Origin of the sequence: Corynebacterium sp. HMSC30G07 (genome assembly GCF_001806945.1) — a bacterium.
GTDB lineage: Bacteria > Actinomycetota > Actinomycetes > Mycobacteriales > Mycobacteriaceae > Corynebacterium > Corynebacterium riegelii.
In genome coordinates this window covers 320,307-374,861 of the sequence record NZ_KV786473.1, presented here as the reverse complement: position 1 = coordinate 374,861, position 54,555 = coordinate 320,307, and the positions used below count along the sequence as shown (strand labels likewise).

Annotated in this window: 60 protein-coding genes and 1 tRNA gene (1 of these 61 cut by a window edge); 35 read left to right on the top strand and 26 right to left on the bottom strand. The window is 60.5% G+C overall.

Annotated elements, in window-relative coordinates; translation table 11 throughout:
• On the bottom strand, positions 1-1,005 hold the 5' portion of the coding sequence (gene pgi / locus HMPREF3104_RS10080) for a glucose-6-phosphate isomerase (protein WP_070495618.1). Its footprint begins 633 nt before the window's first position; the window shows 1,005 of its 1,638 coding nt (coding positions 1-1,005); its start codon is at positions 1,003-1,005; the stop codon falls past the left edge of the window.
• A 39-nt stretch (positions 1,006-1,044) separates the two neighbouring features.
• On the opposite strand from pgi, the gene HMPREF3104_RS10075 reads away from it, so the two are divergent.
• Positions 1,045-1,377, top strand: a complete 333-nt coding sequence (locus HMPREF3104_RS10075) for an antibiotic biosynthesis monooxygenase family protein (protein WP_052206412.1) — start codon at positions 1,045-1,047, stop codon at positions 1,375-1,377.
• Positions 1,378-1,382: 5 nt separating this feature from the next.
• Here HMPREF3104_RS10075 and HMPREF3104_RS10070 read toward each other — a convergent pair whose 3' ends face one another.
• Positions 1,383-1,676: a chorismate mutase gene (locus tag HMPREF3104_RS10070; protein ID WP_052205051.1), complete on the bottom strand. Its 294-nt coding sequence runs from the start codon at positions 1,674-1,676 to the stop codon at positions 1,383-1,385.
• 70 nt (positions 1,677-1,746) lie between these two features.
• Between HMPREF3104_RS10070 and pcrA the strand changes: the two genes are divergently transcribed.
• Positions 1,747-4,077, top strand: coding sequence for a DNA helicase PcrA (gene pcrA / locus HMPREF3104_RS10065; protein WP_070495615.1), 2,331 nt, complete (start codon positions 1,747-1,749; stop codon positions 4,075-4,077).
• An 18-nt stretch (positions 4,078-4,095) separates the two neighbouring features.
• On the opposite strand, the gene HMPREF3104_RS10060 is transcribed toward pcrA, so the two are convergent.
• Both HMPREF3104_RS10060 and HMPREF3104_RS10055 read right to left on the bottom strand, forming a co-directional pair.
• Positions 4,096-4,800 (bottom strand): M23 family metallopeptidase, encoded by a 705-nt coding sequence (locus HMPREF3104_RS10060; protein ID WP_070495613.1) that lies wholly within the window; start codon positions 4,798-4,800, stop codon positions 4,096-4,098.
• Between the two features lie 461 nt (positions 4,801-5,261).
• Positions 5,262-5,990, bottom strand: a complete 729-nt coding sequence (locus HMPREF3104_RS10055; RefSeq protein WP_070495610.1) for a M23 family metallopeptidase — start codon at positions 5,988-5,990, stop codon at positions 5,262-5,264.
• A 277-nt stretch (positions 5,991-6,267) separates the two neighbouring features.
• On the opposite strand from HMPREF3104_RS10055, the gene HMPREF3104_RS10050 reads away from it, so the two are divergent.
• The 6 genes from HMPREF3104_RS10050 to HMPREF3104_RS10025 are packed head-to-tail and all read left to right on the top strand — an operon-like array spanning position 6,268 to position 12,050.
• A complete protein-coding gene (locus HMPREF3104_RS10050) occupies positions 6,268-7,461 on the top strand; it encodes a cell division protein PerM (RefSeq protein ID WP_141738212.1) in 1,194 nt (397 codons plus the stop codon).
• Between the two features lie 11 nt (positions 7,462-7,472).
• A complete protein-coding gene (gene purN, locus HMPREF3104_RS10045) occupies positions 7,473-8,048 on the top strand; it encodes a phosphoribosylglycinamide formyltransferase (protein ID WP_070495605.1) in 576 nt (191 codons plus the stop codon).
• Between the two features lie 2 nt (positions 8,049-8,050).
• Complete coding sequence (gene purH, locus HMPREF3104_RS10040; protein WP_052205045.1) at positions 8,051-9,595, top strand: bifunctional phosphoribosylaminoimidazolecarboxamide formyltransferase/IMP cyclohydrolase; 1,545 nt, start codon at positions 8,051-8,053, stop codon at positions 9,593-9,595.
• A 21-nt stretch (positions 9,596-9,616) separates the two neighbouring features.
• Positions 9,617-10,504, top strand: a complete 888-nt coding sequence (locus HMPREF3104_RS10035; protein ID WP_083279057.1) for a serine hydrolase — start codon at positions 9,617-9,619, stop codon at positions 10,502-10,504.
• A gap of 11 nt (positions 10,505-10,515) precedes the next feature.
• A complete protein-coding gene (locus HMPREF3104_RS10030) occupies positions 10,516-11,379 on the top strand; it encodes a class A beta-lactamase-related serine hydrolase (protein ID WP_246816415.1) in 864 nt (287 codons plus the stop codon).
• Between the two features lie 20 nt (positions 11,380-11,399).
• Entirely contained in the window at positions 11,400-12,050 is a 651-nt protein-coding gene (locus tag HMPREF3104_RS10025; RefSeq protein WP_070495602.1) for a hypothetical protein, read from the top strand.
• A gap of 280 nt (positions 12,051-12,330) precedes the next feature.
• Here the strand turns inward: HMPREF3104_RS10025 and rpsR are convergent, their stop codons facing one another.
• The 5 genes from rpsR to mscL all read right to left on the bottom strand — a co-directional run bounded on the left by rpsR (position 12,331) and on the right by mscL (position 13,901).
• Positions 12,331-12,579, bottom strand: coding sequence for a 30S ribosomal protein S18 (gene rpsR, locus HMPREF3104_RS10020; RefSeq protein ID WP_052205042.1), 249 nt, complete (start codon positions 12,577-12,579; stop codon positions 12,331-12,333).
• A 14-nt stretch (positions 12,580-12,593) separates the two neighbouring features.
• On the bottom strand, positions 12,594-12,899 hold the full coding sequence (rpsN, locus tag HMPREF3104_RS10015; RefSeq protein WP_052205041.1) for a 30S ribosomal protein S14: 306 nt from the start codon (positions 12,897-12,899) through the stop codon (positions 12,594-12,596).
• Positions 12,900-12,902: 3 nt separating this feature from the next.
• Entirely contained in the window at positions 12,903-13,067 is a 165-nt protein-coding gene (rpmG, locus tag HMPREF3104_RS10010; RefSeq protein ID WP_052205040.1) for a 50S ribosomal protein L33, read from the bottom strand.
• Positions 13,067-13,303, bottom strand: coding sequence for a 50S ribosomal protein L28 (gene rpmB, locus HMPREF3104_RS10005; protein ID WP_052205039.1), 237 nt, complete (start codon positions 13,301-13,303; stop codon positions 13,067-13,069). The genes rpmG and rpmB overlap by 1 nt, the downstream gene beginning before the upstream one ends.
• A 181-nt stretch (positions 13,304-13,484) precedes the next feature.
• Entirely contained in the window at positions 13,485-13,901 is a 417-nt protein-coding gene (gene mscL / locus HMPREF3104_RS10000; protein WP_052205038.1) for a large-conductance mechanosensitive channel protein MscL, read from the bottom strand.
• A 282-nt stretch (positions 13,902-14,183) separates the two neighbouring features.
• Here mscL and HMPREF3104_RS09995 point away from each other — a divergent pair, with 282 nt between their 5' ends.
• From HMPREF3104_RS09995 to HMPREF3104_RS09965, 7 genes are all read left to right on the top strand, one after another.
• Complete coding sequence (locus HMPREF3104_RS09995; protein ID WP_052205037.1) at positions 14,184-14,456, top strand: type B 50S ribosomal protein L31; 273 nt, start codon at positions 14,184-14,186, stop codon at positions 14,454-14,456.
• Positions 14,457-14,474: 18 nt separating this feature from the next.
• Positions 14,475-14,648, top strand: a complete 174-nt coding sequence (gene rpmF, locus HMPREF3104_RS09990) for a 50S ribosomal protein L32 (RefSeq protein ID WP_052205036.1) — start codon at positions 14,475-14,477, stop codon at positions 14,646-14,648.
• Positions 14,649-14,775: 127 nt separating this feature from the next.
• Positions 14,776-15,474 (top strand): response regulator transcription factor, encoded by a 699-nt coding sequence (locus tag HMPREF3104_RS09985; protein WP_070495599.1) that lies wholly within the window; start codon positions 14,776-14,778, stop codon positions 15,472-15,474.
• Positions 15,471-16,934 carry a sensor histidine kinase gene (locus HMPREF3104_RS09980; RefSeq protein ID WP_052205034.1) on the top strand — a complete coding sequence of 488 codons (1,464 nt, stop codon included), beginning with the start codon at positions 15,471-15,473 and terminating at the stop codon, positions 16,932-16,934. The genes HMPREF3104_RS09985 and HMPREF3104_RS09980 overlap by 4 nt, the downstream gene beginning before the upstream one ends.
• Positions 16,935-17,006: 72 nt before the next feature.
• Complete coding sequence (locus HMPREF3104_RS09975) at positions 17,007-18,245, top strand: S1C family serine protease (protein WP_246816414.1); 1,239 nt, start codon at positions 17,007-17,009, stop codon at positions 18,243-18,245.
• 53 nt (positions 18,246-18,298) lie between these two features.
• Positions 18,299-18,865: a MogA/MoaB family molybdenum cofactor biosynthesis protein gene (locus HMPREF3104_RS09970; RefSeq protein ID WP_052205033.1), complete on the top strand. Its 567-nt coding sequence runs from the start codon at positions 18,299-18,301 to the stop codon at positions 18,863-18,865.
• Positions 18,858-19,073 carry a hypothetical protein gene (locus HMPREF3104_RS09965; protein WP_070495596.1) on the top strand — a complete coding sequence of 72 codons (216 nt, stop codon included), beginning with the start codon at positions 18,858-18,860 and terminating at the stop codon, positions 19,071-19,073. Before HMPREF3104_RS09970 ends, HMPREF3104_RS09965 begins: the two co-directional genes overlap by 8 nt.
• A gap of 17 nt (positions 19,074-19,090) precedes the next feature.
• Here HMPREF3104_RS09965 and HMPREF3104_RS09960 read toward each other — a convergent pair whose 3' ends face one another.
• Positions 19,091-19,684, bottom strand: coding sequence for an SAF domain-containing protein (locus HMPREF3104_RS09960; protein WP_052205031.1), 594 nt, complete (start codon positions 19,682-19,684; stop codon positions 19,091-19,093).
• A 43-nt stretch (positions 19,685-19,727) separates the two neighbouring features.
• Entirely contained in the window at positions 19,728-20,306 is a 579-nt protein-coding gene (locus HMPREF3104_RS09955; protein WP_246816413.1) for a 5-formyltetrahydrofolate cyclo-ligase, read from the bottom strand.
• A 36-nt stretch (positions 20,307-20,342) separates the two neighbouring features.
• Here HMPREF3104_RS09955 and HMPREF3104_RS09950 point away from each other — a divergent pair, with 36 nt between their 5' ends.
• The 5 genes from HMPREF3104_RS09950 (at position 20,343) to HMPREF3104_RS09930 (ending at position 24,790) form a co-directional block, all read left to right on the top strand.
• The gene (locus HMPREF3104_RS09950; protein WP_070495590.1) at positions 20,343-21,293 is read left to right on the top strand and encodes a UTP--glucose-1-phosphate uridylyltransferase; all 951 of its coding nucleotides are present in this window, start codon (positions 20,343-20,345) and stop codon (positions 21,291-21,293) included.
• Between the two features lie 12 nt (positions 21,294-21,305).
• On the top strand, positions 21,306-22,598 hold the full coding sequence (gene glp, locus HMPREF3104_RS09945; RefSeq protein WP_070495696.1) for a molybdotransferase-like divisome protein Glp: 1,293 nt from the start codon (positions 21,306-21,308) through the stop codon (positions 22,596-22,598).
• Positions 22,598-23,251: a GNAT family N-acetyltransferase gene (locus HMPREF3104_RS09940; protein WP_070495587.1), complete on the top strand. Its 654-nt coding sequence runs from the start codon at positions 22,598-22,600 to the stop codon at positions 23,249-23,251. Before glp ends, HMPREF3104_RS09940 begins: the two co-directional genes overlap by 1 nt.
• 356 nt (positions 23,252-23,607) lie before the next feature.
• Positions 23,608-24,621, top strand: coding sequence for a divisome protein SepX/GlpR (gene glpR / locus HMPREF3104_RS09935; protein WP_070495584.1), 1,014 nt, complete (start codon positions 23,608-23,610; stop codon positions 24,619-24,621).
• A gap of 96 nt (positions 24,622-24,717) precedes the next feature.
• Positions 24,718-24,790, top strand: a tRNA-Ala gene (locus HMPREF3104_RS09930).
• 19 nt (positions 24,791-24,809) lie between these two features.
• On the opposite strand, the gene HMPREF3104_RS09925 is transcribed toward HMPREF3104_RS09930, so the two are convergent.
• Positions 24,810-25,406 carry a DNA-3-methyladenine glycosylase I gene (locus HMPREF3104_RS09925; RefSeq protein WP_070495581.1) on the bottom strand — a complete coding sequence of 199 codons (597 nt, stop codon included), beginning with the start codon at positions 25,404-25,406 and terminating at the stop codon, positions 24,810-24,812.
• A 52-nt stretch (positions 25,407-25,458) separates the two neighbouring features.
• Between HMPREF3104_RS09925 and HMPREF3104_RS09920 the strand changes: the two genes are divergently transcribed.
• Both HMPREF3104_RS09920 and HMPREF3104_RS09915 read left to right on the top strand, forming a co-directional pair.
• The gene (locus tag HMPREF3104_RS09920; RefSeq protein WP_052205026.1) at positions 25,459-25,869 is read left to right on the top strand and encodes a DoxX family protein; all 411 of its coding nucleotides are present in this window, start codon (positions 25,459-25,461) and stop codon (positions 25,867-25,869) included.
• Complete coding sequence (locus HMPREF3104_RS09915) at positions 25,862-26,497, top strand: zf-HC2 domain-containing protein (protein WP_052205025.1); 636 nt, start codon at positions 25,862-25,864, stop codon at positions 26,495-26,497. The genes HMPREF3104_RS09920 and HMPREF3104_RS09915 overlap by 8 nt, the downstream gene beginning before the upstream one ends.
• Before the next feature lie 8 nt (positions 26,498-26,505).
• Here the strand turns inward: HMPREF3104_RS09915 and HMPREF3104_RS09910 are convergent, their stop codons facing one another.
• Positions 26,506-28,089 (bottom strand): dolichyl-phosphate-mannose--protein mannosyltransferase, encoded by a 1,584-nt coding sequence (locus tag HMPREF3104_RS09910; RefSeq protein ID WP_180950540.1) that lies wholly within the window; start codon positions 28,087-28,089, stop codon positions 26,506-26,508.
• Between the two features lie 52 nt (positions 28,090-28,141).
• On the opposite strand from HMPREF3104_RS09910, the gene rsmI reads away from it, so the two are divergent.
• From rsmI to metG, 3 genes are all read left to right on the top strand, one after another.
• Positions 28,142-29,014, top strand: a complete 873-nt coding sequence (gene rsmI, locus HMPREF3104_RS09905) for a 16S rRNA (cytidine(1402)-2'-O)-methyltransferase (RefSeq protein ID WP_070495579.1) — start codon at positions 28,142-28,144, stop codon at positions 29,012-29,014.
• A 61-nt stretch (positions 29,015-29,075) separates the two neighbouring features.
• The gene (locus tag HMPREF3104_RS09900; protein ID WP_070495576.1) at positions 29,076-30,830 is read left to right on the top strand and encodes a BCCT family transporter; all 1,755 of its coding nucleotides are present in this window, start codon (positions 29,076-29,078) and stop codon (positions 30,828-30,830) included.
• A gap of 23 nt (positions 30,831-30,853) precedes the next feature.
• A complete protein-coding gene (metG, locus tag HMPREF3104_RS09895; RefSeq protein ID WP_070495573.1) occupies positions 30,854-32,698 on the top strand; it encodes a methionine--tRNA ligase in 1,845 nt (614 codons plus the stop codon).
• 4 nt (positions 32,699-32,702) lie between these two features.
• Here metG and HMPREF3104_RS09890 read toward each other — a convergent pair whose 3' ends face one another.
• On the bottom strand, positions 32,703-33,164 hold the full coding sequence (locus HMPREF3104_RS09890) for a hypothetical protein (protein WP_141738209.1): 462 nt from the start codon (positions 33,162-33,164) through the stop codon (positions 32,703-32,705).
• A 9-nt stretch (positions 33,165-33,173) separates the two neighbouring features.
• Positions 33,174-33,404 (bottom strand): DUF3806 domain-containing protein, encoded by a 231-nt coding sequence (locus tag HMPREF3104_RS12805; protein WP_246816412.1) that lies wholly within the window; start codon positions 33,402-33,404, stop codon positions 33,174-33,176.
• A gap of 162 nt (positions 33,405-33,566) precedes the next feature.
• On the opposite strand from HMPREF3104_RS12805, the gene HMPREF3104_RS09880 reads away from it, so the two are divergent.
• The 7 genes from HMPREF3104_RS09880 to ppk2 are packed head-to-tail and all read left to right on the top strand — an operon-like array spanning position 33,567 to position 40,740.
• Positions 33,567-34,388, top strand: coding sequence for a TatD family hydrolase (locus HMPREF3104_RS09880; RefSeq protein WP_083279056.1), 822 nt, complete (start codon positions 33,567-33,569; stop codon positions 34,386-34,388).
• A 41-nt stretch (positions 34,389-34,429) separates the two neighbouring features.
• Positions 34,430-35,566: a resuscitation-promoting factor gene (locus tag HMPREF3104_RS09875; protein ID WP_070495567.1), complete on the top strand. Its 1,137-nt coding sequence runs from the start codon at positions 34,430-34,432 to the stop codon at positions 35,564-35,566.
• A gap of 9 nt (positions 35,567-35,575) precedes the next feature.
• Complete coding sequence (rsmA, locus tag HMPREF3104_RS09870) at positions 35,576-36,439, top strand: 16S rRNA (adenine(1518)-N(6)/adenine(1519)-N(6))-dimethyltransferase RsmA (protein WP_070495564.1); 864 nt, start codon at positions 35,576-35,578, stop codon at positions 36,437-36,439.
• The gene (locus HMPREF3104_RS09865; RefSeq protein WP_070495562.1) at positions 36,432-37,433 is read left to right on the top strand and encodes a GHMP family kinase ATP-binding protein; all 1,002 of its coding nucleotides are present in this window, start codon (positions 36,432-36,434) and stop codon (positions 37,431-37,433) included. Before rsmA ends, HMPREF3104_RS09865 begins: the two co-directional genes overlap by 8 nt.
• Before the next feature lie 24 nt (positions 37,434-37,457).
• Positions 37,458-39,248 carry an ABC-F family ATP-binding cassette domain-containing protein gene (locus HMPREF3104_RS09860; protein WP_052205012.1) on the top strand — a complete coding sequence of 597 codons (1,791 nt, stop codon included), beginning with the start codon at positions 37,458-37,460 and terminating at the stop codon, positions 39,246-39,248.
• Between the two features lie 21 nt (positions 39,249-39,269).
• Positions 39,270-39,848 (top strand): hypothetical protein, encoded by a 579-nt coding sequence (locus HMPREF3104_RS09855; RefSeq protein WP_070495559.1) that lies wholly within the window; start codon positions 39,270-39,272, stop codon positions 39,846-39,848.
• Between the two features lie 22 nt (positions 39,849-39,870).
• On the top strand, positions 39,871-40,740 hold the full coding sequence (ppk2, locus tag HMPREF3104_RS09850) for a polyphosphate kinase 2 (RefSeq protein WP_070495556.1): 870 nt from the start codon (positions 39,871-39,873) through the stop codon (positions 40,738-40,740).
• Here ppk2 and HMPREF3104_RS09845 read toward each other — a convergent pair.
• From HMPREF3104_RS09845 to HMPREF3104_RS09810, 8 genes are all read right to left on the bottom strand, one after another.
• Entirely contained in the window at positions 40,737-41,312 is a 576-nt protein-coding gene (locus HMPREF3104_RS09845; protein WP_070495553.1) for a DNA-3-methyladenine glycosylase, read from the bottom strand. The two genes, ppk2 and HMPREF3104_RS09845, sit on opposite strands and share 4 nt — an antisense overlap.
• 52 nt (positions 41,313-41,364) lie before the next feature.
• Positions 41,365-42,165 carry an HtaA domain-containing protein gene (locus HMPREF3104_RS09840; protein ID WP_070495550.1) on the bottom strand — a complete coding sequence of 267 codons (801 nt, stop codon included), beginning with the start codon at positions 42,163-42,165 and terminating at the stop codon, positions 41,365-41,367.
• A 96-nt stretch (positions 42,166-42,261) separates the two neighbouring features.
• Positions 42,262-42,537, bottom strand: coding sequence for a hypothetical protein (locus HMPREF3104_RS09835; protein WP_070495547.1), 276 nt, complete (start codon positions 42,535-42,537; stop codon positions 42,262-42,264).
• Positions 42,537-43,229 (bottom strand): HtaA domain-containing protein, encoded by a 693-nt coding sequence (locus tag HMPREF3104_RS09830; protein WP_256388275.1) that lies wholly within the window; start codon positions 43,227-43,229, stop codon positions 42,537-42,539. Before HMPREF3104_RS09830 ends, HMPREF3104_RS09835 begins: the two co-directional genes overlap by 1 nt.
• Positions 43,230-43,447: 218 nt before the next feature.
• On the bottom strand, positions 43,448-44,221 hold the full coding sequence (locus HMPREF3104_RS09825) for a heme ABC transporter ATP-binding protein (RefSeq protein WP_052205005.1): 774 nt from the start codon (positions 44,219-44,221) through the stop codon (positions 43,448-43,450).
• Complete coding sequence (locus HMPREF3104_RS09820) at positions 44,218-45,261, bottom strand: FecCD family ABC transporter permease (protein WP_070495541.1); 1,044 nt, start codon at positions 45,259-45,261, stop codon at positions 44,218-44,220. The genes HMPREF3104_RS09825 and HMPREF3104_RS09820 overlap by 4 nt, the downstream gene beginning before the upstream one ends.
• A complete protein-coding gene (locus HMPREF3104_RS09815) occupies positions 45,258-46,331 on the bottom strand; it encodes a heme/hemin ABC transporter substrate-binding protein (protein WP_052205003.1) in 1,074 nt (357 codons plus the stop codon). The genes HMPREF3104_RS09820 and HMPREF3104_RS09815 overlap by 4 nt, the downstream gene beginning before the upstream one ends.
• 10 nt (positions 46,332-46,341) lie before the next feature.
• Positions 46,342-48,195 (bottom strand): HtaA domain-containing protein, encoded by a 1,854-nt coding sequence (locus tag HMPREF3104_RS09810; protein ID WP_083279054.1) that lies wholly within the window; start codon positions 48,193-48,195, stop codon positions 46,342-46,344.
• Between the two features lie 90 nt (positions 48,196-48,285).
• Here HMPREF3104_RS09810 and HMPREF3104_RS09805 point away from each other — a divergent pair, with 90 nt between their 5' ends.
• Positions 48,286-48,735, top strand: coding sequence for a hypothetical protein (locus HMPREF3104_RS09805; protein WP_070495535.1), 450 nt, complete (start codon positions 48,286-48,288; stop codon positions 48,733-48,735).
• Here the strand turns inward: HMPREF3104_RS09805 and HMPREF3104_RS09800 are convergent.
• Entirely contained in the window at positions 48,723-49,382 is a 660-nt protein-coding gene (locus HMPREF3104_RS09800; RefSeq protein WP_070495532.1) for a biliverdin-producing heme oxygenase, read from the bottom strand. The two genes, HMPREF3104_RS09805 and HMPREF3104_RS09800, sit on opposite strands and share 13 nt — an antisense overlap.
• 124 nt (positions 49,383-49,506) lie before the next feature.
• Here HMPREF3104_RS09800 and HMPREF3104_RS09795 point away from each other — a divergent pair, with 124 nt between their 5' ends.
• Both HMPREF3104_RS09795 and HMPREF3104_RS09790 read left to right on the top strand, forming a co-directional pair.
• Positions 49,507-50,511: a 3-hydroxyisobutyryl-CoA hydrolase gene (locus tag HMPREF3104_RS09795; RefSeq protein ID WP_070495529.1), complete on the top strand. Its 1,005-nt coding sequence runs from the start codon at positions 49,507-49,509 to the stop codon at positions 50,509-50,511.
• Positions 50,512-50,588: 77 nt separating this feature from the next.
• Positions 50,589-52,037 (top strand): glyceraldehyde-3-phosphate dehydrogenase, encoded by a 1,449-nt coding sequence (locus HMPREF3104_RS09790; protein WP_070495526.1) that lies wholly within the window; start codon positions 50,589-50,591, stop codon positions 52,035-52,037.
• Between the two features lie 8 nt (positions 52,038-52,045).
• Here HMPREF3104_RS09790 and HMPREF3104_RS09785 read toward each other — a convergent pair whose 3' ends face one another.
• Together HMPREF3104_RS09785 and HMPREF3104_RS09780 are read right to left on the bottom strand one after the other, a co-directional pair.
• Positions 52,046-53,170 carry a glycosyltransferase family 4 protein gene (locus tag HMPREF3104_RS09785; RefSeq protein WP_070495523.1) on the bottom strand — a complete coding sequence of 375 codons (1,125 nt, stop codon included), beginning with the start codon at positions 53,168-53,170 and terminating at the stop codon, positions 52,046-52,048.
• Positions 53,170-54,366: an NAD-dependent epimerase/dehydratase family protein gene (locus HMPREF3104_RS09780; protein ID WP_070495520.1), complete on the bottom strand. Its 1,197-nt coding sequence runs from the start codon at positions 54,364-54,366 to the stop codon at positions 53,170-53,172. The genes HMPREF3104_RS09785 and HMPREF3104_RS09780 overlap by 1 nt, the downstream gene beginning before the upstream one ends.
• Positions 54,367-54,555: the final 189 nt, after the last annotated feature.

Below are 54,555 nucleotides of genomic sequence, written 5' to 3'. Positions count from 1 at the left end.
CAACACCGCATGGGTCTGTGCGCCGTAGAAGTTGCGGTACCAAACGTTGAGCAGGCCCATGAGCACGGGCACGTTGCGCTCAAACGGGGTGGTGCGGAAGTGCTGGTCCATGGCGTGGAAGCCCTCAAGCATGCGCATGAAGTCAATCGGGCCAATAACCGCCATCAGGCTCAAGCCAATCGCGGAATCCATGGAGTAGCGGCCGCCAACCCAATCCCAGAACCCGAACATGTTCTTAGTGTCAATGCCAAACTCCGCAACCTTCTTTGCGTTGGTGGACACCGCCACGAAGTGCTTTGCAATTGCAGACTCATCGCCGTCAAACTGCTCCAGCAGCCAACGCTTCGCCGCATGCGCGTTGGTGAGTGTCTCCTGCGTGGTAAACGTCTTCGACGCGATAATGAACAACGTCTCCTCCGCATTGCAGCGCTCCAGCACCGCGGCGATATCCGCAGGATCCACGTTGGACACAAACTCCGCGCTAATGCCTGCCGTTGCATATGCACGCAGCGCCTTGGTAGCCATCGCCGGGCCCAGGTCCGAGCCGCCAATACCAATGTTCACAATCTTCTTAATCGTGCGGCCCGTATACCCCAGCCACGCACCGGAGCGCAACGCGGAAGCAAAATCACGCATCTGGCCTAAGACCTCGTGTACATCGGCCGCGACATCCTGGCCGTCAACCTTCAGATCCTGGTCCGCAGGCATACGCAGCGCGGTGTGCAACACTGCGCGGTTCTCGGTGGAGTTGAGGTGGGCGCCGGTAAACATAGCGTCGATAAGCAGGGGAAGCTCCGCATCGTGCGCCAAATTACGCAGCTGCTCTAGCACCTGCGCGTCAATCAAGTTCTTCGAAAAATCAACCCGCAGACCAGCAGCGTCAAACGTCAGCTCATCAGCACGATTCGGGTTCTCGGCGAACAGCTCGCGCAACGTGATGTTGGACTTTTCAGCGTGCAGGGACTCAAGGGCATTCCAGCTTGGGGTGGTGGTGATATCAGCCATACCTTCCAAGGTAGAGAATTCCCACGCATAATGGGCGCCATGAGCATTGTGAAAATAAACGCGATTTCTCTGCCCGACAATGTGCCAGGTGCCGGCGAGGAGCTAGAGCGCCGTTTCGCCGCACGTAAACACGCCATTGACACCCAGCCGGGGTTCGAAGGCTTCCAGCTGCTGCGCCCCGTGAAAGGCGAAGACCGCTACTTTGTGGTCACCCGTTGGGCAGACGAAGAGTCCTACCGGGCGTGGTGGGCAGGCCAAGGACGCGCATCGCACGGCTCCACGAAGGGCGAAGACGGCCAGGAGCGCAAGCCTGTGTCTCAGAAGGCGGAGCTTCTAGAGTTCGAGGTCGTGCTCGACTCGCTGGAGCCTTAACCGCTTTAACCCAGCTTGCCGCGGCCCAGACGCAACAGGACTTGGGCCAGTACTGGGCCCTCTTCTCCCAGCTCATCGCGGAACTGGTTAATAATGGCAACCTCGCGGGTGTGCACAAGCTTTGTGCCACCTGAACCCATGCGGGTTTTCCCGATTGCCTGGGAGATTTCGGAGCGACGCTTCACCGCGTCCAGAATCACCCTGTCCAGACGATCGATTTCCTTGCGGTACTGCTGGATCTCCGCGTCTGACAACGGGTCATCTGTACCGGAAGGCATACGGATCTCAAGTTCGCTCATGCTGGCTTATTATACGGCTGTTCGAACGGTGGGAAAGCGTGTGTGCCATCGGTGAGTAGGGTGTTAACCCATGACCAACCAGACCGATCTCACACTTGGCCTGAACCCGCAGCAACAGGCAGCTGTCGTGCACCAAGGTTCCCCGCTGCTCATCGTCGCTGGCGCAGGCTCCGGCAAGACCGCGGTGCTCACGCGGCGCATCGCTCACTTGTTGCAAAACCGGTCTGTAACACCGTGGCAGATTCTGGCCATCACGTTTACCAACAAGGCCGCGGCAGAGATGCGTGAGCGCGTGGCCGCGCTTGTGGGCCCTGAAGCAGAGCGGATGTGGGTAGCCACGTTCCACTCAGTGTGCGTGCGCATCCTGCGCCAGCAGGCGCAGCTGGTGCCGGGGCTGAACACCAACTTCACCATCTACGACTCGGACGATTCGCGCCGGCTGCTAGGCATGATTGCCAAAGACTTCAACCTGGATCTGAAGAAGTTCACCCCGCGCACGCTGGCTAACGCGATTTCGAATCTGAAAAACGAGCTGATTGATCCGGATACCGCGCAGGCCAACGCCGCACAGACACACAACCCGTTTGAAACCACCGTGGCGCAGGTGTACGTGGAGTATCAGCGCCGGCTGCGCCAATCCAACGCGCTTGATTTTGATGACCTGATTGGTGAGGTGGTGCGGATTTTCAAACAGCACCCGGAGGTCACCGAGTACTACCGTCGGCGCTTCCGCCACGTGCTGGTGGATGAGTACCAAGACACCAACCACGCGCAGTACGTGCTGATTCGCACGCTGGTGGGCGATGGCCCGGATGCGCCAGAACTTGCCGTGGTGGGTGACTCGGATCAGTCCATCTACGCGTTCCGCGGTGCCACGATCCGCAACATTGAGGAGTTTGAGCGCGACTACCCAAACGCCACCACCATTGTGCTGGAGCAGAACTACCGCTCCACGCAAAACATCTTGAACGCCGCCAACGCGGTGATCGCCCAAAACCTTGACCGCAGGCCGAAGAAGCTGTGGACTGCGCATGGGGCGGGGGAGAAGATTGTCGGCTACGTGGCTGACAATGAGCACGACGAGGCGCGCTTTATCGCCTCGGAGATTGACACGCTGACAGATGCCGGCGTGCGTTATTCCGATATTGCGATCATGTACCGCACCAACAACGCCTCGCGCGCGCTGGAAGATATCTTCATCCGCTCCGGCATCCCGTACAAGGTGGTCGGCGGCACGAGGTTCTATGAGCGCCGTGAGATCCGTGACATTGTGGCCTACCTCAAGGTGCTGGAAAACCCGGACGACACGGTCAGTCTGCGCCGCATTGTGAACGTGCCCAAACGTGCCATCGGGGATAAAGCTCAGGCGATGGTGGCGCTGCACGCTGAGAACAACAACGTCAGCTTCGGCGCGGCACTGCGTGATGCTGCAAACGGAGACGTGGACATGCTGGCGTCTCGCTCCGTCAACGCCATCAAGGGCTTTGTTGAGCTGATGGACGGCATCCGCAGCCGCATGCCTGAGATGCGCAATGACGTCACCGGCATGCCGGACCTTGGCCAGCTTGTCACCGCAGTTCTGGAAGACACCGGATACAAGGCAGAGCTTGAGGCCTCCAACGACCCGCAGGATGCGGCGCGCCTAGACAACGTCAATGAGCTGGTGTCGGTTGCGCGCGAGTTTTCCTCCGAGGCCGCGAACCAGATGGCGTACATGTCCCAGGATGAGCTGGATACAGTCATGTCTGACGGCGAGCCCGCGCCGGGCTCACTGCAGGCGTTTTTGGAGAAGGTCTCCCTGGTGGCGGACGCGGACCAGATCCCGGAAAACGACCAAGGTGTGGTCACGATGATGACGCTGCACACAGCGAAGGGCCTGGAGTTCCCAGTGGTCTTTGTCACCGGCTGGGAAGACGGACAGTTCCCGCACCTGCGCTCCCTGGGGGATCCCGCGGAGCTGGCGGAGGAACGTCGCCTGGCCTACGTGGGCATTACGCGCGCACGGGAGCGGCTGTATCTCACGCGCGCCATCCTGCGATCGTCGTGGGGTTCACCGGTAACAAACCCGGCCAGTCGCTTCCTCGCAGAGGTCCCGGAGGACCTCATCGACTGGCGCAGGCTTGCACCGGAACCCGAATACCACTCCAGTAGCGCTTGGGGCAGCCCCGCTCCGGTGCCTTCGCGGACCAAGCGTCCGCGCCGCAGCCTTGCAGGCGAGGTGAAGGTGAACAAGAACCTGGACCTGGCCCCGGGGGATCGTGTCAATCACGCCAAGTACGGACTTGGCAAGGTGCTTACCGTAGAAGGCAGTGGCGTGCGCGAAACCGTCACAGTGGATTTCGGTTCCGCAGGCACCGTTCGCCTCATGCTCATCGGTGGCGTCCCGATGGAGAAGCTGTAGGGCTTGTAACTCCGGCTTTTAGATCCGGATGCCCTGCTGCTTGAACCACACAACTGGGTCGGTCGGGTTCACGCCGTCCGGTTTGATCTCAAAGTGCAGGTGCGGGCCGGTGGAGTGGCCCTCATTGCCAATCTTGGCAATCTGCTCGCCAGCACGAACCTGCTGGCCAACGCTGACGTTGTAATCGCGCATGTGGCCGTAGACGGACACCTCGCCGCCAGCGTGCCTGATAACAACCCAGTTGCCGAAGCCCTGGGCGGGGCCAGCGTTAATAACCGTGCCGTCCATCACCGCATAGATCGGGGTGCCAATGTTGTTGGCAATGTCAATGCCGTTGTGCATGCGACCCCAACGCGGACCGAAGCCAGAGGTGAACGTACCAACCGTCGGGGTGACTACAGTGCGGCCGTCCGCGGTGCGGCCAGTCTGGTAACGCACAGCATTGTCACCACTAGGGGCAAAGGCGTCGCTCAGGCCTTTGCCAAGCGAGCGCGGGTCATAGACCACGCTGTAGCCCGCGTAGCTAAACGTCGCACCGGTGTCCACAACCGCGCCAACTGCACCAGCAACGGCACGCAGAGCCTGCCCGCCGTCTGCCACGGGCGCACCGTTGATGTTGAACGTCACGGCGTTTGCCTGGATCGCGGTCGCCGGATTGAACACAAGCGCAGCAGCAACGGTTGCAGCTACCGCAGCGGAGACTGGGCGGCGGGAAAACTTCATGAAAGCGATGCCTTTTCGTCTGGGTAGGGGAAACGGTTTTAGGTTTTATGCTCTGCCGGTGCAGAGTTGTCCGCCGTAGAATCTAGCTACCCAAAAATACTTTGGCAACGCGCTGACGTGCGGTTTTGTCGAATGGCTGTTTCATTTTCTGTTCAAAGGCACTGGTCAGCGGCGTGTTTCATGAGTGAAAAAAGTTATTTTAAGTGACTGGTGTGACTGGTGTGGTTTGCGGGGGTGGGGGATTCAAACCTGAGCGGCATCTGTGGTTTTCCTTAAGCGTAGAAGTGGGTTAGCGCTTCGGCGGGGTGTATGGGTGCTATCCGACCTTTGCTATCCGATGTTTGTAAAAGTCGGATAGCAAGCATCGGATAGGGGCACGAAGACGCTAACGGCGCCCTAAAACGCCCAAAACCCGCCACCGAAACGCTCGGTGGCGGGTCCCCTGGAGGGTCTTGTGGGCACTAGATAACTACGCCACGCTCGGCCAACCACGGAATCGGGTCGGCAGGATTCGTGCCGTCTGGGTGGATCTCAAAGTGCAGGTGCGTGCCGGTAGAGAAGCCGAGGTTGCCCATGCCGGCAATCTGCTGGCCAGCGGTCACGTGCTGCCCCACGGAAACGTCAATGCTCTGCATGTGGCCGTACAGGGACACTGCACCGTCCTCGTGCTGGATGCGCACCCACAGGCCGTACCCCTGGGCCGGACCAGCGTCAATCACAACGCCGTCCTGGATGGCCACAATCGGGGTGCCGTTTGCGTTAGCAATGTCGATGCCGTTGTGCATCGTGCCCCAGCGCGGGCCGAAACCGGAGGTAAACGCACCCTCTGCCGGGCGGACGGTTACCGGCATGCGCGCAGCGCGGTCAGCTGCGGCAACCTCTTCAGAGTGCTCCACAGCCTTAGCCAGCTGCGCGGTGAGGTTCTCAACCGGCTTGAACTCTGCAATGGCCAGCACCTGGGGGGCTGCATCCGTGAGCATCTCAGGCGCGTCCGTCAGCTTGTTTACGTCAGCGGCGAGCTTAATCTCAACGTCGCTAGAGGCAGGCTTGCCGGAAAGGATGTCAGCTGCGGCGGCGCCGGACAGGCCAGCGGTAGAAACGGCACCGGTGGTGACAGCAACCATGGCCACGCGGCCCTTGTTTGCCGTCTGCTTGCGGTGCTTGCCGCCCGCGCGAGTCGAGTTGAACATTCTGCCTCTTCTAAGATCCGTAAGTCTTGACCGGTTTTGCTGATTTGTTGGTGTTCAGCAATACGGTCGTAACCATCTCGTTATCTAGACGTGGTAACTGTAACGAATCGGTCTCGGTGGGGCAAGCCGTTTCTCAGATAAAAGTAAGTCGTTTCGAAAACTCGAAACGTTACATCGCTCCACCAGTCACATCAGCCCCACTTATCAACCGCTATAACGCGGTCTAACGAGTGTCTATGGTGCCTCCACCCCCATAGAGGTGGCAAAGTAGGCGTCGATGAGTACCAACCATGCACCTCGGGCGTCGACGCGGCGTCGACAGGTAAAAGCCCTCATGCCGGGGGTCAAGCGCGAAAAGCCGCAACCGAAGCAACCAGAAACCTGGGGCGAGCGATTGCGCCACTACGCACCCTCAGTGGTGGGTCCGCTCGCTGTCTTGGCACTGACGGTGGTGGTGGTCTGCTTGGCCGTCATCCTGATCGCGGGGCTGCGGGTGTCGTACCTGCCCGGCTCTATTGGCCAGGCGTGGCTGAGCGTGAACGCGGCGCCCATGCGTATTAGCGGGGTGGCGTTGTCTAACGCTCCGACCTTGCCCGCCATTGGCATCGCGGCGTTGATTGCGTCGCGGGTGCGCAGTGCCACGAAGGAACGCGTCAGCGTGCTTGATTTGGCGGCGATCCTGACGCTGCTGGTCGGCAGCTCCATCACGCTAAGCGCCATCGCGCTGTTTATGGTCACGGACGCTTCCTATGTCTATGCGTTCGAGGCACCCAACCCTGCCGCGGCGCTGTTCGCCCCGCTGGGTGTGCACCTGATCGGTTTTATCTTTGGCGTATCTCCGGTGGTGTGGCGCGCGCTGGCGCGCCGAGTCAATTTGCCTGAGCTGATTGTGGACGCCACACTCGCGGCCACTCGGCTTCTGCGCAACCTGTTTTTGGTCTCCCTTGGCGTCTACCTGGTCATGCTCGCGGTGCAGCACGCGAGGGTGGGGGAGGCACTTGCCGCCTACCCCCACCTTGGCTGGGTTGGCGGCCTCGCGCTGGCGCTGCTGAGCCTGGCGTATGTGCCGAATGCGGCCGTTGCCACGATGTCCGTGCTGCTCGGCGGAAGCTTTGACTACGCCGACGCCTCTGTCTCCCTGTTCAGCACCACCAGCGCCGCGCTGCCCCCGTTCCCGCTGTTCGCGGCCGTCCCCGCCACCGTGGGCACCTGGGCGCCCGCCTTGATGCTGATCCCGGCCGCAGTGCTCGTGCGCTTTGTGCTCACCCGGAGCTTTTCGCTTATCGACGCTATCGCCACCGCCACCATCGCCACCACCCTTAGTCTGCTGATGGTCTTCTACACGGGTGGTGCCGTCGGCGCCTACGGCTGGGTTGGCGCTAACCCTTGGACCTGCGCACTTGCCGTCTTTATCTGGACGGCGGTGGCGGGTTTGGCCACTTGGGCCATCGCGAGATTCCGCAGGGACTAGACTTATGCGGCGTGAGTGTCAACGTCGCTGTTTTGGTGTCCGGATCGGGCACACTTTTGCAGGCCATCTTGGATAACCAGGATGGCCATTACCGTGTCAGCCTTGTGGTGGCGGATAAGGAATGCCCTGCACTTGATCGTGCACGACGGGCAGGTATCCCCACCGAGGTGGTTGCAATGCAGCCGGACCGTGACGCGTGGAATGCGCACCTGGCGGAGGTGGTCGCGTCCGCATCGCCGGACCTGGTTGTCTCTGCGGGCTTTATGCGCATTTTGGGCGAGGCGTTCCTGTCGCGCTTTGAGGGTAAGACGATTAACACGCATCCGTCGTTACTCCCAGCTTTTCCGGGAGCAAACGCGGTGGGTGACGCCATGGCCTACGGCGTGAAAGTCACCGGCTGTACCGTCCACTACGTGGATGCCGGTATGGACACCGGTGAAATCATTGCCCAGCACGCAGTTGCGGTCCAAGACGGCGAAACGCAAGACGCACTCCACGAACGCATCAAGCAAGCAGAACGCAGCCAGATTGTGAACCTGCTACGCAAAGCCACACCGGCCAAGAATAATGGAAAGGTGACCTTCTAAAGATGGGTATCCAGATCAAGCGCGCACTGATCAGCGTGTATGACAAGACAGGGTTGGAAGACCTCGCACGTGCGCTGGGGGATGCAGGCGTTGAAATCGTTTCCACCGGCTCCACCGCAAAGCGGATTGCGGATGCCGGTGTCAACGTCACCGAGGTTGCGGATGTGACCGGGTTCCCTGAGGTGCTCGACGGCCGTGTGAAGACGCTGCACCCGCGCGTCCACTCCGGCATTTTGGCGGACCTGCGTAAAGACGACCACGTGAAGCAGCTCGAAGACCTCAACATTGAGCCCTTCCAGCTGGTCGTGGTCAACCTGTACCCGTTTGAGGAGACCGTGGCTTCCGGCGCTTCCTTTGATGAGTGCGTGGAGCAGATCGACATCGGTGGCCCGTCCATGGTGCGTGCGGCGGCGAAGAACCACCCGTCCGTGGCTGTGGTGACCTCTCCGGCACGTTACGGCGACGTCGCTGAGGCCGTGAAGAACGGCGGTTTCGAGCTGGAACAGCGCCGTGAACTCGCCTTGGAGGCGTTCACGCACACCGCGAAGTATGACGCGGCTGTGTCTAGCTGGTTGGCGTCGCAAATCAGCTCTGGTGCTGAGGCTGTTGCTGAGGCTGGTTCCCAGACGACCGAGCTGCGCTACGGCGAAAACCCGCACCAGGCAGCGCGCCTGGAAAGCGAAGGCTGGGGCATTGCTGCTGCTAAGCAGCACGGCGGCAAGGCGATGAGCTACAACAACTACCAGGACGCTGACGCCGCATGGCGCGCCGCCTGGGACCACGAGCGCGCCTGCGTGGCCATTATCAAGCACGCCAACCCGTGTGGCGTGGCTGTATCCGACGAGTCGATTGCAGACGCACACCGCAAAGCCCATGCCTGCGACCCAGTGTCCGCCTACGGCGGCGTGATTGCCTGCAACCGCGAGGTCACCCTTGAGCTTGCAGAACAGGTTGCCCCGATCTTCACCGAGGTCATCGTTGCACCGTCCTACGCGCCGGACGCGTTGGCGAAGCTGCAGGAGAAGAAGAACCTGCGCATCCTTGAGGTGGAGCCGAAGCAGCTGGGTGAGGAGATCAAGCAGATCGCCGGCGGCGTGCTCATCCAGGATCGCGACCAGTTCCAGGCCGAGGGCGACGCCGTGGAGAACTGGACCCTGGCCGCGGGTGAGGCGGCAGACGAGCAGACCTTGGCGGACCTGGAGTTCGCGTGGCGCGCGGTGCGTTGCGTGAAGTCCAACGCCATCCTGATTGCTAGCCAGGGCGCATCTGTTGGCATTGGCATGGGCCAGGTCAACCGCGTGGACTCCGCAAAACTGGCGGTGGATCGTGCTAATACCTTGGATAGCGGCAAGAACCGCACCAACGGCTCCGTTGCAGCCTCGGATGCGTTCTTCCCGTTTGCGGATGGTTTCCAGATCCTGGCGGATTCCGGCGTGAAGGCCGTTGTTCAGCCGGGCGGTTCCATCCGTGATGAGGAAGTCATTGCCGCAGCTAAGGAAGCTGGCGTGACCATGTATCTGACCGGTACCCGCCACTTCGCTCACTAGTTATCCGAGAAAGCGGTTTCTATGTCGTCTCGTTTCACCGCCGCAATGTTGGCGGTTGGCATCGCGTTTCCCGCGATCCCGGCGCTGTATGAGATCCCGGTGCTTGGCCCGGTGATCACGCAGGCGTACAACGGGTTGCCTGCGAATATTCAGTCGCAGATCCCGGGCAACATCCGCGCCCAGTTGGCTCCTGCTTCCGCAGGGCAAGCCGGTGTGGTGAACACGGTGAACACGGTGAACACTGCCAATGCGCAGGCGCAGTTGGATGCGTTGATTCGAGACGTCCAGGGCCGCCACCAAGGCCGCGCCACGGTGGCTGTTGCCGGTGATGGCGTGCAGCTCACTGCCGGTGACAACCGCGCGGAGCCGGCGTTTTCCACGATGAAGGTGCCTGTGGCAATCGGCGCGCTGCGCAAGAGCCCGGCGTCCTACCTGGATGCGGAGATTGCCATCACCCGTTCCGACAACCCGGCCGCCCACCGTATGTTTGCGCAGGTGTCGGGTGCTGAGCTCAACGGCATCATCGCTGAGGCGGGTTCGCGCACCACCACTTCCGCGGGCTACCAGATGGGCACCATGTGGACTACCAGCGATCAGGCTGCGTTTGCCTCGGGTTTGCGCTGCGTCAACGGCCACGAGCCGGTGCTTGGCATGATGGGGCGTGTGGTGGACTACCAGCGTTGGGGCCTGGGTCGCATTCCGGGTGCCAAGTTCAAGGGTGGGTGGAACGATCACGAGAACGGTCACCTGGCCCGCCAGTTCGGCCTGATCCCGGGCCCGAACGGGGATATTGCTGTGGCTATTACGGCCCACAGCCCGGTCGGTTACCAGGAAAGCTTCGCCATGCTTAATGAACTGGCCGATGGTGTTGCCCGCATCAGCGGCACGTTGCCCACCTCTCGCTGCTAGGGGCTTGCTGCTTGCCGACGCCACGTTTCACCACCCCAGCCACCCTCACCCTCTGCGCGCTCCTGGTGGGCTGCACGCCCGATCTGCCACCTGCGCCGACTGAGGTGCATTCCGCGCCGGTTGGGGTGCCTTCGGAGTCTGCCACGCCAACGTCTGTGGTTGATGCGACTCCGAGTGAGAACCCAGACACGCAGCTATCGGCAGATCTTCAGCGCATCGCCGATGAGGCAGCGAACATGTACGGGGGAGCGGCCACAGTGGCTGTGTCCGACGGCACGCAAACTTTTGCCAGCGCTGAAGCTGGGCCGTACGTTGCGTGGTCTACCAGCAAGGTGCCCATTGCCATTGCGGCGCTGCGCGTTGATCCCGGCCTTGCCCCGATTGCAGAGGCTGCAATTACTGTCTCCGACAACGTGGCTGCTGAATCGCTCTGGGCTGCAGTCACGCCGGCGCAGGTGGAGGCCGTACTGGCAGAAGCCGGCTCACCGATTGCGATGAACACGGTGATAACCCGGCCGGGTTTTACCGCTTTCGGGCAAACACAGTTCAGCACTCACGATCAAGCAACGTTTGCCGCAGGCCTGCCGTGTGTTGCAGGCTCCGGCGACGTGCTTGCCATGATGGGGCGCATCAGCCCAGATCAGGCGTACGGTTTGGGCACGATGCCAGGCGCTCAGTTCAAAGGGGGATGGGGGCCTGATACTGCGGGAAGGTACGTGATCCGCCAGCTCGGCCTTGTAGACGGCCGCGGCGTCGCGCTCACCGTGGCTCCTGCGGACGGCCAATACGCAACAGGCCAACAGATGGCCACCCAGATCGCTGGGCAGCTTGGGCAAGTATTGCAGCAAATGCCCAAGGCTGCCTGCACAAACTAGGAACAGTAAGATAACTGGACATGACGAATCCGTACGATAATCGTGGCAACGATTGGCAGGACCCGAACCCTCCCACCCAGCAGTTTCCTCCGCAATCGCCGGGTCCGTACCAGTACGGCGCACAAGACCAGTCCCAGTGGAACCATTACGCGCCACACCAGGCGCCGCCCCAGCAGGACTGGAACTACACCAACCAGTGGGGCCAGGAGCCAGAGCAGAAGAGGTCCAAGGCGCCAATCTACATTCTTGCCGGGGTTGTCGGGGCGATTGTCCTAGGCGCGGGCGCGTTTTTTGTTTACACCGGCACAGGCGGAGGTACCGGTGAACCGCAGACGCAGACAATCGTGGTAACTTCCACGTCCCAACGCCCGACGTCAAGTGCTGCGCCGGCGCCGTCGGCGCGCCCGACAAGGCCTGTGGAGACGACTTCAGAGAAGCCGCGTACGTTCGGTGCCGGCGAGCCACGCACGAGTCTGACCTCGGACAGGTTTGCAAAGGCAGTGGGGGAGGACTTTGCCGCCTACTACCGGGAAAACAAGAAGCCTCCGACTCACCTGAACACGTACAGCCCAGTTACCAAGCAGTACTACGACATGAGCTGTCAGCCCGCCTCCGGTGGATTTACCTGCTCTGGTGGCAACAACGCGGTCGTGTTTATTCCCGAGGAGTAAGCCCGGACCTGGCTTGCGTACAGCCACCCACAGTGGCGCTCCCACGTAGCCGCGGGCCCCTCTGAGAACAGATATGCAGGGGAAGATATGCAGGTCCGCAGGTCACGGCCGATTTTCATTAACGGCTACCTTATTGAAAAAACGCTCTGACCAGTGCTCCTGCATATCTTCTCCTGCATATCTGCTGAAGTCGGACCTGGGTTGCTGCGAAAGAAAACAAAACACCCGCTCTCAACCTCCGAAGAGGCAGAGCGGGTGTTCGGCTGCTGTCAACCGATCCTTAGCGGCTGGTGAACGGCAGAAGAGCCATCTCGCGAGCGTTCTTCACCGCGGTAGCAACCTGACGCTGCTGCTGCGGGGTCAGACCGGTCACGCGACGGGAACGGATCTTGTGACGATCCGAGATGAACAGACGCAGGGTCTCGATGTCCTTGTAGTCCACGGTCTCAATGCCCTTGGCCTTGAGCGGGTTCTTCTTCGGGCGGCGGGACTGCTCCATGCGCGGCTTACGCGAATTGTTGCGCTTCATTTCTTGAGTCCTCCTTACCACGAAGACTTACGGACGCCAGGCAGCTCACCACGGTGAGCCATCTCGCGCATACGGACACGGGAAACACCGAACTTGCGGAGGTAGCCGCGCGGGCGGCCATCATGCGAGTCGCGGTTACGCACGCGAGCCGGGGAGGCATCGCGCGGCTGACGGTTGAGCTCAAACTGAGCCTCGAGACGGTCCTCATCGGACGTCTCCGGGTTCTTGATGATCGCCTTCAGCTCGTTACGACGTTCTGCGTAGCGGGCGACGATCTCCTTGCGCTTTTCGTTCTTCGCAATCTTGGACTTTTTAGCCATGGATTATCGCTCCTCGCGGAATTCGACGTGCTTACGCACAACCGGGTCGTACTTCTTCAGCGTGATGCGATCCGGGTTGTTGCGCTTGTTCTTGCGGGTTACGTAGGTAAACCCGGTGCCCGCCGTGGACTTGAGCTTGATGATTGGGCGGAGGTCATTGCGTGCCATTAGATCTTCTCACCTCGTGCGCGGATAGCTGCGACGACGGATTCGATCCCGTCACGGTCAATAACTTTCAGACCCTTCGTAGAAACGGTAAGGGTGATGGTGCGGCCCTCGGACGGAAGGTAGAACTTCCGCTTCTGCACGTTGGGGTTCCAACGGCGCGAGTGGCGGCGGTGCGAGTGCGAGACGGTCTTGCCGAACGACGGCTGACGTCCCGTGACCTGGCAATGTGCCGACATGGGTAACTTCCTTTACTTCTGCCGCCCACGCAAATGATTGCCAGTGAGGAAAGCACCTTATCAATCGGAGTGAGGGTCCGCGACAGGTGCAAATGCAATCGGTTGACGCAGGCGTAAACGTGTACTTCGACAACAGCGAAAAACAACCATACAGGTTTACGCCGCGATCGCCTAATCGCTTTTAGCGGTTGGCGCCCGGGGTGCCCTGCTGGGTGGCCAGAAGATCGCGGATCTCGCTGAGCAGTTCGGTCTCGGTCGGGGCCGGCTCCTCCGGGTCAACACCCTTGCGACACTTCTGAACCTCATCCAGCTTGTTCATCGGTGCAACGATGAGGAAGTAGACAACTGCAGCGATGAGCAGGAAGTTGATGGCGGCGGTGATGAAGGCGCCGAAGTCCACGAAGGTAGCGTCGTTGCCGCTGATGATGTGGAAGCCGAAGCCGGAGAAGTCCGCGCCGCCCAGGGAGGCGATCAGCGGGTTGATGATGTTGTCAGAAAACGCAGTCACAATTGCGGTGAACGCAGCGCCAATGACCACACCGACGGCCAACTCAATAACGTTGCCGCGCATGATGAACTCTTTGAAACCCTTAAGCATGGGTAATCCTTTCAAAAAAGGGGATGGATTAGATGTGCCTCACTTGGGCACAAGGCAATGGGAATGTATACCACCTATTTCTTAGGGGGTGAAAGTGGTGGTTGCGTGTGGCGTCGATAAGCAAAAGCTCCTGATTAGGAAACGGGGCGCCCGGGCTGTAAGATACTGCAGGTTGCTCGGCTATCGCCGGGCGAAGTTGACCAATTTCGCACCCAACTCAGGCACGATCGCCGAAAAATGGCGAACCGACCTGAAGTTCAATCCTGAGGGAGACGAATCCACATGAGGAAAGATATTCACCCGGATTACCACCCGGTGATCTTCCAGGACGCAAGCACGGGGCACAAGTTCCTGACGCGTTCGACTGTTACCTCCGACCGCACTGAGGCCTGGGAAGACGGCAACGAGTACCCGCTCGTGGTTGTTGACGTGACCTCTGAGTCCCACCCGTTCTGGACCGGCGCTCAGCGTCTCATGGACACCGCTGGCCGCGTTGAGAAGTTCAACCAGCGCTTCGGTGGCATGGCTCGCCGTAAGAAGAAGTCCGCAGAGTAAGGCGAAGGAGGAGAAACAATGGCAACCCCGAAGTTCCGCATGTCGCGTGCGAACACCCGCATGCGCCGCTCGCAGTGGAAGGCTGACAACGCCGACCTGCAGACCGTGAAGGTTAACGGCCAGGAGGTGCGTATCCCGCGCCGTCTGGTGAAGGCTGCTCAGGCAGGCCTGATTGACGTCGAGCAGTTCTAATACTGCCCAGGCTACAAAGCCGGATCCCCGCAACTTGGGGCTCCGGCTTTTGGTTTTGTTACCCCCATCTGTGTTCTAAGTTAACTAATCAACGAAAGGTTGCCCATATTGGGCTAATATTCTGCTCATGAAAATTTTGGTTGTGGACGACGAGCAGGCCGTCCGCGAATCCCTGAAGCGTTCTCTGCGGTTTAACGGTTATGACGTGGAGCAGGCTGAAGACGGTGAGAAGGCCCTTGAGGCTATTGCAATACATCGCCCAGACTTGGTCATCTTGGATGTGATGATGCCCAAGCTTGACGGTCTTGGCGTTTGCCGCATCCTGCGTGAGCAGGGTGATCACACGCCGGTGCTGATGCTTACCGCGCGAGATGACGTTGCGGATCGCGTCGGCGGTCTTGACGCGGGTGCAGACGATTACCTGCCGAAGCCGTTTGCGCTTGAAGAGCTGATGGCACGTATTCGTTCGCTGCTCCGCCGTACCCGGGAGAAACCAACCTCTGAGGACAGCATTGAGCAGGCGACGATGCAGTTCGATGACCTGACGTTGAACACAGAAACGCGTGAAGTGTTCCGTGGCCAGCGTCCGATCACGCTGACGCGCACTGAGTTTGCGTTGTTGCTGCTGCTGATGAAGAACGCGCGCCGTGTGCTCAGCCGTCAGCAGATCCTGGAAGAGGTGTGGGGCTATGACTTCCCAACTTCTGGCAACGCACTCGAGGTCTACATTGGCTACCTGCGTAAGAAGACTGAGGCTGACGGTGAGTCCCGCCTGATCCACACCGTGCGTGGCGTGGGCTATGTGATGCGGGAGAATCCCGCGTGATTCTTCGGCAGTCAGCCGAGCACTACTCCAGACACCTCGCGGCTGATGTTGAAGCCGACGCAACGATTCACACGCACACCCTGTCCGGACGTGGTCTAGCGCTGCGTCAACAGCTGGCGCTTCTTACCAGTTCTTTGGTGGTGCTTGCTGTTTTAGTTGCGGGCGGTGTGGCGTTTTGGGCTGCCCGCTCAGCGCAGCTGGACATTTTGGATAGTGAACTGAGCGCTCGTGCGTACCTGCTGCTCGAGGACACGAAGCGTTTGGATACGGACGATCCCAATGAGCTGCGAGACTTGGTTTGGGATTTTAAGCAGCACAACCCCTTTATTCGTGCTGCGGTGTCGCCTACAGGCTCAGAGGCGTTTTTTGGTGATCCGGTGCCCGTCGGTGGCGAGTATGTCACGCTTTCGAGCGGTGACTATTTATCGACCCGGTTGTTGGGTGATGAGCGCGTAATTATTCGCCAGAGCCCAGATGGGCCGGGGGTTGCGCTGGCCCAGGTGGCGGATCCGTATGGCCGCAGCGCGGGAAGCTTCGGTGCCGCGTTGCTGATGATCACGGGATTAGGTGGGCTGTTGACGTGGGCTGTTGGAAGCCTTGTAGTTGCGGCTGGCTTGCGTCCCCTGCAGCGCCTGAAGAAGGCGGTGGATGAAGTTACCCGCACCGAAGAGCTGCGCCTTTTGCCGGTGGATGGCAACGATGAGATGGCGCAGGTCAGTGATTCTTTCAACAAGATGATGGAAACGCTGCAGGATTCGCGCACCCGTCAAGCACAGCTGGTCGCTGATGCAGGTCATGAGCTGAAAACACCGCTGACGTCCATGCGCACCAACATTGAGTTGTTGATGATGCTGTACTCCATGGGGCAGGAGAATCAGATTTCTCCGGAGGATCGCGCTGATCTTGAACGAGACGTGTTGGCGCAGATGGAAGAGATGTCTGCGCTGATTACGGACTTGGTGGATCTTGCTCGTGAGGACGCTCCGGGGGCTGTGACGGAAGAGTTCCGTTTGGATGAGGTGCTGTATGAAGCGCTTGAGCGTGCCCGGCGCCGTCGGACGGATGTGAGCTTCAAATTCCGTGCGGAGCCGTGGCTGATGAATGGTGACCGCGCCGCCATGAGTCGTGCGATTATCAACATCTTTGATAACGCGGTGAAGTGGTCGCCGGAAAACGGTGTTGTGCGCATCTCCCTGCGTACCGCTACAACCAAGGCGGTCATGATCGTGGACGATTCCGGCCCCGGCATCCCAGAGTCCGAGCGCGAGAAAGTCTTTGAGCGTTTCTACCGGGCAACCGAAACACGCTCCACACCTGGTTCCGGCCTGGGGTTGGCCATTACTAAACAAGCACTCCAGCGCCATCAGTGCGAAGTGTTTGTGGAAAGCTCGGATGATCAAGGCGCTCGTTTCCGCGTTGTGTTCCCGGGTTCAGTACCGCAGCGTGACGACGCTGAGTGATCACCCCACGTGACGACGCTGCGTGGTACCCAGCAAACCTCCAGAAAACTCTATGCTGGATTTTTCTGGTGAATGAGCGACATCACAGAGGAAGCGGGCATCATCATGGGAATGACAAATCAATACTCACCGGACTTTCCTCCGCAGCCGCAGGGTGTTCCCTCACAGCAATATTGGCAGCAGCCACAGCAGCCCCCGCAGCCACAGCACTCGCAGCAGAGTGTTCAGCGCCGTGCTGGTGTGTGGCCCGCGGTAGCGGCGGCGGTTGTGACGTCTTTGGTGGTAGGCGGTACGACGGGATACGTAGCGGGGAGTGTGAACTCCTCGAACCAGTCGGAGTTGCGCCAGGCGTTGGAGCAGCCGGCGCAGCAAGAGGTCAAAGAAGCCCCCGATGGTTCGGTGGAGAAGGTCGCTGCGGCGGTCCTGCCTGCGGTGGTGTCCATTGAGGTGGAGAGTATGCGTGGCATGGCCGAGGGCTCAGGATCCATCATCAGTTCCGACGGGTACGTGCTGACCAACCATCACGTGATTGAGGCTGCTGCTAACTCCGGTGGTCGTCTGACGGTGACGCTGAATGACGGCTCGCGCCACAACGCCACCTTCGTTGCATCCGATGTCAACACCGATGTCGGCGTGATCAAGATCGAGGGCGTGACGGACCTGCCCACCCTGGAGTTTGGTAACTCCGATAGCCTCCGGGTGGGGCAGCAGGTTGTGGCGATTGGTTCCCCGCTGGGCCTATCCGCAACGGTGACTACAGGTATTGTCTCCGCGCTGAACCGTCCGGTTCGTGCTGGTCAGGGTGGGGGACAGAGTTCCCTTATGGACGGTATCCAGACAGACGCCGCAATCAACCCCGGCAACTCAGGTGGCCCGCTTGTAGATATGGAAGGCCGCCTGGTGGGCATGAATTCCGTCATCGCTTCGCTTTCGGCCGGCGGTACAGGATCAGAAAGCGGCGGCTCGATCGGTCTTGGCTTTGCCATCCCCTCAAACTTTGCGCAGCGTGTGGCACGCCAGCTGATTGACATCGGTGAGGCGAAACAGCCGATGCTTGGGGTGCAGGTCAGCGTGTATGAAAGCGGCACGCATGGCGCGCGCATTTCCAGGGTGGAGCCGGACAGCCCCGCTGAGCAGGCAGGATTGAAAGAGGGCGAAGTGATCACCCGACTCAACGATCGGTTGATTGATTCGGCTGATGCGCTGATCGCTGCGACCCGTTCCCACGATTTTGGTGAAACCGTCACACTTGAAGTGCGTGGGGAAAATGATGACGTGAGAACGGTAGAAGCAACGCTGAGTTCCGAGTAATGTTTGACGGGTATCTAACCCGCTTAACATAGCCGCACATTGGAGGAAAACCCATGTCAGCTGCCCCAGATGCGCTCGATTTTATGGAGCCGGACGAGGATTTCCTCCGTGCCGCAGAGTTAGCAACTACGGCACCGACAACCCCGTGCGCTCTTGTAGTGCTTGTGGGGGACCGCCGCTTTGAAGGCCCGAACGATGATACGCATGCGCTGGTGACAGAGCTGCTGACTGAGATCGGCTTTCAGGTAGATGCGGTGGTGCACGCCAAGTCCAAGAAGTCTGAAATCCGCAAGGCCATTGAAACCGGCGTTGTCGGTGGCGTAGATCTGGTGCTGACCATCGGTGGTACGGGTGTTGGCGCGCGTGACAAGACACCGGAGGCCACCCGCGCGGTGATTGACAAGATGGTGCCGGGCGTGGCCCAAGCACTGCGTTCCTCGGGCCAGGCCTGTGGCGCGGTTGATGCCTGCACCTCGCGCGGCATCTGCGGCGTGTCTGGCTCCACCGTGGTTGTGAACTTGGCGCCGAGCCGCCAGGCAATCCGCGACGGGCTGGCCACCATTGGCCCGTTGGTTAACCACTTGATTGCAGAGCTTGATGAGCACAGCGTCGATGCATAACCAGGACGAAAAGCAGACCCCGAACCCGCGCCAGCGTCGCCGTGTGAAGCGTCTGGCGGACGTGGACTATGACCGTACGGCTGACTCACCATCCAGCGGGGGCACGTCTGATGAGGAGCGTGTGGTTGATCTGGAGGGCGACGGTGTTGAGCAGCTCACCGGCCGTGAGTTTTACGAAAATGAGCGCCCACCGCACCACGGCGAGTAGCAGCTAGCGTTAAACCCCTAGCGTTTCAGCACCACCGTCAGCGGTTGCGCCAGCGACGCCGCAGCTACGGCCGCCGCTTGAGACTGGCGCAGCAACACGAGCACCGTGCCGTTGTCGCCCACGGTGACTATCTTGCCGCCGCTTGCAATGACCGCGGGGCCTTCCGCCACCACGTCCACGCGCGCGCCGTGGGTGAGCATCGGCATGATGTCGGGCTCTGCCAGCGCCAACGGCACCATGGTGAAGGGCTCTCCGGGCGGTTCGCCTTCCACCAGCTGCGTAACCAAGTCAGGCCCGACCAAGCGCATGGCGGTGACCACCTCGCCTGCGGCGGCACCGGCGGCCACGATCTGGCCCACGGCCAGCGCAGGGTCGGTGAGCGCGCCCTCCGGCACCACCTCCGGCGGAAGTCTTTTCAACACCACGTCTTCTTCTGTCAGCACCGCCCCGGCGGCCACGGGCTGGCGGAAGGTGGTGGTGAGGGGGTCGTTGGCGTGGGCGTCGATAAGCAAACTGGCCCCCGCAACCACCAAAAGCCCCACGGCTAGCAGCCGGCGCAGCATCATGGCGCGGCGATAGCCCGGGTGGGCAACCGCGCGAAATCGTGTCATAGCGTCCATACATATTGGACGCGCAAACAGTGCCCCTGGTTCCCTAACGCACGAAAAAACCGCTCGGAGTAATCACGGCGTCCACGGCAACATCGTGGCTGTCATGTGGCACATGCTGCACAAACTCATCATCAAACACCACCGCCGCCACGGGCACATCAAGGCCAGTAAGTGCGCGGTCGTAGTAGCCCGCACCTTTGCCAAGGCGCATGTACTGCTGATCCACCGCCAACGCTGGCGCGATGATGAGCCCGCAGGAGCGCAGCACATTCGAGTTGAAACGCGCACCAGTTGGTTCCGTGATGCCAAGCGCGCCCGCACCAATCGAACCGTCGTACTGTGCCCAAGCAAGCACACCATCAGCCAGCGAAATGGGCAGCCAGAGGGTTGCAGCGTCAGCGGCGAGCTGGGCTGCGAAATCGCCCGGGCCCGGCTCGGAGGGCAACGGGTTGTACGCGGCGATCGAGCGGCCGAGCGCCCCGAAGTGGGCCATGCACGCTCGCGTGTGCGCAACAATCGTCTGGTCCAGCTCGGCCTTTGCGGAGGCATTTGTTTGCATGCGCTTGCGCGCCCCCACATGTTCCTGCCTCATCTGTTGCTTTGCGCTGCTCGGGTCGCTCACGGGGACTGTCCTTTATTCGCTGTAAGGTTGTGACTTATGCAGAAGTCTAATGAGCAAGGCTCCGAACGCGCGCTTCACGGCGTGCGCACCGTAGTTGTTCCGGCGGCGGGTATGGGTACTCGGTTTTTGCCTGCGACGAAGACGGTGCCGAAGGAGCTGTTGCCGGTGGTGGATACGCCAGGCATTGAGCTGATCGCTGAGGAAGCCGCTGCGTGTGGGGCGAAGCGTTTGGCTATTGTGGTTGCTCCTCAAAAACAGGAGATTATGGCGCACTTCGGGGAGTTCGCTACGCTGCGCGACCGTCTGGTAAGCCGTGGCAAGCATGAACAGGCGGAGAAGGTCGGCCGCGCGTTCGGGTTAATTGATGCGGTTGCGGTGACGCAGGATGAGCCGCTTGGTTTAGGTCATGCGGTGGGGTGTGCTGAGGCTGCGTTGGATGAAGAAGAAGACGTAGTTGCTGTGATGTTGCCGGATGATTTGGTGTTGCCGTCTGGTGTGATGGACAAGATGGTTGCGGTGCGTGAGCGCTTCGGGGGAAGTGTGTTGTGTGCCTTTAACGTCACGCCTGATGAGGTGTTTAATTACGGCGTGTTTGATGTCGAAGACGCTGATGGGGATGTAGATGGGGTGGTGGTGAAGAAGGTGCGCGGCATGGTGGAAAAGCCGTCGAAGGAGGAGGCACCTTCAACGCTTGTGGCTACGGGGCGGTATTTGCTGGATCGTGCTGTGTTTGATGCGTTGCGTCGGATCAAACCTGGCAAGGGTGGGGAGTTGCAGTTGACGGATGCGATTGAGTTGATGATTACGGAAGGCCATCCGGTGCATGTTGTGGTGCATGAGGGCAAGCGCCATGATTTGGGGAATCCGGGTGGCTATATTCCGGCGAATGTTGATTTTGGTTTGCGGGATCCGAAGTATGGGCCGGCGTTGTATACGGCAATTAAGCAGATCATCGCTGAATACGAAGCAGAGCACCCTGAGGTCTAAGCCATGCAGTCCATGCGCAGCGTTGAAGAACAGCTGGAGATAGTGCTTGATGCGGCGGTAGCTCCAGAGCCGATTCGCCTGGGGTTAAGCGAAGCGCTGGGCATGATGTGCGCGGAGGAAATCACTGCAACACACCCGCTGCCGGGCTTTAACCAGGCGGCGGTGGATGGCTATGCGGTGCGAAGCGTTGACGTTGGCGGCGCGGGCGCGATCTCGGCGTCACGGGTTGTTGCAAAGGACGACGAAGAAGTAGAAGTAGCCCCGCGCGAGCCGGTGCGTGCACTGCCCGTGGTGGGTGAGGTGCATGCAGGTTCCCAGAAGCCGTTGCGTCTGCAGCCGAAGCAGGCGGTGCGTGTGGCTACGGGTGCGCCGCTTCCCACGCTTGCAGACGCGGTGCTGCCGCTTGCCTGGTCTGATCGCGGTACAAAGCGCGTGACTGCGAATAGGCCTGTGGCCAGTGGTGATTTCGTGCGTCGTACGGGTTCTGACATCCAGCCGGGCGATATCGCTGTGCGCCAGGGCGCAGTCTTAGGCCCTGCGCAGCTGGGGCTGTTGGCTGCGGCGGGTCGGCAGAAAGTGCTGGTCTACCCGCGTCCGCGCGTGACTGTGATGAGCTACGGTCTGGAGCTTGTGGATGTGGACCGTGAGCCGGGCTTGGGCCAAGTCTATGACGTTGCCTCCTACGTTGTTGCCGCCGCTGCCGAGGAGGCCGGCGCTGACGTGACTCGCGTGGGCATCATTAACGCTGAGCCGCGCCGTCTGCGTGAGACGATCGCGGGCCATGTGGCGCGCAGTGAGCTCGTGGTGATCACGGGTGCAATCGGCGGTTCGGGTGCGGATGCAGTGCTTAACATCCTGCGCGACCTTGGTGAGATTGATACCACCCGAGTTGCCATGCACCCAGGCTCGGTCCAAGGCTTCGGTTTGTTGGGGGAGGAGCGCATCCCCGCGTTCCTGCTGCCTTCCAACCCGGTCTCAGCGCTGATTGTTGCAGAGGTCATGCTGCGTCCAGCGATTCGTCGCTCCTTGGGCAAGAAGGCGACGCAGCGTCGCGCGGTGCGTGCGCGTACCTTGCGCCCGATTGAGTCCTTTGGCGGTCGCCGTGGCTATATCCGCGCACGGTTGATGCGCGATCCCGAAACCGGGGATTATTTGGTTGAGCCGCTCGCCGGCGCTGGCGGTGGCGCGGCCCACCTGCTTGCCGGGTTTGCGGAGGCCAATGCCATGATTCTCATCCCGGAGGGCATCACACGCGTGCGCCCAGGCGAGATCGTTGACGTGGAGTTTTTGCAGCAGCGCTCCTAATGTTTGATTTTCTCCGCGCCCCCACCCCGGGTTGGCCCGAGCGTACCCCGGGGCTTTTGCTTGCCGACGCCACGCCAATCCACCTCCGCCCCCTCACCCGCCACGACGGGGACGATTGGATGCAAACCCGCCTGCTTGATCAAGCGTGGCTGCAGCCCGTCGAACCGACCACGCACGGCTCGTGGGAAGAAGCCCACTCCTATGTTGCGTGGCGAAATTCCTGGCTAAACCTGAAACGCCTTGCCGGCGAGGGATCGGTTGTGCCCTTTGTGATTGACATTGATGGCCAGTTTGCTGGCCAGGTCACCCTTGGCAATATCCAGCACGGGGCGGTGTCGGAATGCTGGATTGGCTACTGGGTGCATTCGCCGTTTATGGGTAGGGGCGTTGCCACTGCCGCCTGCGCTCTTGGGGTAGACCACGCGTTTGGCCGTATTGGGTTGAATCGTGTGACGGCCACATTTTTGCCGTCGAACCCCGTGTCCGGGCGTGTGCTGCACGCCTGCGGGTTCCGCGAGGAAGGCTACCTGCACCGCAACCTGCATATCGACGGCAAGTGGCGCGACCACCATTTCGTCGCCCTGAATGTTGACGACTATCCCACCACGGCAACTGGCCGTCTTGTAGAGCGAGGCAAGGTTTCCCGTCCGTAGTGGGGGCCGTGTTCGCGTTTAGCCCGGTTCAACACTCCGGTTCAACACTCCGGTTTCAACACTCCGGTTTCAACAGATATGCAGGGGAAGATATGCAGGTTCCCTGGTCAGAGCGTTTTTTCAATAAGGTGGCCGTTAATGAAAATGGACCGTGACCTGCAGACCTGCATATCTTCCCCTGCATATCTGTGTTTGGAGACCGTTTGGTTGGCTGCGGAGGCAACGTCTTCTGGCCGTAGTTGGGGGTGGGATAAAAAATCGTGGCAAGACCAACCGGCGTGCCGGACGGGGGCCGGACTTAAGCGCCGATAGCGTTAGGGCAGATTTCAAACTGTGACGAAAGGTGACACGTCCTGATGGGCAGCCTGAGCCTGATCATTTTGTTGATCATTGTTGTGTGGGTGATTGTGCTCGCGCCGATGCTGTTTGGCAATAACAAGCCGATCCGCCGCTCTGGCGAAGGCTTCGATGAGACGCGCGTACTCCACGAAGGCGGCACCGTGGCACCGAGTGTGCGCCGCCGTCCGAAGCTCACTGCTGCAGACGTACACCGCCACGCCGACGATGAGGCTGAAGACTATGAGGTCGTCGAGGCTGTTGAGGCTGTTGGCGCCGCAGACGCTGAAGACGCCGAAGACGCTGCTGAGGTAGAGACTGCAGAGGTTGTTGAAGCTGCCGAGGCAGAACCGGTAGTCATCGATCACGTCGAAGACGCTGAAGACGCTGAAATAGCCGAAGAGACTCAAGACGCAGAGGCTGACGAACAGGCAGTGGACGCTGGCACGTACCTGGCGCCGGAGGACTTCGGCTACGGATCAGAGGCTGAATCAGAAGTTGAGGCGGAAGCAGCAGAAGCAGCAGAAGCAGAAGATCCGACCGAAGAAGAAGTAACTGAAGAAGCAACTGAGGATGACCTTGCGTTTGCTGAGGCGCGTCGTGGTCGTGGTGGTTACGACCCGCGCCGGGACGCACGCACCCGCGCGGACCGTTACCAGCGCCGTCAGCGCACGTTCCTCGGCCTGATTGTTGCCTCGGTGATTTCCCTGACTGCAGCCGTGGTGGCAGGTGGCTGGGCGTGGTTACTGCCGGCAATCACCATCGGCCTGACCCTTTGGTTCATGGTGGCGCTTCGCCGCGTGGTGAAGCAGGAGCGCGCGTTGCGAGCCCGCCGTATGCGCCAGCTGCGCCGCGCCCGCCTCGGCGTGGACGTGGCACAACGCCCTGGATCGCGTGAGGGGGAGCGCATGCGCGCCGGTGCCGTCATCCTCAACATTGATGATGAAAGCCCAGATTTCGAGCACCTGCCGCGCTACCGCCGCACAGCACCGGACTACGACTTTGAGTATGACGACTACGGGCGTGCAAGCTAACAACCGACGCGCAAGCTAAAGAATTTCGACAAAACTCCCCGTCACCACGCGATTTAGCATCACAGGTGACGGGGAGTAACGTCTGTAAGCAGTCAAGGGGCATTAGCTCAGTTGGTAGAGCGTTGCGTTCGCAATGCAAAGGTCAGGGGTTCGATTCCCCTATGCTCCACAAAAATCTAAAGGTGACGCTACACCCATACGCCGGACGCCCCGCGGCGCCACGTGCCCACCAGGTTGGTGTCCACGATGCCTACGGACTCCATCAAGGCGTACATAGTCACCGGCCCCACGAACGTGAATCCCCGCGCTTTGAGATCCTTCGCCAGCTGGACAGACTCTGGCGAGGTCGTAGGCACCTCATCCATAGACTTCGGTTCTGGGGTAGTGGCGGGTTGGTAGGACCAGATGAACTCCGCCAGGTCCGTGCCTTCCGCGCGTAGTGCCAGGGTTGCGTGGGCATTGGTGACGCAGGCTTGGAGTTTGCGGCGGTTGCGGATCAACGTGGCGTCGGCAAGCAAAGGCTCTATGTCGAGTGAGGCGACGGTCTCCGGGACGAAGCCGCAAAATGCCTTGCGCAGCGCCTCACGCTTGGAAAGAATCAGCCGCCAGGATAGGCCAACCTGGAAGGCTTCCAAGCAGAGGCGTTCAAACATGCCCTGCTCATCGCGCACGGGCATGCCCCATTCGGTGTCGTAATACTCGCGCAGCAACGGATCGCTTGCCGCCCACGGTGGGCGGGTTAAACCGTCGGTACCAATAACTGGGTGCAATTTTTGTTGGGTCATAACTATTAGACTGCGTTCGTGGCCTGACGGTTCCATGAGTAGTGTTATTGCCATGAACCGGCCAGCCGTGCGCGACTTCGCACTCCTTCTCCTGCGCGTTGCGCTTGGCGTTGTGTTTATCGCCCGAGGCTACCAACGCTGGTTTGGTACAGGCATGGACGCGGCTGCGAAAGAACTCGCGCGTGCCGGTGTGCCGCAGCCGAAACTTTCCGCCTATATTGCGGGCACGGTCGAACTGATCGGCGGCACCTTCCTCATTATTGGGCTGTTGACCACCATCGTGGCTGGGGGCATGGCCATTATGGTTCTGATTGCCGCCTACTTCGTGCACCTGCCACAAGGGTTTTTCGCACAAGATGGGGGAGTGGAATACCCGATGGTGCTGGCCGCGGCACTGTTTATGATCGTGGTGTTTGGAACCGGACGAGCGAGCTTGGATGGGGTGCTTACCCGCGATGATTAGCCACCAGGAAATCCAGTCTGCACTCTCTGCACGCCTGGACGGGGAAGACGCTGCGCTGGAAAGCGAAGTGATTGACGCCCACCTTGCGCAGTGCCCGCAGTGTCAGCAGTTTTGGGACGAGGCGCTGCGCCTTCGCAGCCAGATGCAGCTGACGGACATTGACCGCGCAGCAGCCCCGCCGAACTTGAATGACGTTATTTTGGCAGGCGTCAATGACCCGTGGCGCAAGCTGGAGCAGCGCCGTATGGTCACACTCGCTATTGGCCGCATCGCGCTTGTGGTGATGGCCTTGGTGTGGCTTGCCTGGGCTGTGCAGGCGGTTGTGGCTGCGACGACGGACCCGATGGTGACATCCTTTGCCGCCGTGCGCCTCGGCGTGGCAACAGCACTCGGCCTGTGTGCCTGGCGCCCCTCCCAAGTCCCAGGCGTGCTGTTGGTGGTGGGCACCATGTTCACCTTCACCGTGGGCTTTGCCGTGCGTGATGCCATTTTGGGCACCGGCGAATTTGGCTTTGGCGGCATTCTGATCCCGTTGGTCAGTGCCATTGCGCTGGTGTGGACGTGGGTGGCGGACCGCGGCATCGAAGTGCGCCGCGCCTGGTCCTACCTCAGCGCTAATCCGTATTAGCCGAAAACCTACTTCCAGCTGGGCAGCCACATGATGGACTGGTAGTAGCCCTCCGGCACCATGAAGCCGTAGAACAACGGGGACCAGTACACAAACGCTGCCGCCACAAGAGCCATGTAACCCACTACGGCTAGCTGGCCGGTACGCATCGGCTGGCCCGCAAGCTTGAGCACCCACGGCTTAGACACCATCTCCCCGCGCTGGGAAATATTGCCCAACACCAAGGCGATGAGCACCGCGGTAAACGGCACTAGTGCGGTGGCGTAGAAGAAGTACATCTGGCGATCAAACGCAGCCAGCCACGGCAGAAAGCCGGCCATCCAGGCGATCACCGGAACCATCACGCGCAGATCTCGGCGCGTGACCCACACCCACATCGCCCACAGCAGCACGGGCACGGTTAGCCACCAGATCACCGGTGTGCCGAAGAGGTAGATCATCTCGCGGCAGGTGCCGCCGTTACCGCACTCAATGTCGGTGGTGGAGTAGTAGAGGATGGGGCGTGCGCCAACCAGCCACGCCCACGGCTTGGAATCCCAGGGGTGTGAATGGCCCGAGGAGGAGGTGAGTGAGCCGTGGAAGTTGAGCACGGAGAAGTGGTAGTAGAGCCAACCCGCCACGGAATCGGGCAGATTTTCCAGCCAGGCCCATTCGCTGTTTGCAATGGTGCCGTCCGCCAATGAGTGGCGGTAGACGGAGGTTTCAGAGGCGAACCATGCGCGCCACGCCCAGATGTAGAGCAGCGCGGGCAGCAGCACGATAGACGCTAACGCAGGAAGTACGTCCTTGAGCAGCGCACCCGCCAGCGGTTTTTCCACGCCGTAGCGCTTGCGCAACCACAGATCCCAGAAGGAGCCCAAAAGGCCGAAAAACGCAATGTAGTACAGCCCAGACCATTTCACAGACAACGCCAAACCCAGCAGTACGCCGGTGGCAAAGCGCCACCAGCGGTACCCAACCCGGGGCCCAAGGGGACCTGCGGCGGCAACCTCACCGGAAACCCACGCGTCGTGCCAACGCTGATGAATCTGGCGCATGTCTCCCGCCAGCGTCCAGGATGCGGCCACGATGAACAGGACTTGGAAAATGTCCAACATGCCGAATTTGGCGGAGACGAGCAACACACCGTCGAAAAGCGCAATAGCTCCAGCGAGCGTGCCAATGGCGGTGGATTGGCTCACCCGGCGCGCAAGCAAAAAGGTCAGCACAACCACGCCCGCGCCGAACAATGCGGTGAGCAAACGCCAACCCAGCGGCGTGTAGCCAAACAGGGTTTCGCCCATGGCCAGCAGCTGCTTGCCCAGCGGCGGGTGCACGACAAGGCCGTAGCCGGGGTTGGATTCGATGCCACCCAGTACGGGATTGAAGGAGCTGCGGACCATATCCCAGCCCTGTGGAACATAGTGCTTCTCATCAAACACCGGCGTGCCGGAGCCGGTAGGCACGGTCAGGCCCAAAAACCGCGTAAACAGCGCAAGCACGCCGATCACGCTGACAGCGATAGTGTCGCGGCGCGTCCACGGCACGGTCACCGGCGCGCCGGGCGCGGGACGGTTGCGGCGATACGGGCGTACGGGCGAAGCGATAGTCACGGGAAGGATATTAGCTGCTGAGCACACACCCACCGAAGTAGAGTGAGGGGCTATGGCTGCCCACACCCACTCAGAAGACGCCTCCACTCACGCTTTGCCACCGCACGGTGTTGTGCTTGCCGCAACCCCGCTGGGCAATATTGGGGATGCCTCCGATCGCCTGCGCGAGGCGCTCGCCCAGGCCGATGTGATTGCGGCTGAGGACACGCGCCGGGCAAAGAACCTTGCTGCCGCGCTTGAAGTGGTGCCGCGCGGGCGTTTTGTGTCCAACTTTGACCACAATGAGGACGCCCGCCGGCAGGAGCTTCTTGCCGCGGCGCGTACCGGCACCGTGCTGGTGGTGACAGATGCTGGCATGCCTATTGTTTCTGACCCTGGGCTTGCCCTGGTTGCAGCCGCGCACGATGCGGGCGTGCCGGTGACCTGCATCCCCGGGCCCTCGGCGGTAACCACCGCACTTGCGCTGTCAGGCCTGAATGTTGGGCATTTTATTTTCGACGGCTTCGCGCCCCGTAAATCCGGCGCCCGCGAAACCTGGCTGCAGTCGTTGGTGGGGGAGCGCCGAGCGGTGTGCTTCTTCGAGTCCCCACACCGCATCGCGGCAACGCTTGAAGACTGCGTGCGTATCTTGGGTCCGGAGCGTCGCGCAGCGGTGTGCCGCGAGCTGACGAAGACCTATGAAGAAGTCAAGCGCGCCCCGCTTGGTGAGCTTGCGCAGTGGGCCGCACAGGGCGTTCGCGGGGAAATCACAGTGGTGATTGAAGGAGGCGCTGCCGCTGCGCCCGAGCCGGAGGATCTGGTCGGTGAGGTCCTTCGCCGCGTCGATGCCGGCGAGCGCATGAAAGATGCAGCTAGAGACGTTGCCAAGGCACATGGAATCAAGGGCAGTTTGCTTTACGACGCCACGCTCAACTCCCGAACCTGAGAAATCTCATGTACTGTCGTGGGGTTCAATGATTATCCCAATTGTGTAGTAAGGAGCACGCATGTCGCAGCCTGACGCCAATCCGACAGAGACGTCAGCTACAGGTGAACTAGCAAGCATGATCATCGCGGACCAACGCGGTGAACTTCCTGAAGCGAAAACCCCCGAGGACCATGTGGAGATGGAGTCGGAGAAAACCGGCGCCCCCGTTTCCTGGTCCATTGTGATTCCCGTGGCAGTGATTGTTGCCGCGGTAGTCGGCTGGGCGCTTACGGCAAGCGATGCGTTCACGGAGTTTGCGAACAATGCGTTTGCGTGGGTGTTGGACAACTTCGGTTGGGCCTTCATCTTCTTCGGCACCGCGTTTGTGGTGTTTGTGTTTGTGATCGCGTTTTCCAAATTTGGTTCGATTCGTTTGGGTGCCAGTGATGAGCAGCCGGAGTTCCGTACCTCTTCTTGGATTGCGATGATGTTTGCCGCCGGTATGGGTATCGGTCTGATGTTCTTCGGCGCATCCGAGCCGTTGTCCATGTACATCAACGGTGTGCCGGGGCATGAGCCCAAGGAAGTTGGCACCGCTATGTCGCAGACGATGTTCCACTGGACGTTGCACCCGTGGGCGCTGTACGCCGTGGTCGGTTTGGCTATTGCGTACTCCACATTCCGCTTGGGCCGCAAGCAACTGTTGTCTTCAGCCTTTGTGCCGTTGATTGGTCAGGACCGTGCAAACGGCTGGCTGGGCAAGTTTATCGACGGCTTCGCCATCTTCGCCACCATCTTTGGTACCGCCTGCTCTTTGGGCCTCGGTGCGGTGCAGATCTCTTCCGGTTTGGAAGCATCCGGCTTCGTGGACAGCCCGTCGAGCAAGCTGATCGTGGGCATTGTTGCCGTACTCACGCTGGCGTTTCTGCTTTCCGCCATGTCTGGCGTGGGCAAGGGCATTCAGTGGCTGTCTAACTTCAACATGGTTGTTGCAGCACTCCTGGCTATTTTCGTGTTCGTCTTCGGCCCGACCGTGGCCATCTTGAACATGGTGCCTACCTCTATCGGCATGTACCTGCAGCAGTTCTTTGAGATGGCCGCACGTACCGCCGAGAGTGCTGATGGCAACGCCGGCGAGTTCCTCTCTGGCTGGACGATTTTCTACTGGGCATGGTGGGCATCCTGGGCGCCGTTCGTCGGTACTTTCTTGGCACGCATTTCCCGTGGCCGCACCATCCGTGAGTTCTGCCTCGCAGTGCTTCTGGTCCCGTCTGGCCTTTCCACCCTGTGGTTCTGCATCTTCGGCGGCACCGCCATCAAGTTTGAGCAGCTGGGTAACTCCATTGCTGGCGATAGCAATGAGGAGCAGCTGTTCAACCTGCTGCACTCCCTGCCGGGTGGCTTCTTCATGGGTATCTTTGCCGTGATTCTTCTGGGCACGTTCTTCATTACTTCCGCTGACTCGGCGTCTACCGTGATGGCGTCCCTGTCCCAGGACGGGCAGACCACTCCAAAGCCACTGCTGGCTGCATTGTGGGGCATTGCAACCGCAACTGTTGGCTTGACCATGCTGACTCGTGGCGGCGCAGATACGCTGAACGCCCTGCAGAGCGTGACCATTGTTGCAGCCTCTCCATTCTTGATCATCCTGGTTGCTCTGATGTTTGCCATTGTGAAGGACGTGTCTAATGACACGATTTACCTGGCAAAGAAGGAACAGGAGCGCTTTAACCGCAAGCTGGCTATTGAGCGCCGCGCGCTGTTGGACCAGCAGGAGTTTGAGGCAAAGCGTAAGCAAGTCAAACAAATGCTTACCCCGCGCAACCGCAAGTAGCGCGTTCATTATGCTGTGAAGTCATGAGTGCTGAGCAGACCAATCAGAATGTTCTTGTGTGCGTGGCATGGCCGTACGCAAACGGCCCACGCCACATCGGCCACGTAGCAGGCTTCGGCGTCCCATCGGACGTCTTTGCCCGCTACCAGCGAATGACCGGCAAGAACGTGCTGATGGTTTCCGGCACGGATGAGCACGGCACGCCGCTTCTGGTGCAGGCGGATAAAGAAGGTGTCACCGTCAAGGAGCTCGCGGATCGTTACAACCGCCAGATTGTTGAAGACCTGGCAGGTTTGGGCCTGAGCTATGACCTGTTCACCCGCACCACCACCCGCAACCACTACGCCGTAGTCCAGGAACTGTTCAAGGGCCTATACGAAAACGGCTACATGGTGAAAGAGACCACCCAGGGTGCTATTTCGCCGTCGACGGGCCGTACGCTTCCGGACCGCTACATTGAGGGTACCTGCCCGATCTGCGGCGCGACCGACGCCCGCGGGGATCAGTGCGATACCTGCGGTAACCAGCTCGACCCGGCTGACCTGATCAACCCAGTTTCCAAGATCAATGGTGAAACGCCGGAGTTTGTAGAAACCGAGCACTTCCTGCTGGACCTGCCTGCGCTGCACGATGAGCTGGAGGCGTGGCTATCCAAGCGCGAGGACTGGCGTCCGAACGTGCTGAAATTCTCCCTGAACCTGCTGGAGGACATGCGCCCGCGCGCCATGACGCGCGACATTGACTGGGGTATCCCAGTGCCGGTTGAAGGCTGGGAGGATAACCCCTCGAAGAAACTCTACGTCTGGTTCGACGCGGTCGTTGGCTACCTGTCTGCCTCCATCGAGTGGGCGCAGCGCTCCGGCAACCCGGAAGCCTGGAAGACCTTCTGGCAGGACCCCGCCACTGAGGGCTACTACTTCATGGGCAAGGACAACATCACCTTCCACTCCCAGATCTGGCCAGCAGAGCTACTTGGTTACGCCGGTAAGGGCGCAAAGGGCGGCAAGGTGCACGAACTGGGTGAGCTGAACCTGCCAACTGAGGTTGTTTCCTCTGAGTTTTTGACCATGTCGGGCTCCAAGTTCTCCTCCTCCAAGGGTGTGGTGATCTACGTCAAGGACTTCCTGAAGGAGTTTGGTCCGGATCCGCTGCGCTACTTCATCGCCGTGGCCGGCCCGGAGAACAATGACACGGACTTCACCTGGGACGAGTTTGTTCGCCGTGTGAACAATGAGCTGGCCAACGGCTGGGGCAACCTGGTCAACCGCACGGTGTCCATGGCGTACAAGAACTTTGGCCAGGTGCCGGTGCCGGGGCCGCTGGAGGACAGTGACAACCGCATCCTCAAGCTGGCAGAGGACACGTTTGCGGCTGCTGGCGCGGATCTTGCCCGCGCACACTTCAAGGCCGCAATCACCAAGATCATGCACGTGGTGGGTGAGGCCAACGCGTACGTGGCGGAGCAGGAGCCGTGGAAGCTGGCCAAGGATGATACCCAGCGTGAGCGCCTGGCCACCGTGCTGTGGACCGCCCTGCAGGTGGTGTCTGACTGCAACGCCATGCTCACCCCGTTCCTGCCGCACACCGCGCAGCGCGTCCATGAAACCCTGGGGCGCACCGGCATCTGGGCCGCAACGCCGAAGGTGGAAGACGTGGTGGATGACGCGGACCACACGCTAGTTGGTGTCGGCCTGCCGGAGCAGGGCCAGACGTACCCGGTCATCACCGGTGATTACACCCAGCAGCAGGCAACCTGGGGCCGCGTTGAGGTAACCCCGGGAACTGAGCTTGCGAAGCCGCAACCGCTGATTGCAAAGCTTGACCCGGAGCTGGGGGAGACCGGCCCGGAGTGGGCACCGGTGCAGTAGCTGGCTAAATAGGCAGGCGCGGCAGGAAAGGCAGCGCCAAGCCGACAAGTGCGGCGACCAGCGCGAGAATCGCGACGACAATCCCAGCGATCTTGCCGGGGTCTGTCTGCTCGGCCGCGTTCGGCTCCGCGCACTGCTTCACCTTCGCGCGCACCTGCTTAAACGCCTCCACGTGCTCGGGGGTGTTGAACGCGCCGTTGATACTGGTGAGGTCGCTCTCCGAAATGGCAGTCATTTCACCGTAGAGGTCCTTAGCCTTAGACTCGCTGAGATACACCGCTGGCGTTACCCCACCCCCTTCTGGAATCTTGGGGAGGATCTTGGTGAAATGCCAGCCCACTTCGCGCTGCTCGTCTGTCTCCAAATAGACCGGGCACCTGCCATCAGCGGGCGCTGCATTTGCTGGGGCAACAAAGGCAGTCGCTGCCACACAGGCGGCGACGGCAGCAGTCCTAAGGCGTGTCATGGCTACAGGCTAGCCCAGAAACTGCGCCAAAAACGTGGTGAGTTTTCCAGTCTCCTCGTCCTCGAACCGCTGGTCCACCACAATCATTGGTGCTGCGTACTTTTCGTCTTTGTGGACGACGAGGTCGGTGCCGTAGGCGTCGATAAGCAAGGCCCAAGAGTAACCCTCTCGGACGAGGGCCTGGCCGAGTGCGGTGCCGTAGATGCGGGCGGTCTCGCCGCGGGGGAAGCTGCGCTGCACGTCCGCAGGTAGCGCGAGGAAATCCGCGAGCTCATTCTCAAGGCGCTGACCACATCTTGGGGTGTGCCGCCGATGCCGCGGCCGATGGCTTCTGCCAAGTCGCGGTCGATTTGGGTTTGGGTGGCGCTGTCAATCGGTTCAAATGCCATAGGGTTGGATTCTATGAGCAAAAAGCCGCGACCCACTCCCGAGCCCGCGAAGACGATCCCCGGTCTTATCGACGCCCACACCCACCTCACCAGCTGCCCCCACCCAGCCCAAGACCTCATTGACCGTGCCCACGCCGCTGGTGTGGAGCGCATTTGCACAGTTGGGGACGGACTGGCAGAAGCCGAGGCGGCCCTGGAGATAGCCAAGAACCATGAGGGTGTTTTTGCTGCGTGCGCGGTGCACCCGACGCGTGCGCACGAGGTGGATGACGCGGCGCGAGCACGCCTTACAGAGCTGGTGGCGGACCCGAAGTGTGTGGCGGTGGGGGAGACCGGCATTGATACCTATTGGATTACGCATGACCCGGAGCGCACGGCCCCGTTGGATGTGCAGGAGGAGGTGTTTCGCTGGCACATTGATCTGGCGGTGGAATCCGGCAAGGCGCTGATGATTCACAATCGCGAGGGGGATGCGGAGATCATGCGCATTCTTGCGGATGCCCCGCAGCCGAAGCACGTGATTCTGCACTGCTTCTCCTCGCCGGTAGACATCGCGCGCGAGGCGCTGGATCGCGGCTACGTGCTGAGTTTTGCCGGCAACGTGACCTTTAAACGCAATGATTTCCTGCGGGAGGCGGCAGCGTTGGCGCCTGCGGGCCAGTACCTAGTTGAGACGGATGCGCCGTATATGACTCCGGAGCCGTTTCGGGGGGCGCGTAATGAGCCGTCGTTAATCGGGCACACGGCACTGGCGATCGCGGAGGCTCGTGGGGTGGATGTTGCACAAGTGGCCAAAGAGGTAGGGGAGACGTTTTCGCAGGTCTACGGCGTCTAAAAACTTGATAGTGGCGGAACCGTTATCGTATTGTTACCAACATGTCTGCCGCGAAGAAGACCTTAAACCCAACCACTGAGCGCCACTCCGCTGGCCGCCGCGTGCTTACCGGCGCGCTTGCCGGTGCCGTCATTGTCGGTGGTGCGGGCACGGCGCTGGCCGCACAGAAGGACATCACCGTGGATGTCAACGGTGAGACCCAGAAGGTGCGTACCTTCGCTGCTGACGTGGACGGCGTGCTGCAGGCCGCCGGCGTTGAGGTCGGCGCAGAAGACCTTGTTTACCCGGCACAGGGTGAGAAGATCGCGCGTGGCGAAACCATCACGGTGCGTACTTCGAAGCAGGTTGCTGTGGTGATTGATGGTGTTGCAACCCAGCTCAGCTCCACCGCGGCAACTGTGGGCGACTTGATCGCAGAAGCTGGCGTGGACCACGCGGCGGCAACCGATATCCACCGCGACACCCCGGTCACCCCTGGCCTGTCCATTGACGTGACCACGCCGAAGGTGGTCTCTATTACGGACGCTGGCGAGCAGTCTTTTACCACCGTGGCAGCTAAGACCGTCTCGGCGCTGCTGTCCGCCCGCGGCATTACCCTGGACTCCGATGACCGCATCAACGTCCCCTTGGACGCTGCGGTGACTCCGGATATGGACATTGTGATTGACCGCGTGAACCTCGTGCGTTCCTCCGAGGTCATTCCGGTTGAGGCGGAGCCGAACTACATCGATGATCCGGAGATGGATGAGGGCACCGAGCAGGTCCTTGAGCCGGGCGAGACCGGTGAGGCGGTGCGCTACCACCACACCGTGCTGGTCAACGGCGAGGTGGAGTCCCAGACCGTCGCTGGCGAAGAGGACCTGCGTGCGCCAAAGCCGGCCACGATCTTGCGCGGCACCAAGCCTGCGCCGAGCGCACCGGCAGTGGCGGCGGGTTCCGTGTGGGATGCGCTCGCGCAGTGTGAGTCTGGCGGCAACTGGGCGATTAACACCGGCAACGGTTTCCACGGCGGCTTGCAGTTCACCCCGTCTACCTGGGCAGCCTACGGTGGCACTGAGTACGCCCCGATGGCCCACATGGCCACGCGAGAGCAGCAGATCGCCGTCGCCCAGCGCACGCTGGCATCCCAGGGCTGGGGTGCGTGGCCTGCCTGCACCGCCTCGCTTGGCATCCGCTAGTCTCGCCGTATGGCAGATTCCCACCTGCTGGGCCCCGTTGAGATCCGGGAGCTTGCGGCTGAACTAGACGTCACCCCAACGAAAAAGCTGGGGCAAAACTTCGTGCACGACCCAAACACCGTGCGCCGCATTGTTGCTGCCGCGGAGCTTTCGTTTGATGACGTGGTTGTGGAAGTCGGCCCCGGCCTCGGCTCACTGACCCTGGGCTTGATTGACACCGTCGAAGACGTCATCGCGCTAGAGATCGACCCGCGCCTGGCCGGTCGCCTTCCACAGACGGTTCAAGAGCGCGCGCCCGAATACGCTGACCGCTTGACGGTGATTAATAAGGATGCGTTGAAGGTGGTGCGCGGGGACGTGGATAAGCAACCAACTGCCCTGGTAGCCAACTTGCCGTATAACGTGTCCGTGCCGGTGCTTTTGCATCTGCTGGCGGAGTTTCCCACGATCCGCCGCGTGCTGGTGATGGTGCAAAAGGAAGTCGCGGACCGCTTGGCCGCGAAGCCTGGCTCCAAAATCTACGGTGTGCCCAGCGTGAAAGCCTCGTTCTACGGTGACGTGAGCCGCGCCGGGACCATTGGCAAGCACGTGTTTTGGCCAGCGCCCAACATTGAGTCGGGGCTTGTGCGTATCGACGTACACGGAAACCACTCCCCAGCACTCCGCGAGCACCTCTTCCCGCTTGTGGACGCCGCGTTTGCCCAGCGCCGCAAAACCCTGCGCTCCACGCTGTCTGGGATCTACGGCTCGCCGGCTGCCGCGGAGGAAGCACTGCGCGCCGTGGGTATTGACCCGGGGCTTCGCGGCGAGGCATTGTCTGTTGAAGATTTCTTGAAGCTTGGGGCAGCACGAATGGGGGATCAGCATGCGTGAGCCAAAGATCTTTGCCGCGTCGGCACCCGCAAAGGTGAACCTGCACCTTGGCGTGGATAACAAAGTCCATGGCGGTTACCACGACCTGGTTACGGTGTTTCAGGCCGTTGACCGGCGCGAAATCGTACGCCTGGTGGTAGAACCGGACGCCGAGCGCACGCGCACCGAGTCAGTGGTGTCGAGCATTCACACGCGCTGGCTGTTCGACGGGGAGCTGCCCGAAGATATTGACACCCACCACAACCTCGCCTGGAAAGCGGTGGATGCGGCGGTGGGTAGTTTCCGTTCGGACTGTGACCACACCGCAGGAGTGACCCACCCGGCGCTGCCAAAGGTGCGCATTGAGGTGGATAAGTCCGTATTCATCGCAGGTGGCATGGCAGGCGGTTCTGCTGACGCTGCTGCTGCGCTGTTGGCCGCGAACCATTACATCGAGCACTACTTTGGCGAGCCGGTTGGCATCGATTACAAGACGAGCTTCCTTGCCGCGGGGCTTGGCTCTGATGTGCCGTTCGCGGTGCAGGGCGGTAACGCAACTGGTCGTGGCCGCGGCGATCTCCTGCGTCCTATTCCATCTGACCTGCAGTTCTGGTGGGTGTTTGTAAACCCAGACACCACGCTGAGCACCGCGGCGTGCTTTGCCAAGCTAGACGAGCTGCGCGCTGGCAACCCGGAGCTTAAGCCCAACCTGGATCCCTCCAAGGTGACCGACGCGCTGCTGCTTGGCAGCGCTGAGGCGTTGGCGCAGGCGCTGCACAATGACATGGAGCTGCCCGCCCGGCTGCTGCGCCCGCAGATTGGTGAAGTGCTGGATTTTGGCAACGAGCACGCCCTTCGCGCGATCGTGTCTGGCTCCGGGCCAACCGTGGCAATGTTGTGTAAAGACGAGGCGCATGCGGTGCGTGTTCGCAACCGTGTGTGCGAGGTTTTCCCTGAGTATCAGTCATTCACCTCGAACGGTCCTGCCCGTGGTGCCTTCATGCTGTGCAAGTAAGTCCACGTCGTAGACTCGTGCGTGATGGCTAACCTGATCAATCTGGAAAACGTCTCCAAAACGTGGGGGCTGAAAACGCTGCTCGACGGTGTGTCGCTGGGCGTACAAACCGGCGACCGCATCGGCATCGTCGGCGTCAATGGCGGTGGCAAGACCACGCTGCTTGAGGTGCTCACCGGCATTGAGCCGCCGGATGAGGGACGCGTGTCCCACAACTCCAGCCTGCGCATGGCTGTGGTCACGCAGCGCTTCGACTTAGACCCTGACCTGACTGTTGGCCAGGCAGTAGTGGAGCCGCTGGGTTTGCAGACGTTTGAGTGGGCCTCCAACGCCCGCGTGCGCGAGGTGCTGCAGGGCACCGGTGTTGCTGAGCTGGGTTTGGATACCGCAGTGGGCAACCTTTCCGGTGGTGAGCGCAGGCGCGTCAACCTTGCCGCCGCGTTGGTCCAGGACTTAGATCTGGTGGTGCTGGATGAGCCGACGAACCACCTCGACGTTGAAGGCGTGCAGTGGTTGGCCGATCACTTGCTGAACCGCAAGGTAGCGGTGGTGGTTGTGACCCACGACCGCTGGTTCCTCGACACCGTAGCCACCCTGACCTGGGAGGTTCATGACGGCACGGTGGACGTCTATGAAGGCGGCTACAACGACTGGACGTTTGCCCGCGCGGAGCGCGCACGCCAGGCGGATGCGATTGAGCAGCGCCGCCAAAACCTTGCCCGTAAGGAGCTTGCTTGGCTGCGACGTGGCGCGCCGGCGCGTACCTCCAAGCCGCGCTACCGCATCGAGGCCGCCGAGGCACTGATTGCAAACGTGCCGCCACCGCGCGACAAGGTGGAACTCATGGCGTTTTCCAAGCAGCGCCAGGGCCGTGTGGTCATTGAGCTGGAGGACGCACGCATTGACGCCCCCGACGGCCGCACGCTGGTAGACCACTTGACGTGGCGCCTCGCGCCGGGTGAGCGCATCGGCCTTGTTGGTGTGAATGGGTCCGGCAAGACCACGCTGCTGCGCACCCTGGCTGGGGAGTACCCGCTGGCCGCAGGCAAGCGTATTGAGGGCCAGACCACGCGGATTGGCTGGTTGCGCCAGGAGCTTGATGATCTGGATCCCACCCGCCGCGTTATCGACGCGGTGGAGGACGTTGCCACCTACATCGAACTGGGTAAAGGCCAAATGTCCGCCTCGCAGCTTGCAGAGCGCCTTGGGTTTTCCCCGAAGCGCCAGCGCACGCCCGTGGGGGACCTCTCCGGTGGTGAGCGCCGCCGTCTGCAACTCACGCGCGTACTCATGAGCGAGCCGAACGTGCTGCTTCTCGACGAGCCGACGAACGACCTTGACATCGATACCCTCCAAGAGCTCGAAGACTTGTTGGATAACTGGGCTGGCACGCTCGTGGTCATTTCCCACGACCGCTACCTCATCGAGCGCATTGCGGACAGCACGTATGCGCTGTTTGGGGACGGCAAACTCACCAACCTCCCCGGCGGCATCGCGCAATACCTTGAGCGTCGGGCCGCTGAGGAGAGCTCTGTTGGGGTGTTGGATTTGGGGGAGAAGCGTGGCGTCGAGAAGCAAAAGGCTCTTTCTTCTCAGGAGGAGCGTGAGCTTCGCAAGAAGATGAAGGCCCTAGAGCGCAAGATCGCTCAGGCGGAGGAATCCGTGGAGCGACTCGAGGCGGAGATTGCTGACCTGTCTGCGGCAGGGGAGTTTGATGCGATCGCGGGCAAGACGAAGGAGCTCGGTGCGGTCAAAGATGAGCGTGATGAGCTAGAAATGGAGTGGCTGGAGCTCGGCGAGCAGCTCGAAGGCTGAACTTGTGGCACAATGTGACGCATGAGGAAATTCGGACATAACTCACGTCTTGTTGCTCTGGCATGCGCGACCACCCTTGCAGCCGGCGCGCTAGTGCCCGCAACTGCATCCGCGCAGGTACAGATTCCAACCTCCAGCGAGCTGTCCTCGCGCGCAAACATCCAACTGCCGGATATTCAGGTACCACAGCAGATTGTAGACGGCGCCGCGCGCGTTGGCATCCACGTGCCGGGGCGCATTGAGCTCACCCCGAAGCCTGCGCTGAGCGCCGCGGAGCAGGAGCTGACCGCTTCTACCGAAAAGCAGCTGGTGAAGGAAGGCCACCGCAGGGACGCTGAAGCGCAGGCCATCGCAGCGCAGTGGGCGGCGCAGGCCGCTCGCGGTGAGGCAACGTTCGTGGGCAACGTTGGCCGCGGCACCACCGCAACCGATCGTGGCACCGGCCAGATTTACCGCCTGAGCCCGGCGCAGGCCGCGGACCGTATTGCGTTTTTGAACCGTGACATCAACGTCAATCCGGTGAAGGAGCCGAAGCGTTTCGGCGTTGCTACCGCGCGTAATGGCGAGACGATTTACCTGGCTGAATTCTTCCTTAACTAAACAATCGGTTACCTTTATAGGTATGAGTGACCAGTCGTCGAAGAAGCCCCCGAAACTATCCAAGAAAGCCTACGAGAAGGAGCTGCTTCGTCTGCAAGCTGAGCTTGTAGACATGCAGCAGTGGGTGGTTGAAACCGGCGCGCGCCTGGTCATCATCATGGAAGGCCGTGACGCTGCTGGTAAAGGCTCTGCAATTAAGCGCATCACGCAGTACCTGAACCCACGCACCTGCCGTATCGAGGCGCTGCCGAAGCCCACGGAGCGCGAGCAGGGGCAGTGGTACTTTCAGCGCTATGTGGAAAAACTCCCGGCGGCTGGTGAGATCGTCATCTTTGACCGTTCCTGGTACAACCGTGCCGGCGTTGAGCGCGTCATGGGCTTCTGCACCTCGCAGGAGTACCGCCGTTTCTTGCACCAGGCGCCGATTTTTGAGCGTCTGCTGGTGGAAGACGGCATCATGCTGCGCAAGTACTGGTTCTCGGTGTCCGATGAGGAGCAGTACAAGCGCTTCGTGTCCCGCCGCGAGGATCCGCTGCGCCAGTGGAAGCTGTCCCCGATGGACCTGGAGTCCATTACCAAGTGGGAGGAATACTCCCGCGCCAAGGATGAGATGTTCGTGCACACCGATATCCCGTCCGCACCGTGGTACACGGTGGAAAGCGAGGACAAGAAGCGCTCCCGCATCAACGTGATCTCGCACCTGCTATCCACGGTGCCGTACGAGCGGATTAAGCCGGACCTTCCCGAGATCCCGGAGCGCCCGGAAATCACGGATTACAGCCGTCCGCCGCGTGAAGAGTTCCGCTATGTGCCGGACGCCGCCGCCAAGCTAGAGGAGCGTCGCGTTAAAGGCTCGGACGGAAAGAAGAAAAAGAAGAAGCACAAGAACTAGTGCTTTTTGGGATAGCCCCGGGGTGTTGACACCGTTTTGTTGCCGGGGATCCAAAACCTCAGCGGTGCGTCCACGTTTTTGGAGATCCCAATTCGTGGACCCGCCACCCACTCGGGTGCTTCCTCGCGCATGTGGAGTGATACCGGTGTGCCATTATCTGGCAGCCTAAGGCCCAGTGCTTGGCCGAGGTTCCCCGGCCCGCGCGCGAGGTTCTCCCAGGGTATTTGTGCCCGGTCTGCGCGTTGTCGGCGCTGCCGTGCCAGCGCCTCGCCGGCGATCACCTCCCCGCCGCGCATCAAACACCCTTGGCCGTTGCCTTCCGGCGCGCACACGATGTTGCCGTTGTGGTGTAGGCCGTAGGAAAAGTACACGTAAAGGTGTCCTGGCGGCCCGAGCATTGTCGCATTGCGCTTGGTCATGCCGTTGAAGGTGTGCGCGGCGGGATCCTCGGCACCGAGGTATGCCTCCACCTCTGTGAGCCGGATGCTTACCCCGTGCATGGTGATCACACACCCAAGTAGCTTTGGTGCAACGACGTCTGCGGGTTGGGAAAAATCGATGGAAACACTCATTGCTACCAATATGGCCGCTTTGTCGCGCTGTGGCTACCTGGGTGAGGCGGGGTTAGAGAAATTTCGCCAGCATGTCCTGTACTGCCGCGCGTACTGTCGGTTGAGTGGCAAACGCCGCGCCACCGAGCACAGCGAGAACGCCAATCACAATGCCGGCAATTGCGCCTGGTGACAGGTGGCCCTGAGATGACTTGGGGGTCGCCTGTTCTTTGAACAGGACGTTGAGATCAACTCCCGATTCCTTCAATACCGTGCCCTTGGGGTAGTGGGCCAAAGATTTGGCCAAGCCCGTATCGGATGTGGTTTCACGGCCAAGCTCCTTGACGGCTGCGGGAGCCTTGATTTCGTTTTCCAGAGTGAAGGTGACCAAGGGTTCATCGTCGCCCTCCTCGGAAACCGGGTTGTAAGTGTGGTTAGCTACGCCGCTGAGCTTGTAGTCACCGAAAAGTGTCGCATTCTTGCCGTCGACTTTGAGCTTCAAATCCCAGTACTTGACGTCTACTGCCCAGCCCTCGACACCACCGACGTTCTTATATCCCTGCACATGTGCAGAGCCATCAAGGTCGAACGTCCATGTGCCATCGGTGTGAGTCGCGGCAGTGATCGGGAACGTGAACTCCAAGTTTTCGCTGTCCCACGATGCGCCTTCTTCTGCAGTGGCCTGGCCCTTGCCACGAATCACAGCTTGTTTGAGGAATGGCTTGGAGATAGGCCACGCGAAGCTTCCTGACTCAATCGTGGAAGCAGTGGAAGCAGTGGAAGCAGTGGAAGCCTTAGCCGGGGAGGCTGCAAACACGAGGCCTGTGCCAACGGCAAATGCGGTGCAAAGAGCAACGAAACGGGGAGAAAACATGTAGAACTCCTTCTAGAGATATGAAAATCCCGCCTCGGTAGACGGATAAGGGACCGCATTTTCTGTGTCATTCGAGGCGGGAAGCTTGTAAGGGGCTTAGCGTTTGAGCAGGTTGGCTGGCGGCTGTGTGAGCTGGAGGATATTTGCCACGCCTTTTGCCAATGCTGCAAGGGTGAGTACTAAGCCGATCGTAGAAATCACAAACGCGACCATGTGGATTGCGGTCGCTGCCGGTGATCCTTTCTCCGTTGATGACATGGTGACCATGGAACTCGTCTCAGAGGCAGGTTTTTTCTCAGCCGTGGCCGAGGCCGGAACGCCAAGCGCAAGTACAACGGAGACAGCGGCGCTAGCTGCTAGCAGGCGTCGCATTAAAACGGAAGGAACTGTCCGAGCATAGCCTGGACCTGGGGCAGGGTAGTGGCAAACGCCAAGCCGCCGAGAACTGCCAGGACAGCTACCACGATGCCGCCGATAGCGGCCGGGGAAGCGGAGCTATCTGGCTTCGGGTCAGCGGGTTTTTCAACCTTCTTAAAGTCAAGGGAGACGCCGACCTTGCTGTCCTCGAGCGGCTTGCCGGCCGTGTAGCTCGTGCCAAAGATGTCTACTCCGAACTCGGTCATTGCGGTTGGGGTGAAGGTGATCTCCTTCTTTCCGCCAGCAGCGGGCACGAGCGACTCCTTGACATCGAACTCGATGATCGGCTTGTCGTCATTCTTGGCATCATCCATACCGGCGTCCGGCTTAGTGCCCTTGCGTACGTAGTCTGCCTGCAGATGGCCCTTGTTGCCATTGATCACGATCTTGAAGTCGGACATTTGGATGTCCATGGCTCCCTTGTGGCCTTCGATGCGGATTGCACCGTCCAGATCGATGGTGCCCTCACCCTTGTCGTTGAGGGCGGAGTCTGCGACGTTGACCGGCAATTTAAAATCAACGACCTTGCCGTCTGCTTCGACCTTCTCGGCGCCGTCGGAAGCAGTGATGGTGCTTCCAACAAAAGGATTCTGTACGTAGCGCAGGAAGGATTCCTTGATGTTCCAGGTTGCGTTGCCGGAGAGCAGCTCTGGGATCTCGGCTGCGGAAGCTGCGGGGGCGAAAAGTGCGGTGGAGCGACAGTGGCGGCGGTGACAAGCGCCAGGGAGGAGGTACGGGACATTCCAATTCCTTTCAAAGGTTCAGAACAAAGACAGTCAATTAGGTTGACCTAACCATAGACAGGTTAGGCTAACCTTGGCAACCTGTGGGGGTGGTTGGGGTATTGTTGCGTCTAGCTGTGCGTCTAGCTGGCAGGCGCGCCCTGTGGTGCTTCGGCAGGGCTGACAAACACGCGCCCGTCCATACGCGAGACTGAGATTGGCCAGTCGTAGACAGCGCTGAGCACGTCGTCTGCGTAGACCTCCTCTACAGACCCCGTAGCGGCTACTTCGCCTGACTTCAGGCACACCACCCGGTCGCAGTAGCGCGCTGCAAGCTGCAAGTCGTGCAGCACCACAATGACGGCGACGCCTTGGGCTGCAAGCCCTCGGACAATGCCCATGGTCTGCTCCTGGAAGCGAACATCCATGGCGGCAGTCGGCTCATCAAGAAACACCACCGGGGTTTGCTGTGCGAGTACTCGGGCGAAGGCGGCGCGTGCTCGCTCACCACCGGAAAGCGTCAGCACCTCACGGTCCTGGAGGTGAGTCATGCCAGTGGTTGCAAGCGCGGCATCCACAATCGCGGCGTCCTCGGGGTTAGTACCCCAGGGGTGGCGTCCCATCTCAACGATGTCTCTTACGAGGAATGAAAACGCCACCCCAACGTCTTGCAGCATCACTGCTCGGGTACGGGCCAACTCTTGGGCTGAGCTTGTGGCGACGTTGTTGCCAGCCACCTCCACACGCCCCGAGGCTACGGCGATATCTCCAGAGAGCGCTGCCAGTAACGTGGACTTGCCTGCGCCGTTCGGGCCGATAAGGCCTGTGACTTCGCCTGACCGTGCTTCCATGGTGACGTCGTGAAGAATCATGCGGCCCTGTTTCATCACGGTCACGCCGCGTGCGTGGACACTCATAGATCATGGTTCTTTCGCAACATCTGCCGAAGCAGGAAGAAGAAGGTGGGCCCGCCAATAAGCGCGGTGAAGATGCCAATCGGCAGATCCGCGAAGGGAATGGCTGTGCGGGCGAAGATGTCTCCTGCGCCAATGAGGAGTGCCCCGCCGAGAGCGGAAGCCGGTAGCAGCACAGTATTTGAAGGGCCGACAGCGGTGCGCACGATGTGCGGAACCACAAGACCGACAAATCCGATCAATCCTGCAAAGGACACCGCAGCAGCGGTGAGTAGGGTGGACAGTACGATCGCCGCCATCCGTAGCCGCGAGACGTTGATGCCAACGTGGCTAGCAGCTTGGTCGCCAAGCGCAAGGATATCTAGCTTGCGTCCCAACAGCATTGACAGTGCGAGGGAGACCACAACCACGAACGCAACCGTGCCGGTTTGTGCCCAGCTCGCCCCGGCCAGGGAGCCCATCTGCCAGAAGATGATCTGCTCGCGGGCGGTAGTCGGTGCCATGAACGTCAGCAGCGCAATCGTGGCTCCACAGATCGCATTTGCCGCAATACCGACCAGGATTAGATTCAACACGCGAACGCTCCCTCCAGAGCGAGAGAGCCGGTAGACAACCGCGGTAGCCAAGGTTCCGGAGAGAAACGCGAACAGTGGCACTGTCATCGTGCCGAACGTACTGGCGCCGAACACGATTGCTGCCGCCGCACCGACGCCTGCGCCGGTACTCACACCAATCACGCTCGGCTCGGCAAGAGGGTTGGCAAAGACAGCCTGCATGAGTGCCCCGCCCACGCCTAAAGCAGCGCCGACAAATAGGCCAAGCACTAAGCGGGGCAGACGGATCTGCCACACTACAGATGCATCCAGGGTGGTGGCAGACATCGGACCCGCTGTGATGATCGGCCACAGCTCACTTGGCGCTAGCTCAAACTGGCCGACCATGATGGAAGCGACGGTGGTGACTGCCAAAAGTGCTGCAGTGACAATGAAGAGGATGACGCGTCCGCGGCGCCGTGCCTTAAAGGTCGAGAGTTTGGAACTCACTCACCCTCCCCGTACAGGGCATGGGCAGCGCGCAGCAGCATTTCACCGGTTTGGGGGCCAAAGGCAAGCGAGTCGCCGTCTGGAAGCGAAAGTACTCGCTTGTTTTTGCCTGCGGTTGTTTGCGCGACCCCTGGGCGTTGGAGGAGGCCTTCGATATCGCCGGTGGATTCGAGTCCGCCGTTCATCATGACAAACACTTCCGGGTTAACTTCTGCAAGCGCCTCCGGGCTGGCGGGGGAGGCGGCACCAATACCGTGCTCCGTGTTTACGTCCACGCCGCCAAGTGCCTCAATCAGGTCTTGGGTGCCGTCTGTGCCGCCAAGCAGGTAAAATACTCCGCCGGTGCCGCGTGCGTACAAGAAGGACATGCGAAGCGGCACGTCGGGCTTCACGGCCGCGATGGCGGACAGCGCCTCGTCCACTTCGCGTTGGCTACGCTCCGCCAAAAGGCGGCCAGCCTCGGGTTCACCAACCACCGTTGCGACGTTGATGATGTCCTGGCCCATCGACGCCATCGAGCGGGTCGGCTCCATGACCACTGTGGTTACTCCTGCCGCACGAATCTGGTCGATGGCCTCGCTCGGGCCCACGGAATGATCCACGATGACCAGGGTTGGTCGCAGGTTCAGAATTGCTTCAACATTGAGGGAGTGCCCATTTTCGGTCACCACGGGCAGATGGCTTAACGACGCTTCCGCCGAACTCACCGTCCGCCCCACAATATTGTCCCCGAGCCCAACTCCACGAAGCGTCTTCGTGTACGTGCCGTAAATATCAAGTGCCAGGATGCGGGAGGTGTCTGTGACGGTGACGTCGTAGCCGTCTGCGTCCGTTAGCTCCACGGGTAGTGCGTTTTGGCGGGGAGCGTCTACCGGTTCCACTTCGGAGATCTCGGTGACCATAGCAACGCCTTGGGTTTGGTGTGGGTCGCCAGCAGCCTCAAGAGAGTCCACGAGCTGCCGCGTTTCCATCTGCATTGGGTTGTCCCACGCAGCACAGCCGCTCAGAGGCATTGCGACAGCCAGCGCAGCAGCCAGGATGGGTCCTGCAAGTTTTTTGGTGAAGTTCATGATGGTGCTCCTATGCGGTGATGGCGAACCTGGTGAGTGCTCCGCCCGCCCCGATCATGGAGGCGGCGAGCAGGAGGAACTTGGCCAGCGCGGCATCGTCCCAGCCGCTACCAGCGTCGGCACCGGAAACGTTTTTGATTTGGAATTGCCCGCCTTGCGGCTGCTCGGCTGAAACAACGGTTTCGGCACCTTGGACATCATCAAGCACACTGGTCCCGGAGGCAGTGTTGGCTGTAGTGCTGGCTGTTGTGTTCGCTGCACTACCACCTGTGCCACCGCTACTGCGGAGCTTTTCAGCACTGTTGGATGAGCCGCCCTTGCCTGTGGCGGCGGCGGAATTGCTGCCACCCTGGCCATCAGCACAGTTGGCGGAGCCGCCAAGTTGCGCTGTGAAACTGATCGGATCTAGCGGATCCCCCGGCGGGTAGAACTGCCCGAAGGCTTCCGCACCAACATCAGTCAGCGTTGTTGTTGCGGTACCGGACGCTGCTGTTTCGGAAATGTTCAGATCAGTGAAGCTAAGGTTGGCAATGGCAACGCGCCCGTAGTCATTCCGCGTGCCCTCGGTGCTGTTTGAAGCCGCGTTGAGAACAAGTTGCCCGGTATTGCCGCTGAACTGGATCTCTAGGTTGGAAAAACGCGTGTCAAGTACGCCATTGTGGCCGGTGAAGCGAATGCTGCCGGGCAGCAGGACGGTGCCTGTGCGTGTCGACGGATCCACCGCTCCCGCATTTCCGTTGAATGTGAAAGACGTGCCGTTATCTCCAACACCCGTAAGTTCCCAAGCGCCTTTCGCAATGTTGCCCCGGATGTAGGTGCGGAACGACTGCCGCACACCCCAGGTTGCCTCGGCGCTGGTGACTCCCTTCGACGCGGGCGCGCTACACGCATCACCAGCCGCAGACCCTGCTTGCTGTGCTTGTTTAGTTTGCCCTGCTTGTCCTGCCTGGCCTGCTTGCTGTGCTTGTGGCGCTTGCTGTGCCTGCAACGCTTGTGCTGCCGGGTTGACGCGGTTGTACAGATTCTCGCCGTTCTTGAGAACATTATCGGTGTTGACTAGAAGGCCGTTGACCTCAATGAGTGTGTCGTTGATGTCACCGAGCAGGCTCGCGGGGCCAGAGGTTGCTTTTGAGCGGGTAGCGCCTGTTCCGCCCTCAGGGGATTTCCCGGTTTGCCCGCCCGAGGGGGCGCCCAGGGAGTATTGGGGGGTGGGGGCGGGGCCGCTGGCGTCATGAAGTGAAAGCCCAATGCTGATTGGGTCGAGTTGCTCACCGGCCTCGTAGAAACCGCCGAAGATTTCGGCGCCGCTCGCGGTCAGAGATACCGATCCGGCGATGGTGGTTTGCGCTGCGGCGAAGTCTGGGGATTGGTTCAGTGCGATGGCGGCCAGTACTTCTTGACGGCCCTCCCGGAAACCGCCAGTTTTATCCATCCCTTCGTACTTGCGGGAGGCGTAATCTACGCGCAGTTCCGCCTGCGTGCCGTTGACAACAATGATGGGGTTGCGCAGCGTCATGTCTAGGGCGCCGTTGTGTCCGTAGAAGTGCACTTCGCCAGAGAAGTTGATCTGCCCGGAAGTCGATGAACTGATCGCTGCGGATTCGAGTGGGAAACTGAATCCGGAACCGCTGCGCGTCGCGCCACCATCAGTGGAAATCGAACCTTTAGCTACGCCTGTTTCAACGTATTTCCGAAACGATTCGCGTATGCCCCAATCCATCGTGCCTGCAGTGGCGGCTCGGTGTGTCGAGGCGGCCTGGGCGTGGGCGGGTGGGGCAGCGAGGAAGGCAGGGCCGCAGGCGAGTGCGGAAAAAGTGAAGAAGCTAGCGGCAACTACGGCGGTGCAGGTGTGTCGGAAGTTCATAGGGCCTCGGCAGGTTTCACTCAAGGAATATGGTGGATAGGCTAACCTTAGCGAACTAAGGCTAACTTTACTAAACAAAGAGGTGTCTCTATGACAGCAACGTCCGAGCCTGTGACCGACTTCATTCCGCTTGTGCCAGATGATTCCCCGCTGGAGGACAACCACTACTCCCAGCCGCGCTTTGCAAGCTGGGAAAAGGCGCTACTTGCGCTCATAACTGGCGTCATTGCATTTGGCGGGGCAACCGGCAATGTGTGGGTGGCGTTTCCGGCCGCTGTACTTATGGTGGCTGTCCTGTATGGGCTTGCAGCGCTGCCGGACAGAAACTACGTCGGGGAAGAAGCGAATAGGCACGCCGGGCTGGTGCTAGGTGTTGTGTGGGCTGCCATAACGCTGCTAGCGGCCCTGGCATTGTTCTTGGTGCCAGCAAGCTACACGCTCACCGGTGGGATTGTGACGGCACTTGTGTCTGCGGGTTGTCTTTGGGGGGCGATCGCGTATGTGGATCGCCCGAGCAGCCTCGCCAGTTACGCCAGCTGACGCGCTGTGGCGAGGTTCTGGAACACCGCCTGATTCAGGTCAAAGGCGCGCTTTGCAGCGTTGATAAGGCGCGCACGCTCTTCTTCTCCAAGCTGCATAGCGTCAAGGGCTGCCTTGTACTGTGTGCGGTACGGCGGGATCTTGCCAATAGCGGAGAAGTCATAGAAGTTCAGTGCGTCTTCTTGTAGCTCGTATGCTTCGCGGAACACGCGCGCAAGCACCTGGCCGCCAGCAATGTCGCCGAGGTAGCGAACGTAGTGATGTGCGACTACCTCGGGGCCGTCGTCAGGGCCGAGCGCCTCTAGCTCAGCGACGTAGCGAGCAGTCGCTGGGAGCGGTTCGATCTCGCGCCAGGACGTGCCGAGCATGGAGGTGAGGTCCTGTGTGATTGCCTCGACTCGCTCAAGGCGCTGGTCCGCAATGAGGGTTACAGCAGGGTGGGCGGAGGCCTGGCGTACAGCGGCTTCAAGTGCTGAATAGATGTGGAAGTACTGCACGGTCAGTTCAGCTACCGCGTTACTGTCCAGCTTGCCGCCACTGAGGCTGGCCATGAAGTGGGAGTTCTCTGCGTTGGTGTGGGCCTGTGCGGTCTGGTCCTTTAGTGCGATAGAAAGCTGCTCGCCGGCGGTGGGCAACGTTGTTGTCAATCTTCTACTCCTTGGAAGGATGGGTAATTTCCCTTAACGATAAAGGCAAGCCTTACCTAAGTTCAATTAGACGAAAGGTTGATTTCTTCCCCACAAAGCCTTGTGATGTGCAACACTATTGGGCATGAATGCAACACACACCTCAAATCTGGCTGATGATTCCAAAGTCCTCGTCGAAGTCCGCGGCACCACAGGCGTGCTCACGCTGAACCGTCCGAAGGCGTTGAACTCGCTGGACTATGACATGATCAAAATCTTCGATTCCACGCTGCGTAGCTGGGCTACCGATGACTCCATTGAGCAGGTCGTGGTCTTGTCTAACTCGAAGCATTTTTGCTCCGGTGGCGACGTGAAGGCGGCTCGCGAGCAAATCCTGCTAGGCAATCACGAGATCATCGATGAGTTCTTCGCCGTCGAGTACAAGATGAACCAGTTCATCGCGGAGTACCCGAAGCCGTACACAGCGCTGGTCAGCGGCGTCAACATGGGCGGAGGCATGGGTATTTCCGCCCACGGCTCGCAGTTCGTCGTCGCCGAAGGTGCGTTCGCATCCATGCCCGAGATGAACATCGGCTTCATCACGGACGTTGGCATGAGCTGGACGCTGCAAAACCTGCCCGGCCGCCCGTCCAAAAACCTGGGCAAGTTCCTCGGCCTGACCGGCTACCGCCTCACCCCCGATGACATGTGTGAGCTTGGCCTTGCTACCCACAAGGTCGCCTCGCTCGATGGGGTTCTCACTCCTGAGGGCAGTCTGCTTATCGACGCCACGCCGACCAACCCCAGCGCCCTTTCCCAATGGTTCGACGACATCGAGCGCACGTTTGACGGCTCCTGGGCCGAGATTGATGCGCGACTGGACAACGCAGACCCCGAGTTTGCTGCCTTGGTGCGCGAGCTGACCAAGCAGGCTTCGCCTTCAGCGTTGGTGGCCACTGCTGAGCTGTTTGAGGCAAACGCGAAGCTCAACCTGGAAGATGCGCTGGAAAACGAGCGTGTCTTGGCGGAATTGATGCGCCGTGAGCCTGACTTTGTGGAAGGGGTGCGTGCGGTGCTTGTGGATAAGGATCAAAGCCCAAGCTTCGCCCCGCAGCCTGATCCGGAGAAGTACCGCAAGGTGCTGCGCTAGATGCGTGAAAACCGGTAGAATAGAACCGGTTTTTGCCAACACTCATTCACTTCAAACACTCACCGCAAGGAGCGTCCGTGACCGAGACCGTCAACCACCGTGATGATTGGAACCGCAAGATTGAGCTGGCGCAGCAAATGCTGCCGCTGATCAGCCGTCTGCACCGCGAGCACAACGCTGTGACTTCCATCTATGGCCGTCTGCTGGTGGGGGTGACGGACATTGACGTGATCAAGGCCCACCGCTACGCGCGCCGTATTGAAGAGACGGAGCTGCCGCTGGATGAGACCCTGCCGATCCTCCAGGAACTGGTGGAGATGGACCTGGGCACCGCATCCATCGACCTGGGCCGCCTTGCGCGCCTGTACCGCGAGTCCAATGGCCAGGACATGCGCGCATTCCTGGAGGAGCAGCTGGCTGACGTTGTCGGCACCTCTTCCGAGCTTGAGGCGCGTGACGTTGTGCTCTACGGCTTCGGTCGCATCGGCCGCCTGCTGGCTCGTATCCTGATTGCCCGTGAAGCAACCTATGGTGGCGTGCGCCTGCGCGCTGTGGTGGTGCGCAGCAAGGGCGAGGCAGACATTGTGAAGCGTGCTTCGCTGCTGCGCCGTGACTCTGTCCACGGCCCGTTCAACGGCACGATCACCGTGGACCGTGAGAACGACATCATTTGGGCTAACGGCACCCCGATCCAGATGATCTACGCCAACAACCCGGCTGAGATTGACTACACGCAGTACGGCATTAACAACGCCATCGTCGTTGACAACACTGGTGTGTGGCGCGACTGTGACGGCCTGTCCAAGCATCTGGAGTCCAAGGGCGTGGACCGCGTGCTGCTGACCGCTCCGGGCAAGGGCGACATCCCGAACATTGTCTACGGCATCAACCAGGACATGATCGGGGAGGAGCGCGTGCTCTCCGCAGCATCCTGCACCACCAACGGCATCACCCCGGTGCTGAAGGTGATCAATGACCGCTACGGCGTCAATCACGGCCACGTGGAAACCGTCCACGCATACACCAATGACCAGAACCTGGCCGACAACTTCCACAAGGGTGACCGTCGTGGCCGCGCCGCTGGCCTGAACATGGTGCTTACCGAAACCGGTGCCGCGAAGGCCGTGTCCAAGGCACTGCCGGAGTTTGAGGGCAAGCTGACCGGCAACGCAATCCGCGTTCCTACGCCGGACGTCTCCATGGCTGTGATCAACCTGGAGCTGGAGACCGAGGTGGAAAAGGACGAGGTGAACAACTTCCTGCGCCGCGTCTCCACCGACTCGGAGCTGCGTCAGCAGATCGACTACATCCACTCCCCGGAGGTTGTCTCCACCGATCTGCTGGGCACCACCCATGCTGGTGTGGTTGATGGTCTTGCCACCATCGCTTCCGGCAAGCACCTCGTGCTCTACGTCTGGTACGACAACGAGTACGGCTACTCCCACCAGGTCATCCGCGTGGTGGAGGACATTGCCGGCGTGCGCCCGAAGATCTACCCGCCGCGCGTAGCTCCGTCCGAGCTTTAAATAAGGCTCTAAGTCAGCGCTTTTCGGTAGATCTCTACCACGGCCTCAGTGGAACTACGCCAGTTCCACTTGAGGGCCTCCTCGCGGGCGGCGGCGGACATGGTGGAGTGCAGGTGGGCGTCGCTAAGCAAAAGCTCTAGCTTGTCCGCCCATGCGGAATCGGGGAGTGCGGGGTCCACTAGGAACCCTGTCTCCCCGTCGGCCACTACGAATGGCAGGCCGCCCGCGTTCGCCGCAACCACCGGCACGCCAGAGGCAAAGGCCTCAAGGGCGGCGAAGCCTAAAGTTTCGGTGGTGGAGGGGAACAACAGCACGTCGCCGGACGCGTAAGCCGCGTTCAGGTCAGCGCCGGAGAGGTAGCCGGTCAGCGTGATCCAATCGCGTTTGAAGGTGCGCTGGACCTCTTTGTACTGCGGGCCCTCACCCACCACCGCTAGGCGTGCGTTTGGAATGCGTTCGCGCAGCTTCTCCATGATTGGCAGGCAGCGCTCGACGGACTTTTCAGCAGATACGCGGCCGACGAAGATGACAAGGGGGGCGTCGGGGTTGCCGTCGCTAAGCATGTCGCGCATCTCACGAGTAGCTTTTTCCGGCGCGAAGCTTGCCGTATCCACTGCTTTTGGCCACAGCTCGACGTTTTCAATGCCATAGTGCGCGGCTTTATCCATCATCGGACCCGAAGTGACCAAGTTGTACTTAGCCTTGCCATGGAAGGTTCGAAGCCCCCACTCAGCGATCGGTTTCACCCAAGGAATGCCCAGCTTGAGGCAGTATTCCGGCACATCAGTGTGGAACGACGCCACCATTGGTACGCCTTGTGTCTGCGCGATATAGCTCGCCCAGCCAGCAGTCCAAATCGGGTTAACCAAGTGCACCACGTCGGGCTGAAACTGCGCCAAACGCCGCGGCACCTGCGGGGTAAGCACGCCGAACTTTACTTCCGGGTACACCGGCAGGCTTAGCGACGGCACACGCACCACCTCAAAGCCCGCATACTCCTTCGGCGCGTCACCGGTGGCGAAGATCAACACCTCATGGCCGAGCTCGGCGAGCTGCTCAAGGTGGCGGGTCACGCGGGTGACCACACCGTCAATTTTGGGCAGGAAAACCTCGGTGATAACCGCGATGCGCACTAGCGCTCGCCCTCAGGCACACCCTCGTGCTGGGCCTTCGTCCACAGGGAACGAGCCGGGATCTTGGTGCGGTCCACGCGGTCGGCGTACTTGCGTGCGACGTCCTCAACCTCCGTAAGCAGGCCCTCTGCCAGAAAGGTCGGTTCAAGGCCTAGGCCGATGAACGTGTCGTTCGCAACAAACAGCTCGTTTTCCGCAGCCTCGTTGCGTGGGTTCGGAACCATCTGCACCTCAGCGCCCGAGATTTTGCCAATCAGCTGCGCCAGGTCGCGCACGCGGTGGGTCTCCGTCATCTGGTTGAAGATCTTCACGCGCTCGCCCTTAGCTGGCGGGTTCTCCACTGCGAGCTGGATGCACTTCGCCATGTCACGAATGTGGATGAATGCGCGAGTCTGGCCGCCGGTGCCGTGGACGGTCAGCGGGTAGCCAACCGCGGCCTGCATGAGGAAGCGATTGAGGACGGTGCCGTAGTCACCGTCGTAATCAAAGCGGTTGATCAGACGCTCATCGCGCTCCGTCTGCGGCGTGTGTGTGCCCCAGATGATGCCCTGGTGCAGGTCTGTGATCCGCAGCTGGTCATTCTTGGCGTAGTACGCAAACAGATTCTGATCCAGCACCTTGGTCATGTGATAGACAGAGCCAGGGTTGGTGGGGTAGAGGATCTCCTGCTTGACGACGCCATTCTCACCCGCATCCACCTGCACATCCAAGTAGCCTTCCGGGATCTTCATTCCGGCGGTGCCGTAGCCGTACACGCCCATGGTGCCCAAGTGGACGATGTGGACATCCAGACCGGATTCAACCACGGCTACCAGCAGGTTGTGGGTGGCGTTGACATTGTTGTCCACCGTGTAGCGCTTGGTGCGGTTGTTCTTCATAGAATACGGCGCAGCACGCTGCTCCGCGAAGTGGATGACCACATCCGGCTTGTAGTCCTGAATGAACGTGAGCAGGCCCTCGAAATCCTGTGCAACGTCAATGTTTTGGAAGCCGATCTCCTTGCCGGTGACTTCCTTCCATGCAGCCAAGCGGTCTTCGATGCTTGCAATCGGCGTAAGCGATTCTGCACCCAACTCCTTGTCAATGGCGCGCCGGGACAGATTGTCCACAATCACCACGTCATGGCCAATGTCCGAAAGGTGCAGCGATGCCGGCCAGCCGCAAAAACCATCTCCGCCGAGTACTGCAATCTTCACCTGTTCACTCCAGTCATTTTGTCCGAGAACACTTCCCGCCTACGTTACCCGCGCAAGTGGTGGTCCGCCTGATGAGACGGGGAATGTTCTGTTTTTGCTGGTCAGGGGCGTGTGGGGGTTGGGGGCTATACTGATTGCAACCGCTAGTGTGCCTGCCGAATGCATAAACGAAAATCAATGCAATAAATC

Coding starts and splice junctions, on each gene's coding strand:
- HMPREF3104_RS10075 (WP_052206412.1), top strand. CDS start 1,045: ATGAGCATTGTGAAAATAAACGCGATTTCTCTGCCCGACAATGTGCCA.
- HMPREF3104_RS10070 (WP_052205051.1), bottom strand. CDS start 1,676: ATGAGCGAACTTGAGATCCGTATGCCTTCCGGTACAGATGACCCGTTG.
- pcrA (WP_070495615.1), top strand. CDS start 1,747: ATGACCAACCAGACCGATCTCACACTTGGCCTGAACCCGCAGCAACAG.
- HMPREF3104_RS10060 (WP_070495613.1), bottom strand. CDS start 4,800: ATGAAGTTTTCCCGCCGCCCAGTCTCCGCTGCGGTAGCTGCAACCGTT.
- HMPREF3104_RS10055 (WP_070495610.1), bottom strand. CDS start 5,990: ATGTTCAACTCGACTCGCGCGGGCGGCAAGCACCGCAAGCAGACGGCA.
- HMPREF3104_RS10050 (WP_141738212.1), top strand. CDS start 6,268: ATGAGTACCAACCATGCACCTCGGGCGTCGACGCGGCGTCGACAGGTA.
- purH (WP_052205045.1), top strand. CDS start 8,051: ATGGGTATCCAGATCAAGCGCGCACTGATCAGCGTGTATGACAAGACA.
- HMPREF3104_RS10035 (WP_083279057.1), top strand. CDS start 9,617: ATGTCGTCTCGTTTCACCGCCGCAATGTTGGCGGTTGGCATCGCGTTT.
- HMPREF3104_RS10025 (WP_070495602.1), top strand. CDS start 11,400: ATGACGAATCCGTACGATAATCGTGGCAACGATTGGCAGGACCCGAAC.
- rpsR (WP_052205042.1), bottom strand. CDS start 12,579: ATGAAGCGCAACAATTCGCGTAAGCCGCGCATGGAGCAGTCCCGCCGC.
- rpsN (WP_052205041.1), bottom strand. CDS start 12,899: ATGGCTAAAAAGTCCAAGATTGCGAAGAACGAAAAGCGCAAGGAGATC.
- rpmG (WP_052205040.1), bottom strand. CDS start 13,067: ATGGCACGCAATGACCTCCGCCCAATCATCAAGCTCAAGTCCACGGCG.
- rpmB (WP_052205039.1), bottom strand. CDS start 13,303: ATGTCGGCACATTGCCAGGTCACGGGACGTCAGCCGTCGTTCGGCAAG.
- mscL (WP_052205038.1), bottom strand. CDS start 13,901: ATGCTTAAGGGTTTCAAAGAGTTCATCATGCGCGGCAACGTTATTGAG.
- HMPREF3104_RS09995 (WP_052205037.1), top strand. CDS start 14,184: ATGAGGAAAGATATTCACCCGGATTACCACCCGGTGATCTTCCAGGAC.
- rpmF (WP_052205036.1), top strand. CDS start 14,475: ATGGCAACCCCGAAGTTCCGCATGTCGCGTGCGAACACCCGCATGCGC.
- HMPREF3104_RS09985 (WP_070495599.1), top strand. CDS start 14,776: ATGAAAATTTTGGTTGTGGACGACGAGCAGGCCGTCCGCGAATCCCTG.
- HMPREF3104_RS09975 (WP_246816414.1), top strand. CDS start 17,007: ATGAGCGACATCACAGAGGAAGCGGGCATCATCATGGGAATGACAAAT.
- HMPREF3104_RS09970 (WP_052205033.1), top strand. CDS start 18,299: ATGTCAGCTGCCCCAGATGCGCTCGATTTTATGGAGCCGGACGAGGAT.
- HMPREF3104_RS09965 (WP_070495596.1), top strand. CDS start 18,858: ATGCATAACCAGGACGAAAAGCAGACCCCGAACCCGCGCCAGCGTCGC.
- HMPREF3104_RS09960 (WP_052205031.1), bottom strand. CDS start 19,684: ATGACACGATTTCGCGCGGTTGCCCACCCGGGCTATCGCCGCGCCATG.
- HMPREF3104_RS09950 (WP_070495590.1), top strand. CDS start 20,343: ATGCAGAAGTCTAATGAGCAAGGCTCCGAACGCGCGCTTCACGGCGTG.
- glp (WP_070495696.1), top strand. CDS start 21,306: ATGCGCAGCGTTGAAGAACAGCTGGAGATAGTGCTTGATGCGGCGGTA.
- HMPREF3104_RS09940 (WP_070495587.1), top strand. CDS start 22,598: ATGTTTGATTTTCTCCGCGCCCCCACCCCGGGTTGGCCCGAGCGTACC.
- glpR (WP_070495584.1), top strand. CDS start 23,608: ATGGGCAGCCTGAGCCTGATCATTTTGTTGATCATTGTTGTGTGGGTG.
- HMPREF3104_RS09925 (WP_070495581.1), bottom strand. CDS start 25,406: ATGACCCAACAAAAATTGCACCCAGTTATTGGTACCGACGGTTTAACC.
- HMPREF3104_RS09920 (WP_052205026.1), top strand. CDS start 25,459: ATGAACCGGCCAGCCGTGCGCGACTTCGCACTCCTTCTCCTGCGCGTT.
- HMPREF3104_RS09915 (WP_052205025.1), top strand. CDS start 25,862: ATGATTAGCCACCAGGAAATCCAGTCTGCACTCTCTGCACGCCTGGAC.
- rsmI (WP_070495579.1), top strand. CDS start 28,142: ATGGCTGCCCACACCCACTCAGAAGACGCCTCCACTCACGCTTTGCCA.
- HMPREF3104_RS09900 (WP_070495576.1), top strand. CDS start 29,076: ATGTCGCAGCCTGACGCCAATCCGACAGAGACGTCAGCTACAGGTGAA.
- metG (WP_070495573.1), top strand. CDS start 30,854: ATGAGTGCTGAGCAGACCAATCAGAATGTTCTTGTGTGCGTGGCATGG.
- HMPREF3104_RS09890 (WP_141738209.1), bottom strand. CDS start 33,164: ATGACACGCCTTAGGACTGCTGCCGTCGCCGCCTGTGTGGCAGCGACT.
- HMPREF3104_RS09880 (WP_083279056.1), top strand. CDS start 33,567: ATGAGCAAAAAGCCGCGACCCACTCCCGAGCCCGCGAAGACGATCCCC.
- HMPREF3104_RS09875 (WP_070495567.1), top strand. CDS start 34,430: ATGTCTGCCGCGAAGAAGACCTTAAACCCAACCACTGAGCGCCACTCC.
- rsmA (WP_070495564.1), top strand. CDS start 35,576: ATGGCAGATTCCCACCTGCTGGGCCCCGTTGAGATCCGGGAGCTTGCG.
- HMPREF3104_RS09865 (WP_070495562.1), top strand. CDS start 36,432: ATGCGTGAGCCAAAGATCTTTGCCGCGTCGGCACCCGCAAAGGTGAAC.
- HMPREF3104_RS09860 (WP_052205012.1), top strand. CDS start 37,458: ATGGCTAACCTGATCAATCTGGAAAACGTCTCCAAAACGTGGGGGCTG.
- HMPREF3104_RS09855 (WP_070495559.1), top strand. CDS start 39,270: ATGAGGAAATTCGGACATAACTCACGTCTTGTTGCTCTGGCATGCGCG.
- ppk2 (WP_070495556.1), top strand. CDS start 39,871: ATGAGTGACCAGTCGTCGAAGAAGCCCCCGAAACTATCCAAGAAAGCC.
- HMPREF3104_RS09845 (WP_070495553.1), bottom strand. CDS start 41,312: ATGAGTGTTTCCATCGATTTTTCCCAACCCGCAGACGTCGTTGCACCA.
- HMPREF3104_RS09840 (WP_070495550.1), bottom strand. CDS start 42,165: ATGTTTTCTCCCCGTTTCGTTGCTCTTTGCACCGCATTTGCCGTTGGC.
- HMPREF3104_RS09835 (WP_070495547.1), bottom strand. CDS start 42,537: ATGCGACGCCTGCTAGCAGCTAGCGCCGCTGTCTCCGTTGTACTTGCG.
- HMPREF3104_RS09825 (WP_052205005.1), bottom strand. CDS start 44,221: ATGAGTGTCCACGCACGCGGCGTGACCGTGATGAAACAGGGCCGCATG.
- HMPREF3104_RS09815 (WP_052205003.1), bottom strand. CDS start 46,331: ATGAACTTCACCAAAAAACTTGCAGGACCCATCCTGGCTGCTGCGCTG.
- HMPREF3104_RS09810 (WP_083279054.1), bottom strand. CDS start 48,195: ATGAACTTCCGACACACCTGCACCGCCGTAGTTGCCGCTAGCTTCTTC.
- HMPREF3104_RS09805 (WP_070495535.1), top strand. CDS start 48,286: ATGACAGCAACGTCCGAGCCTGTGACCGACTTCATTCCGCTTGTGCCA.
- HMPREF3104_RS09795 (WP_070495529.1), top strand. CDS start 49,507: ATGAATGCAACACACACCTCAAATCTGGCTGATGATTCCAAAGTCCTC.